We start from the raw sequence: 57,671 nt of genomic DNA, 5'->3' as shown, positions 1-57,671 counted from the left end.
AACTGCTAACAGCTTCTTTATTGAATCTGAGGTGTACATCTGTGAACCATTGGAAATGCACTTCAATCAAGCTGGGGAGTTAAAAGCGGGAAAAAAACCGAAGAAAGCAATTGCCAATCTTCGTAGTGATGGCAGCGAGTTAATGCCGGCTGAAGTTCAAGCGCATATAAACAGAGAAGGCAATCAATTGCTGAATGTGCCTCTTGCAACTGGCTACACAGTAGATGATGAGGGAATGATAAATACCTACGCTATTCAACCTGTGATGTCCTTGGCAGAGTATCCCTCTCCAGAACAACAACAACGCTACATCATCCAGGGGATAGTAGCTGTTATGTTTGTTGCTCTGACACTGATGACTGCATTTGCTGTCAGCTAGGGTAACAATATCTAGTACAACAAGGCAAAAGTAAAAGGTCAAAAGGAAAAAGAAAGAATAGTGATCCTACAACCCTTTTAGCAATTCCTTATGGTCACTGAGCGCCGTCGGTTTATTTACGCCAATCTGTACTAGATATTTAGGCTCAGATGGAAGATCGATATCTAGCTAAACTACTGACATACCTAGCGCGAGGCTCTAGCACTAACGGCGCGTTGGAGATTAGCCAAAGCTCGGTTGTAATTTAAAATTGCGGTGACTCGATTACCTTCGGCTCTGGTTAAGTCATTTTCTGCCTCGATGACTTCTGTTTGCGTACCAACACCAGCTTGATATCTAATTCGGGCAATATTCAATGCTTCTCTAGCTTGCTCTAAACCCACAGCAGAAGTCTGCACATTATCTAAATTAGAGCGTAGTTGAGTGTAGTATTGTTCAACATTAAAGCGAATTTGGTCGCGCTGATTGGCAAATTGAGTTTCTGCGATCGCTATATTAGTTTTAGCCTGCGCTGTCCTAGCTTTAGCTGCGCCGCCATCAAATAAATTCATACTGGCTTGCAAACCAATAGAATAACCATCAGTGATGCTGGCAGTATCGTTAAAGCGATCGAGTAAGTTATAACTTGTCACTAAACTTACTTGCGGTCTGACTTGTGCTATTGCTTGTCGTCGTTGTTGTTCGGAGATATTTCTTTGGGCTATTTGTTGGCGCAATTCGGGGCGATTTTGAAAAGCTTCAACTATACTTTGTTCTAAGGTTGGTTGCCACAGTCCTGCTAATGCCACTGCATCTGCGGCTGTGATATCTACTGACTGGGGTAAACTGAGCAATGTCCCAAGTTGACGACGGGCAATTTGTTGATCTGATAGGGAATTAGTCAAGTCTTGTTGAGCGTTAGCCAAGTTTACTTGAGCTTGTAGGACATCAAATCTTGTCCCTACACCTGCTCTTTCTCTGGCTTGAGCATCTTGTAAACTGGCTTGAGCATTTGCTACCGCAGATTGATTAATTCTGACTTGTTCATCAGCTTGCTGCAAATTATAGTATTGAGTTTTGACATTCAGTTCAATTTCTCTAGATTGGTTTTCCACATCTAACTCATCGATGCGTAACTGTTCTTCGGCCTCTTTGATAACCGCTTGACGATTACCGGATGTGTAGAGGTCATAATTCAGTTGTGCTGTACCGTTAAAAGAGGTACTTGGTTGAGAAGAGTTGCTACTAAAACCATTACCACTGTTAGTTACATTCCCGTTGATATCAAGACTAGGAAACAAGCTCGCTTGAGATTCTCTCAGTGCTGCACGACTGCGTTCTAACTCTAAAATTGTGACTTGTAAATTACGATTATTGCGTCTGGCTAATTCTAAAGCCTGTGTCAAACTCAAAGGTACAGTTTTTTGAATCTGTACCTCTTCTGGTTTAGTCGGAAATTGTAAAGGATTGGCACTAGGATTTAAGTTTTCTGCGGGAATTTGTGGTGTTGTTTGCGGTGAAGTTTGAGCATCAACACTCTTTGGTACAGCAGAAATTAACAGAGCGATCGCTACAACAAACCAAGTAGAATGCACTGAAGATAGCATAGGGAGTAGGGAGTAGGGAGTGGGGAGTAGGGAATAGGAGTGGTTAATAAAGTTTAAATTACTTAATTTTGTCTGACTATCACCTGAGAGAATGATATCCGCGTGCATCCGCGTTTATCTGCGGTTAATTATTTTGTAATCACCCAAATCAACCAACAATTAAACCATCTTGGACGCGGATGGTTCTTTTTGTTTGCGCTGCAATATCTGGTTCATGGGTAACAATCACAATAGTGATACCTTGCTCATTTAATTCTGTGAGCAAATTCATCACTTCATAAGAAGTTTCTGTATCTAATGCACCTGTTGGTTCATCTGCTAAAACTAATGCTGGTCGATTAACTAAAGCACGGGCGATCGCAACTCGTTGTTGTTGTCCTCCAGACAGTTGACTGGGACGGTTGAGAATGCGTTCAGCTAGTCCTACTCTTGTTAAAGCTGACAAGGCTCTTTCTCGACGTTTGTGTTTGGGTAAGTTAGCATAAACCATCGGTAACATCACATTTTCTAGTGCTGTTGCTCTTGCTAATAAATTAAATTGTTGGAACACAAAACCTATCCTTTGATTGCGGATATAAGCTAATTCATCATCATCAAAAGTAGTTAAGTTTCTGCCTTCAAAAATATAATTTCCATTAGTAGGTCTATCTAAACAGCCCAAAATGTTCATGAGTGTAGATTTACCTGAACCTGACGCACCCATAATTGCGACATATTCACCCTCTTCAATTGATAAGTGAATACCTTTGAGAATCGGAACGCTCATTTCTCCGAGTTTGTAGGTTTTTGTAATAGATTCCATCCAAATCATTGTGGTCATAATTTTTAGTACTGAGTAGTGAGTGCTGAGTGCTGAGTGAAAATATTAGTTAGGGAGTATTTTTATTTAATATATGAATAGAAGAGACAAGGGAGACAAGGAGGACAAGGGAGACAAGAGAAAAGCTTTTATTTCTCAAATTAGTCGCTTCTTAAAGCTGTAATCGGGTCTAATTTCGCTGCATTACGAGCAGGAATCACACCAGCAACTAGGCCAACAGATAACGAAAGTCCAAAACCGATAACTACTGATGCCACAGAAATTACAAAAGGAAATTTAAAAATACTTGATGCGCCAAAGGCAATTAAAATACCACTGCCCATACCAATACCGCCACCGACAATCGAAATCACGATCGCCTCGGCTAAAAATTGATTGAGAATCGCTGAATTAGTTGCCCCGACGGCTTTACGAATGCCAATTTCTCTGGTTCTTTCTACTACGGAAACTAGCATAATATTGGCAATTCCGATACCACCGACCACGAGAGAAATTCCGGCGATCGCTACCACCATAATTGTAAATAAACCAACAACATTAGTAAAGGTGCTAACAATATCAGCTTGATTCGTAATCCGAAAATCATCAGCTTGCGGTGGATAAATTTCGTGACGCAAGCGCAAAATATTAGTAACTTGAAATTGCGCTGCTTCTAACTTATCTTGATTACTAGATTTGATTAAAATTCCACTCACCGAAACACCAGTTAAAGCATTATTTCCTACTAGTCTCCCCGACATACTAGTTAAGGGAATAAAAATTTGGTCATCTCTATCCATCGGCCCTTGAGCGCCTTTCGGTTCCATAATGCCAATTATTTCATAAGTCTCTCCTTGAATGCGAATTTGCTCACCAATGACTTGAGTACTATTGCCAAATAATGTCCTTTTGACTGTCGGGCCAATCACCGCCACTTGCTTATTAGAATCGAGTTCTTCTTGGGTAAAAAATCGCCCTTCTTGGGGATGAGTATTGCGTGCATCGGGATAATTTAAATCTGTACCGTAGATTGTGGTGGAAGTATTTTCGCCACCATATACTACTTGAGCATTTCTTTGCAGATATGCCGAAACTAAATCGACTGATGGGGCTTGTTGAGCGATCGCTTTAGCATCTTCCCAAGTTAAAGTACTAGTAGAACCCACGCCTTGACGGATATTTCCACTCCTGGCTGCACCCGCTAAAACTTGCAATACATTTGTCCCTAGTGCTTGGATTTGGTTTTCAACACTTTTCTGCACCCCTTGACCCACAGAAGTAATCGCAATTACAGACGCAATACCAATAACTACCCCTAGCATCGTCAGTCCTGTGCGTAATTTATTATTCCATAGCGTTTCTACAGCCATTGATATGATTTCAGTCAACGGCACTGTAGACTTACTAGGTCTTTTTTGAATTTTGGGAATTTTAGATAAACTCTGAAGCATATTAAATAGAATGGCGTAAATATTTGTAGTTTGGAAAAGGCAGGAGGCAGTGGTTCGACTTCGCTCACCAACCATTCACATATATCTCTCCCTTGTCCCCCTTGTCCCCCTTGTCCCCCTTGTCCCCCTTGTCCCCCTTGTCTCCTTCGTCCCCTCATCCCCCTTGTCTCTCAACATTACTGACCAGAACGCCCACCGCCACCAGAAGAACGACCTCCACCACCACCAACACCAGGAAATACACCTCCCCTTGGCGTTGACTGGGGTCGTGAACCAGGGGGGAAACTCAGCAAGACTTTTTCATCACCTGTTAATCCAGACTTCACCTCTGTAAAATTATTCACAGTCACGCCAGTTTCAATGCGGGTGAATACAGGTTGCTCATTTGCGCCTAAAACATACACGCCTGTGGCTCTTTCTCGGCGCACAACTGAGGCTGTGGGGACGACTAAAGCATTTTCTAGCTCACCAACTTGAAATTCTGTATCGACATTCATCCCCGACCGGAGTAGGTTTTCTGGGTCAGAAAGAGATGCTTTCACCTGAAAACTAGTCACGTTCTGCTCGACGGTGGCTTGAGCCGCAATTTGACTGACTTTTCCTTCAAAAACCTTTCCTGGGTAAGCATCAGCTTTAATTGTCACTGGTTGACCAAGGCGAATTTTGGCAATATTCGATTCTGATAAATTAGCAACAACTTCATTCACGGAAGCTAAAGCCAAAATCGATGAAGAAGTAGCGGAAGAAACAGCACTCCCGGAAGTGGTGGGAGTCACAAAAGCACCAGGATCAGAGAATTTTTGCGTTACCACTCCATCAAAAGGGGCGCGGATAATTGTGTCGTTGATTTGGGCTTGAATATTTTGTAGTGAACCACGGGCGGAAATAACTTGAGCGCGGGCGACTTCAATATCTTCTGGGCGGTTTCCGGCTTTGAGTAATGCTAAAGCTTCTTCTCGCTGTTTCACAGTCGCCCTAGCTTGTTGAATATCTTCTGAACGTGAACCAGCTTGTTGCAGTGCTAATGCTTGTTGTGCTTCATTAACTTGGGCTTGGGCGCTATCACGGGTTGACCGTTTTTGAATAACTGTTTGCAGAGAAATAGCCCCGGAGTTGTATAGTTGTTGATTACGCTTTAAATCATCTTCGGCTTGGACTAAGTTGGCTTGGGCGCTTCTTAGCCTTGCTTGGGCTTGGGCGATATCTTGGGGACGGTTCCCGGCTTTGACTTTTTGCAGATTTGCTTCGGCTTCGTCGAGTTGGGCTTGGGCTTGGGCGATATCTTGAGGACGATTCCCGGCTTGGGCTTTTTGGAGATTTGCTTCGGCTTGGGCTAACTGTCCTTGGGCTTGCACCAAACTACCCCGCAGGTTGGAATCATCCATATAAGCGAGAATTTGTCCTTTTTTGACCGAATCTCCTTCTTTAACTAGCAGGGTTTTGAGTACACCCGAATTTTTGGGACTAACATTAATAGAGCGTTCTGGTTTGACTGTACCATTAGCCGAAACTGCGATCGCTAAATTTCGTCTTTCTACCGATTGGGTCAATATTTTTTGCCTAGCTTCTTGGCGCGGCACTACCGCCACTCGATAATAAACTCCATAGCCAATTCCACCCAACAGACCGAGCAATAGCAGCCAAAGTAACCAATTATACTTTTTTCGCTGTTTCTGTTCTAAGGGTAGAGCTGATGAATCTACAGGGTTTGATGTATCAAGTTTCATAACTGTGTCCGTTGTCCAAAATGGCTACCAAGCTAGTTATCTAAGTTCCAGCACCTAAATGCTCGGATTTTAAATGGCTTAATCTTATACCATCGCTATAGTGACTATATAAGCAAAAAATTTTAAGTTTGCAATTTATTATCAGCTAAAACGGACTGTTTTCTTCTATGACTAAAGTCACTAATAATTTCTGATTGCTCTATGACTAAAGTCATTAAATTGTCATACCAAATTGGTATAGCATTTCTATTTGATATGTGAACAACAGAAACAAGAGAGACCAGGATGACAGGGTAGACAAGGGAGAAAGATGTTTATAAATCATTTAGGATTGCTATAGCTATAATTTTATTTTTAATTGCCTATCTACTGCAAATATTTTCTGGATTGATATTATTCAAAAATCTAGAAAAACCAGGAATATCTAGGAGCGAATAAATCAATTATTCAGTATAATTGCTGAATAAAGCTATAGCATATTTAGCTATAATATTTCTGTAATTAGGATAAAATTTAGACATTAAAATATGAATAACTTACTGAAATTTTTGACAATTTCATCTTTGCTACTATCTACAAGTTTGCCATCTTTCGCAACCAATAAATCCTTCGTCACTGAGAAACACTTCCAAGGCGATGTGGAGCCAAAAAACTGCCCTCTCCAAAAAAGGAAAAAAGGTATTCTTATATATAATCTTTGCCAAGTTAAGGGTAAGCCAATATCTTTATATATCCAAAGTGTTGAAGTCTCTGGTGGCAGTGAAAATGACGCTCTAGATGTTGCTGTATTAAAATATAAAAATGGAAAATTAATTCACGTCAGTGCTGAAGATTTCCACAGATATGGTTTCCGTAATCAAAAGTTAGTTGCAGCTTGGCATCTAGATAATACCATTGAAAATGTATCATCACCTCAATATCGCGCCATAGAAAAGCGTTTTTTAGCAGAGTCTCGCAAGGGTTTAGAACTATTTGGGATTAAGCAAAAATAGCTGTAGAATCTAATTGATTCGTAAGTTGGAATTTACAACAATGCAAATGAAAAAGCATATAATTACTGGAATTTAGACTAAATGGCAGACTATCAGTCTGAGGGTGTTTATATGCTTTTTCATGCTTGGCGATGAAATTTATTTGATTGAGACTGCTTTCCTCATCAAACCTTTGGGTTTTTGACTGAACACAAAACCTAACTTTAATTAGCAACAATTCCTTGTGGGAAGCTATTATTTACTGAGGGTATTAATTGAGGTGAAGAAGGTACTTCAGTGACAGTTCCGTCATATCGGTTGACTTTCAGCACAGAGATTCGATTATTCGCAACATTGATAGCTGGTTGAGAAACAACATGCAGAAATGATTCTGTAGAATCTAAAGCTAGTTGAGCGCCACCAGTAAGCATCTCTCCCCTGAGTACAACCCTCTGAATTTCTACTGGTGTGCTGGGGTCTCGCCCAATATCATAGACAGTCACACTGTTATCAAGAGGGTTTGTGGTGTAAAGACGAGTTCCAGCGCGATTAGTTACTAGCCAACAAATTGCTCTACCCGAATTAGGTACGGTTCTCAGGAGGTGTAAATCTCCATCAGGCTCGTAAGAATAGACTCCCAATTGATTGCTGAGTGTAAAAGCAACATACAAAATTGGTCGACGGGGATGAACTTGAAGCCCCAGTGTTAGACCTAGAGGGTTGGGTGGGAATGCGGCTGGAGGTAGTTGTTGTGGTGAGTTTGGGCTTTGTTGCAAACGACCATTAGGAAGAATTTGATAAGAGCGCAATAAACCAGTCCCTGCGTCCATACCAAAGAGCAAACGTTTGTTAGGAGAAATGAGTGCTTGGGTAGGTAGAGAACCTCTGGGAACAGAAGCTGTAGAATTTGGAATAGGAATCAGTCTGCCCTTGGGAGTGACGCGAAAAGTAGTATAGTTCGGTAAAGAATCGCTGGCTTCCTGGGTGGGAATCTGCGGTAATAAGTTTTGGTTAACTACAGTCAAAATATCGCCGGCTAGACCAAGACTAACTGGCTGAACTCCCCCGCTAGGAAATGGCGATCCTTCTACTGGCGAAAGACTGCCATCTCGATTGATGTCAAAAACAGCAATAGTATTTGACCCAGAATTGACCGCAAATAGCCGCGTTTTTTCAGGGTTAACAATCACTTCTTGATCAGAAGCAAAGGCTGTAATGAAAAAGGGGCCTTTTCCAGCGATGGAAGCATTAGGAATTCCTGCACCGCCAGTTGGAAAAGACGGTGTAGATAATGGTGTGAGCGTACCCAAAGCATCACGGCGGAAACCAAGAATAGAGTTAGCATTGGGAGTTGGAATGTTACTTTGGGTGTAAACAATACCAGTTAAACGAGGCCATTGATACCAGTGGGCATCGGCACTTTGAATTGCTAATCCGCCTGTCAGTACAAGGGCGGCTACACCAGTGAGTGTCAGCAATTTTTGAGAACGCTGACGATTATTTTTGTTAGTTTTGGAGATTATATTCATCAATTTACCCTGGGAAATAACTACATGCGGTATGTAGAGATATCACAGTGATTCCGAGAATTTATGCAAATTTCTTCAGATCATTTCCGGGTAATCAATTATGCTTCTGTACAAGCAGAGGAAACTTTATACAGGAAGGTGTAAGATAAATTCTGTACCTTCACCCAACACAGAGTTACAAATTAATTTGCCATTGTGAGTTTCTTCCACAATTTGACGGGCGATCGCTAATCCCAATCCTGTACCTTTACCGACTCCTTTGGTAGTAAATAAATGGTCAAATATTTTTTGCTTGACTTCTTCTGTCATTCCTTTACCATTGTCAGCAATTGAGATGATTACTTGCTGGTCTAACACAGAAGTTGTAATTTTAATTTGATTGGCTTTAGCTTCAATTTCAGCAAACTTCCGCCCATCATTTGATTCATCTAAAGCATCAATCGCATTTGCCAAAATATTCATAAATACTTGGTTTAACTGCCCTGGGAAGCATTCAATATTTGGCAAGTCGCCATAGTCAGTAATTACGACAATGGCAGGGCGTTGGTTATTAGCTTTGAGGCGATGTTTGAGAATTAAAATTGTACTATCGATACCTTCATGAATATTGAATAAGGCTTTGCAATCCCTATCAGCACGGGAGAAAGTACGTAAACTAGTGCTAATGCTTTTTAAGCGATCGCAAGCCAGAATCATGGCAGAAATCATCTGGGGGATGTCTTCTAGGGTGTAATCTAAGTCTATTTCTTGGGCATGTTTAATGATATTTGGATTAGGAGTATTTAAACTTTCTTGGTACAGATTTAAATGTTGAATAATATCTGCCAACATAGGTTTAGCTTGTGCCAAACTAGCAGAAATAAATCCCAGAGGATTATTCATTTCATGTGCTACCCCAGAAACCAAATTACCCAAAGCAGACATTTTCTCATGTTGGACTAATTGGATTTGAGTATGCTGGAGATGTTGGAGTGTTTGTTCAAGTTCGGTGGCTTGTTTTTGGGTTTCAATTAATAAATCTGCTTGCTTGAGAGCAACTCCCATTTGTGCGCCAATTTGTTGGGCAAATTGAATTTCAAAAGGTTGCCAATGACGTGGGCGATCGCATTGATGAATGCAGAGTAAACCCCACAGTTCATCATCTTGCATAATTGGTACTACCAACGATGCTTTAACTTGGAACTTCACTAAAATTTCTCGATGACAATCAACTACTGCATCTGTGTTGATATCATCAATGGCACAATAGCGCCCTTGTTTATATAAGGTAGCAAATTCTTCTCCAAAACAATGATCTTGAACTTTTACTGCTAAAGCCGAAGTAAATGAGGGTAAAACATCCTCGGCGATAAATTCACCATATTCATAATTTGTCTCTAGGTGAAACTGATAAATTCCCACCCGATCAGTATGGAGAATTTGACGGATATTTTGGGTAACGGCGCAGAAAATTGCCTCTAAATTTAAAGATTGTCGAATTTGCGTTACCACCTCAAATAAGGTTTTTTGCTGCTGGAGAGTTTGTTGCAGTAGTTGGGCTTTTTCTTGGGATTCTCGATACAGTCGGGCATTTTCTAAAGAAATCGCCGCTTGGGCTGATAACATTTGAATAATTTCCAGGCGATCGCTATGAAATACACCACTTGTCAGTTTATTTTCTAAATAGACAATACCGACTAAATGCCCATGATAAATAATTGGCTTACCTAATACACTACCGGGCTTGAAGGTTTGCATATATTCCCCAATAATGCCAGGAATATCTGTCTTACAATTATCAATGACAACGGTTTTTTGCGTATTTTTGACATAATTAATCAATGTAGCAGGAATCTCTAGGCAAGTCTCTATTGCTTCAGGGTTAATTGTAGTTTCTATTTTCCCTTGAGAACTTACTTGACGATTAATTTTAGTAATTGCTTTGACTTGCCAAACACCATTTTCTTCCGGGAGAATCAGTACTGCTTTTTTCGCCCCAGAATTTTCTAAAATAATTTCAGTTAACCCGGCGATAAGTTCATCTAATTCAATCGTACTGGAAATAGTTTGAGCAGCTTTGAGGACAGATACAAAATCTATAGCATCAGTAATATTAGTACTATTACTAGTAGATGTTTGAGCAATAGTCGCAATAGTTTCTAATGGATTGAAGTTGAGTCTTTGCTGTTGTTGGATAGGTTTGAGGAGTTGTGGGTAGCGTTTTTCTAAGTCGTCGGTTTTAGCTTTTGCGCCCCAGCGTGCATAGCCATAATATGCGGCTTGCATATATCCTTGGGCTGCGTTTTCTTTATTCAACTTCAGATAAAATCTAGCTAAAAGTTCATTTGCTAGTGCAGCTTCGCAGATATAGCCATTATTTTTAGCCCCCTCAATTGCCCGATCATAACTTTCTATTGCTTCCCAGTAATTATTAAGTAATTGATGACATTCAGCCGCCACTAACTCAAATTTATGTAGATAATTCATTGGCGCTTTATCAGCCCAATTTTTCATTTTCTGCTGATTTTCAGCTATTTTTTTCAGTAACTCATCCAACTCCAGATGAGGCTTTTCCTTGTATACCTCTATGTGTGCTAAAGAATCATAAAAATAAAATAGAGGAATATAAGGAAACCCAACAGCACCATCTAAATATTGTGCAGTTGCAGCAGCATCAACAATTGCTTGTTGATAGTCTCCCAATAAATAATTTAAAAATAATTTATGAAAATTGATGTAAAATAAACCCAAGCGATCATTAGATTCTATATACTGGGATAAAATAATTTGTTCATCAAAAAACTCTCCTTGTAAGTATGGTGATGAACTTCTACCAGTTTGGCAATCTTGTAGTGCCTGTTGCAACATTTTTAAATAATAAACAGAAGTATTTTGCTTGATTTGATAAAGAGAATCGTGAAAAGCTAATACTTCTTGTTGCAATTCTGATAAATCCTTTTCTATTCCACCAAAATATGCAAATGCACAGTACATAACTGCGCTATATCCGGCAAATTGAAAATCTCCAGTTTCTAAGCCAATAGTATAAGCATCACGCAGAGGTTTTAAAGTTGTACTTAAAGCATCTTGCCAATGTTTAATAAAGCCATAAACCATAGCATTAACTTTACATTGCAGTTCTTTAATATTTAGCTTGTGCAATAAATCTAATGCAAGTTGACCAAACTTATAACCAGTTTCACTATCTCCCATCCCACCAGATAAAATCGCTGCATAACAGCCATAACTATGGGTAGAAATGGCATGATTTCCAGATTCTACTGAAATTTTTACTTCTTTAAATGTTAGTAACACATAAAGAATAGGAGATGTAAGAAAAGCTGCCGGTAAAATGCTCGATATCAAGCGTAAAATTGCTAATTGTACTGGATCAGTCATTAATGGTAAGTTAATTAATGACTCTATTTCTTGACCTTGATAAGCTAATTGTGTTTCTTGTAATGCCACACCAATATCATTGGGTGCAAGATTTTCAGGAAATTCTACACCTAATAATTGTAGAACTTTCAGCACTATTTTGATCGCTACTAAAGCTTGATTTTGGGCAATTAAAGCTTGAGTTTTGACTTCATAAACTGTGATTGTGTCAAGAATTGTCTTGGCTTGTTGCAATAAAACTTCTGATAATCTTTCCATTTCGGGAAAATCACCACTGAGATAAGCGGCTTCTATGGCTGTTTCATATACTTTTAAAGTAAACTCATATTGATATTGCCAACTATTTTCGGGTAAAAGCTGTAGGCTAAAGGTGCAGTATTCCCAAGCGGCGCTATATGCTGTTGAGGCTTTAGCTTTTTGGGCTGCATTGAGATTTAAATGTGCTAGTTCGTCTCGCTGTTCGGCTGTTGCTAGTAATTTAATTCCCCAGTTCAGTTGATTAACAATGGCAAATATTTTCTCCTCCCGTTGATTTTTAGGAGTATTATTTAACAATAATTGCCCGATATGCAAATGGGTGCGTTGTTTGTGTTCTTCGGGTATCAATGAATAAGCCGCTTGTTGGATGCGATCGTGTAAAAATTTATAGGTGATAATTTCAGAAGTGTTTTGATGAATATTTTGATGATCTGAACTGATGAAAAACTTGTAAACATCACTTTGAGGTAAAATCAAACCTGCTTTTAAAGCACTCCACAAAGATGTTGCCGTTTCTGGTTGTGATTTTTGCGAAACAATTGCTAAGGTTTCTAAATCAAATTGGTTGCCGACACAAGCAGCTAATTTTAAAATTTCTTGTGTTGTTTCTGGCAATTTTTGGATTTGTAGTGCCATAAATTCAACAACATCGCTAGTAAGCGATCGCTGATTAATCGCCGCTATATTACATTCCCAATGTCCTTGCTCATAATTAAAATAAATCAGCTTATCTTGGTGTAAGGATTTGAGAAATTGTGTTGTAAAAAAGGGATTACCTTGAGTTTTTTGATAAATTAATTGTGAAATTGGTAAGGCTAAGGTTTCTGAACAAATTAAGGTATCAGCTACTAACTGATTTAATTTCAATTCATCCAGTTCTTTGAGGGTGATGGTATTAATTGTGGTGCCATTTTTAGCAATGTCATCTAAAGCTAAGATTAAATGATGTGCTGCCGAAACTTCATTATCTCGATAAGCCCCAATCAGAAGTAAATATTCAGGATGTGCCTCACTCATTAACGATTGCATCAGTTTTAATGAGGCAGAGTCAATCCATTGTAAATCATCTAGAAATATCACCAATGGATGTGCTGAGGCGCTGAATAGTTTAATAAATTTTTGGAAGAGCAAATTAAATCTATTTTGGGCTGCATTACCTGATAATTCTGGTGCAGGTGGTTGTTTACCAATAATTAGTTCTAATTCTGGGATAACTTCAAGAATTACCTGGGCATTTTCGCCTAATTCTTCAGTAATTTTATGCTGCCATTGTTGGATTTTATCATCGCTTTCGGTGAGTAATTGTCCCATTAAATCCCGGAAGGCTTGTACAAATGCTGAAAAGGGAATATTCCGGTTAAATTGGTCAAATTTACCTTTAATAAAATAGCCACGTTGTCTAACAATTGGTTTATGAACTTCATTCACAACCGCAGTTTTACCAATTCCCGAAAAACCCGCCACTAGCATAATTTCTGTGCTACCGTTAGCAACGCAATCAAATGCGGTTAACAGAGTTTCAACTTCTAGTTCACGTCCATACAGTTTTTCAGGAATAGTAAAGCGATCGCAAATATCCCTTTGGGCAATTTGAAAACTTTTAATTCTACCCGTTGTGTGGAGTTGGGTTAGACAATTTTCTAAATCATACTTGATTCCTAATGCACTTTGATAGCGGTCTTCGGCATTTTTCGCCATCAGTTTCAACACAATCTCGGAAACTACCTGGGGAATTTCTGCACTGTTAACTAATGCGGGCGGAATTTTGGCAATATGACAATGCAACAATTCCATCACATCGGTTGATGGAAAAGGTAATTCTCCAGTCAGTAACTCATAAAAAGTTACCCCCAAGGAATAAAAATCAGTCCGGTAATCAATCAAACGATTCATTCTCCCAGTTTGTTCGGGAGAAATATAAGCCAATGTGCCTTCTAAGACATGAGGATTAATCAGGGTTTGAGTTTCTTTAGGCAACAAAGATGCAATACTAAAGTCAATGATTTTTACTTGTTTGGTATCGGGATTAATAACAATATTGCTGGGTTTAATATCTTTATGGATGATACCATCACGATAGAGCGTATCTAATATACTGCACAGAGCGATCGCTATTTCTAAAAACTCTAGTAAAAACTCAGGAGATTGCCGTTTTGTGGCAGTAAAATAATCCTTGAGCGCAATTCCCCCCATATCTTCCATCACGATCGCATAGCCATTTTGATAAGATTCCAGGCTATAGGTTTCGATAATTCCAGGTTTATGCAAATTTTTAGCGATCGTGTATTGATTGCGAAACTGCACTAATTCATTAAAACTCGGATAAGGGTTTTTCAGCAATTTCACTACTACTGGTTTGTTGTCAATTTCTCGATATCCACGATAAACCAGTGTTCTCAAGCCATCGTAGAGTATTTCACTAAATTGATATCCAGAAACTGCTAACATACCACCAAATCCTAAAGACGCTTAGATATTAGTGTTCCCAAATATCATCAATTTCTCATCAATAATTTTGATTTTTTAATTTATTATTTCAATTCAATTTTCACTAAATTATCTTACCTATGTTTACAATGGAAATCCTTGCCTAATTTTCTCTGTTTATGGATTCAATTTGTTAAAGCAATGTCTAATACAATTTAGTATTTGAGATTTTAGATTAGTTTAGGTGAGCAAAAATTTTACACTTCTGCAACCTTATATCTATTCCTGCTAATGTGAATAGGACTTTATAGTAAAGTACTGACTAGGAATCTAGTACAAGTCAGCGTAAATAAACCAACCATAAGAAATTGTTAAAAGGCTTGTGGTATCACTATTCTTTCTTTTTCCTTTTAACCTTTTACTTTTGCCTTGTTGTACTAGTGTTATCAGGTATTTCAACCATAAACATAGTCCTAACAGATACTTCGACTACTTTAGTGCATCAGCTATTAGCAGTTAGTAGTGTACTGACATTGGGATCAAATTAACCGCAGATGGAATTTCTTTTACTACAATACTTTAGCCTTACCATATATGTGTTAGCGACAGCGTAACACATCATACTTAATAGTCTGTTTACTCAGCACTTTAAAGCCAGTGGGTGACGAGGGATTTGAACCCGCAACCAATAGATTAAGAGTCTACTGCTCTACCGTTGAGCTAGTCACCCGCACTGAATACCTATTATAGCAGCTTTTGTGGGGTGATGCCAAGGTAAAGTTAATCAGGAAGCGGGTTACAGCGTAGTTGATCTAACAGAATCCTGCCTAGACAGCAAATGTGAAATGGCGATCGCCTTTCAAAAAACAGAATTAGGATTTCTGAAGTCAGGAATAATCTTCTTTTTAGAGCCGAAAATATTAAAAAATAATGATATCTTATCTATTTCGATTAAAACTAGTTGACATACATCTATCTTAGGATATAGTTTATTTAGCCAATACAGCTTGATAGTTGATTGCTTGCAACAGTGTGAAAACCACGTTGCTACTGAGTAGTATTTCAGTAAATCTATTAGGTGTACATATCCAACCAAAAAGTATGAGATTAAATTCGTAAATCTCTGTCAATTTGTTTGGATACAATTTGCTCTGGCATAACAACGCTGTCTGTAGCGCAGATATCGGTTTGTTTTTATGCACCTATGTCAGCACTATCAAGTTCAAATTTATTATTACTGCATCAAAAAGTAGAAAAGTGCAGATCACCTACTAATAAATGTGGCAAGTTTTGTAACTACTTACGTTAAGTTTTGAAAATACTTCGGAGTCATGAACATGAGTAATAAACCAGAACAAAGTCCATTAAGCTTTGTTGCTCCAATTAAAGCACCAGTAGCAGATAACTATAAAGCTCTCAAGAAAATTTTAGAAACTGGGACTTTTGGAGAAGCACTAGATGAAGTTGGTACGGTACATTTTGGACGTTTTATGTTCCTCGAACAAGTTACGCCAGAATCAGGGGAAGAGTATTATGCTAAATTCGCTCTCTTTACAGCCTATGACGGAGATTTTACAAAATACGTTGATGACTTTGTTGCAGTAGTTGGTGATTTTTTTAATTTACTATTACAGCATTTAGAAGATGGAGATCAGGTAATACCAGTTCAAAAAAATGCTCAAGATTTTGCACAGTATGTACACAAATATGATCAGGAAGTCAAAGTCTGGTATAGTGCTTATCCGAATTTAAATGTAGTTGATATTCGTCAGTTAGTAGCTCAACCATAAGATTATCGGTTTTATCACTTCCTTGCAGCTAAACCTAAATTAAGGACAGATGAAGAATTAGCTACTAATAAAATTTTCAAAGAAGTTTTACTGTTTAAAAGTGTTCTAAAAAATAGCGTTATATATTAGCGTAATGAGCTAGAATCTTTACTTAAAAACATTCTTTTAAGATTTTATAGCATAATCATCTATTGGTGTGAAAACCAAACTTAGATGAGGTTTAACACAAGGAAGTGATAATTTTATGCCCTGTAATACTAAGGGTATTACGGGAGTTTGGATTGGCTAATTATTAGGAATAGTAGCATATTTCTCTTTGAAATCAAACAAGAATCAAAGTTGATATGACAATTAGTAAAAATCAAACACAGCTTGATTTCAGTGATATACAGGGTTATATCGTCCGTGGCTATAACATGGATTTTGCAAGACATTTTGTCCTTCAGGTTCAAGATGCAAAAGCTGCCAAAAAATTTATTGGTAACTTAGTAAATGGTAATCAATCAATTCCGCAAATTACTACTGCTGCATTGTGGGACGTAAAACCGAGTTACTGCTTGAATATTGGATTTACTTTTGAGGGGTTAAAATCACTGCAATTTGGAAATGTTGATCAATCTTTTTCAGATAAGCATTATCTTTCCTTTAAAAAAGGTGCTAATCATCCAGAAATAGCAAGTAAATTAGGCGATGTTGGAGAAAGCTCTCCTGAAAATTGGAAAGGTGGATTAGGAACATCTAATACTCATATTTTGCTGTCCCTCTATGCTCAAGATAGTGAAGTGTTAGAGAAGCAATCAGATCAACTGCGAATACTTTTTCAGGAAGAACAAGCATTGAAAGAATTATCTTGCTTGGATGGAGCTAAACTTCCTGATGAGCAAGGCAAACCTAGCGATATCATTCATTTTGGTTACAACGATGGAATTTCTCAACCAAAAATAGAAGGGGTTCCCTCAAAGGCTGGACTTCCATCATCTCTCGATCCTCAGCCTGCGATTCCTGCTTATGACTTTATCCTACTAGATGAACCAAAAGCTCCTTACTACGTACCAACACCTGATAAGTTGGGTTTAAATGGTAGTTTTGCTGCTTTTCGAGTGATGGAACAGGATGTAGCTGGATTTGAAAAGTTCCTTCAAGAGCAAAAAGATAAAATTGAGCCAGAAAAACTAGCAGCTAAAATGTGTGGTCGATGGCGCAATGGTGTCCCGCTAGTCCTTTCTCCAGATGCTGACCAACTTTCACCCCCCGAAAAACCAATTACTTACGAACAATTTAATAATTTTAACTATCTTCAGGAAGACCCAAAAGGATATAAATGTCCTATTGGTTCACACATACGGCGCACAAATCCTCGTGATGCGAATATAAAAGGGGTAACAAAAATTCACCGACTCCTCCGTAGGGGAATGCCTTATGGGCCTGCTTATAACCCTAATTGCCCTAATGATGGTTATGAAAGGGGATTACTAGGACTATTCATTTGTGTGAGCCTAGATCGCCAATTTGAATTTGTCATGGAAGAGTGGGTGAATAAAGGAAAGTTTGCTACTCTGCCTGACAATGCCCAAGATCCTTTGCTTGGTGTTAACGACAGTAATCAAAGTCAGTTTGATATTCCTGTCTCTCCCGACCAACCTTCTATCAAGCTGACTAGTTTTGAGCGATTTGTTAAAACTAAAGGTGGAGCTTACTGTTTTTTACCTAGTATTACCGCCTTGCAATATATAGCTAGTAATTGATGAGTGATGAGTAATGAGTGATGAGTAAATAGGACTGATGCAAAATTATGAGAAGACGTAGACGCGCTCTTCGGCTACTCTTACGAGAACGCCTAACGGCGAAAACGAAGTTATAAGAGTTTGAGAGAGTTCTTGCGTAAGTCCTAGTAAATACTCATAACTCATTACTTATTACTCATTACTTGTTATACCATTTTGGATTTTAGATTTTAGATTTTGGATTGGGTAAGGGTTGATCGGTATAGCTTTTGAGTCATCCATCTGTCGCAATCATTTTTTAATTTGGTATTACTTAACGCGATGTGCGACTTATTCTTGAAACCCCTCTCCAAACCTCTCACGCCAGTCGCTACAACGGAGGAAACCTCCGCAACGCGCTGGCTCCCCGAAACGGAGAGAGGCTTTGAATCTTGCTCCCCTTCCCTACCAGGGAAGGGGTTGGGGGTTAGGTTTGAGAGAAAGTCGCACACGGCGTTATACCAATTCACGAAATTACTGATACAAATCACTTCCTCTGCAACTCTGATTCCGGTCGCCGAGCGAAGTCGAGGCGCTGCTTTCATGTCTGTATCATTTTTAAAGTGAAATGGTATTACTTATTACTCATTACTCATTCCAAAACTGGGCAATGTAATGATGAAGGTGGTTTGGCGATTTGCACTCTCTACCGTGATTGTACCGCCTAGATGCTTGACCATTTTCTGCACTAAAGCCATTTCTAAGCCTGTACCACTATATGTCCAGGGGTCATTTTTCATGAGGCGATAGAATGGTTCAAAAATCCGGTGTATTTCACTGGCGGGAATTTCTAAGCCGGAATTGCAAATCTTCAGTTGCACTGCATTAACTGTAAAATCAGCCGAGACGGTGATGATTTCACCTGATGGGGTATTTTTGCAAGCATAGCTTAACAGTTCGGTGACTATGCGTTCTAAATCGGTGATGTCTGTTTCTAGGGGCGGGAGTTGATGATTAATATTGAGGTGTAATTTTTGTTTTTGGCAATGGGAAAGGTCACGAAAGGACTCAACAATAGGTGGTAGCCATGTTTGTAAGTCAATGGTGATCAATGTGGGTATATTTGGTTCGGTTTCGAGATAAGAAAGCTGCATCAAATCGTTGATTAACTTACTTTCTCGCCCACACTCGTTTTGCAAAATCTGCAATAGTTGGGGGACAATTTCGATATCTAGGATGCCTTCTGGGGTTAGCACACTTTCGAGAGTTTGGGCGGCGAGACTAATGCTGGTTATGGGTGTGCGTAGTTCATGGGAGAGGGTTTTTAAGAATTCGTTTTTGCGGCGTTCTTGCTGTTCTAATGTTTGCATTTGTGCTTGAGTGGTGGATGCTGTTTTGGCTTGGCGAAGGGCGATCGCACATTCATTGGCTACCTGTTGTACTAAACTAATTTCCAGTGGCTCAAACATTTCTTGGTTTGGTCGATGCAACCATAAGTTACCCAAAATGCCTTGGTTATCAAAGATTGGACAAGCTAACTGAGTTATAACCTTTAGTTGTGGGTGCCATCCAGGAACAATTTCTAAAGATTGCCAATGTTTTTTGGCTAACAATAGCTGATACACTTCTGGCAAGTCGGCAACTTGGCGGGTTAATCCTTGATATTCCGGGGTGCTAGTGGTGTATTCATAGATAACAGTTGTTTCACTTCCACCAGCATTGTAAGTTTCAATGTAACAAGACTGGAGTTGAAATAACTGAGTTAGTTCTTGAGTGGCTGTTTGCATTACCTGGTTCGTAGATTGATGGTCGCGGATTTGTTCGGTAATGCGACACACTAATGTTTGAAAGTTATTGGCTTGCTGTTTTTGTAGTTCTAGCTGGGTTTGCAAATGCTGTACTTGTTCTTGGAGTTTGGCTTGATGGACTGCTATACCAATTTGATTGGCTAGTTGTTTGAGTAAGTCAATTTCGATTTCTTGCCATTGGTGGGGTTGATGGCAATGTTGGGCGGTGATTAATCCCCAAAGTTTTTGCTGTGACCAAATTGGGACAACTAAATTCGCCCTGATAGGCCAGGATTCCAGCAAATTAACTTGGTCAGGATGTAACCCGGCTGTGTAAATATCTTCAATAATTTGAATGCAACTGCGTCCACTGCGTTCTTGATATTTGCCAATTAAGCTAGGATCGGGGAATTTCTGCCCTAAACAAGAATTGGGGGTGACTGTTGATTCTGCAATGACTACGTTAGTCTCATCAGGCTGCATACAATAAACTAAAATGCGATCGCACCCCAAACAATGCCGCAGTTCTTTAACAAGTTGATGCAGCAATGTATCTAAGTCTAAGGATTCTCGAATCCATTGAGCGATCGCTTCTAGCAGTTGTTCTTGGGCTGTTTGAATTTCTTTTGCTTGGGCTACCTGCTTCACTGGAGTGATGTTACTACTTGTGCCAATCAGTCGATAAATGCGAGAGTTTGCATCTCGCAATGGTGTTAATGTGGTACTCCACCAAGTCGCCACTCCTTGAAATTGCAAGCATTGTTCGTAGGAAATGGTTTTACCAAACCGCACGCAGTCAGCATAATGCTGACGCACATTTGCCGCATCATCAGGCGAGAGAATATCTTCTGGTTTTTTTCCCTTCAGATTCTCAGAACTAATGCCAATCCATCGTTCATGGGTGGGGTTTAAGGCTACGTAGCGAAAATCTCCATCGTCGAGAACATCCACGATAAATATAGATGTCTGCACAGAATTATAGATGCTCAGTAAAAACTGTTCACTACCACTGTGTTTCGCTAATTCTGGATCAAAGAGAATTTGAGAATGCAATTGTTGTTTCAACTCAACGGTTGATTCACCCGGATTTATATTCATGGGAGAGTCCCTGTCTGCTATTAATGACTCCTCTAAGCGCAACCCCTGATGATGCTAAGTGATGAAAAATGCTTTTTTGCGCTTACAGCAAAGCATTGTCTGTCTTTGCTCAACTGATTTTTCGATCTTTTTCTATTCTTATCAGAAATATCGGAAACTTAATAGCAGTCAACTCAACAAATATATCTCCTTGAAGATCAGAGTGCATTTGCAATCAGATGCAAATTTATTAGTCATTTTTTATTAAGAATGATTTAAGATTGTTGCATACATCTAAGTATACTCGAAAGCAATATTTGCCAAAAATTACATTTCTTAATGTTATTTTAATATGCAGTGCTATTAACAGCATATTAACAAAATATTGCATGATGATTTTGCCTGGATGAGAAATGATAAATTATCGCAATAGTCGGTAAGCATTGATCCCTGTGAAGATGGCAACAACAATCCAAGCAATAGCTAAACCAACAACTTCACCTAAAAACAACCGCGTTAACCGGAGTAATACTATTCCCACAATTGCGCCAATGGGTACAGCCATCGCCCAAGCGATCGCACTCACAAATATCCATTGCCATGACAAAGCTACAGACTTGGGAATCGCTGTCCACTGTGCGAAGCCAATAATCAAACCAGCAACAGCACCTAAATTTGTCCCCCAAAATATTCTTAGGGGTAAAGCTGGTGTATTGGGGACAATCCAACCCACAGCACCCACACCAATAGCCGTGATGATTGCCCAAGCCAACAAAGTCGCTAATACCCAGCGCCCAGATAAAATTTGATGGCGGATGAGTAAACTTTGGGGAAATGCGATCGCCAAACCACCCAAAGAAGCCTGCGCCACCCCCACATCTGGCTTTTCCCCGACTTCAATCCAGCACAAACTGATCAAAAAACCACCCAAAGTAGCGATCGCCCACTGCAAGATAAAACCAACTTGACTTTTAGTAGATGTGAAGAACATGAACTTCTCGCCAGTAAAGCATGGTAGAGATTACTATACAGCGCGAGAAAAATCAAAAAAGTTCAAAATGTTTGGCTATCAACAATAAAACTTTTAAAACATCCTCTTACACCCTTACACCGCATTTCTCACAAGCTTCAGGCGTTTGATGGGGCAGAGGGGCAGAGGTGCGGAGGGGCAGGGGAGAGAGTACCTTCATTCTCCCCTGCTCCCCTGCTCCCCTGCACAGGCTTTGAAAGGTGTGGTGAGAAATCCGGGTTACACCCCCACACCCTTACAACCAGTCTCCACAGAAAATATTTGTGCGTAAGTTATACCTAATTACAACATGAAACAATAGGCTTGTTAGCAATCTCTTTTAAACCAACATCACCTAGTAATTTCTGCCAATCTTGCATCAAGGTTTTGCTTTGGGGATTGCGGCGGCGGAGTTGGGCTAATTGGGTTAAAGCATCGTACCAAATGCCTTTTTGGGCATACAAAATCACTTGCTGGCGATTCGCTGAAGGAGTATGTTGAAATTTGACTCGTTGAATCCAGCCATTGACATTGATTGATTCATTGTCACCCTGACAATTGATATTTAGGGATAAATACCAATGATAGTTTTTATCTGGTTCGAGTTTAACTGTGGATGGCAGACTGAGAGCGATCGCACCTGGTGTTTCCTTAACAGTGAAAGTTCTTTGATAAATTTGCTTGTAATTTCGCTGTTCGCGGCTAGTTTCGTCCCATAATTCTAATTCAGCGCCCTGAATATCTTTGGCCTGGTAAGGAACATAAAACCAGAGTGTCGGAGAGGCGCTAACCGTTAAGCCCCAAACATGGCTCATTTTTGGTTCTGATTCCACAGCCGGAACTATAGCGGTGAGACGCTCTTTAATATCTAGGGCGGTGCAATTGCGACCGTCACGAGTTCCCCCACCTTGGCGATTTCCCGGTGCGCCTCTGGATGATAACGGTGGTTGATTAAAAATCACCGACGAAATCCTAGAAGGTGTTGACTGGGACTGTTTTATAGGGGATGAATAAACTTCTCCCTGATTCACAGCTAAAACCCATACCAAACCTAATCCTATCAACCGCATCATGATTTCCCTCCCAAATGCCGCTTTAAACCAGTTGTGATCACGTATGTAATTGCCAAAGCAAATACTGATGGTATCACTGGGAGACAAAGACCACTCAAGAAAAAGCCAAAACACAGACTAACAAGGATAACACTGGCGATCGCAGCTAAAACTCGACGATATAGAACCGAGTCAAATCTCCAAACACATAAGCCCCCGATGAGTGACCAACTCCAGATCCAAATCACATCCCAACCCTGGGGCCAAAACCTTAGTAAAGGGCGTTCTTGTTGAGCGATACTGAGCATTTGACTCACCATTTGGGCGTGAATGACGATACCGGACATTTTTTTGTCAACTTCTTTACTAAAGGGCGTAAAAAAGCGATCGCCAATTGAGGGCGCTGTGACACCAATCAAAATAATCCGATTTTTCACCCACTGGGGCGGTAAATCATTGTTGAGAACGGCTGCTAAGGTAACTTCCCTGGCAACTTTTTGCGCTGAACGGTAATTGAGTAAAACTTGATGACCACGCGGATCAATGTTGTGATAAAAACCAGTATGATTTTCCAAAGGCTGAAAAACAGTAGAGCCAAGCTGCAAGTTACCCTCTGATGTGGCTTGTGGTTTGATGCCCTCAAAATCGAGGTAACGCCGCGCTAATTCGGCACTGAAGGCAAATGAAGACTGACACCGGGAATTTCCTGGATCTATATGCAGCAAAGAACGCCTGATTATGCCATCTGATTCCACTACAAAATCACTAAAACCCACATTGCTTGGCGGACTAGTAGGGGGAGGTGCAACACCAAATTTATCAGTGTTCGACTCTGGGTTGCTGACTTCGCAAGTCGTCACCAGCCGGGAGTTTTTCGGGATGTGGGCGGCTAGTTCCCGGTGTCCCGGTTCCACTGGTAAATCGCGGTAAATATCTAAGCCAATCACTCTGGGTTGATAGGCCTGGAGTTTCTCTAGGGTTTGCCAAATTACGCGATCGCTCAAAGGATACCGCCCTTGCTCTTGAATATCTTGTTCTGTAACTTGGACAATCAAAAGACGCTCATCAATTCCGCTATCTGGTTGTAAGCGCATAAATAAATCAAAAGCCCACAATTCTATCGGCTGGAGTCCACCTAAAAACCGCAATGTCATAATTAAGCCAGTCGCCAGTAAACTCCGTACCAAGATATCTTGCAAATCTTTCCAGTCTAGCCGACGACGGTAATTAGGAAGGCTGATCGGCCGCAAATCTTTCCAAGTTGGTGGCACTTGGGCAGGATTTTGGTAAATCATCGGTAGCCAAGTCGCCCCCGGTAAATCCGTAAATTCCTCTAGTCGTTCTTGGGCGCGGCGCACAGCAGTGTATAAAGTTTGTCCCGCCGCATATTCCCGCAAGAATTCTTTGAGAAACGATTGAGCAACGACATCGGGGACAATCTCTTGCATAACAATAATCACCGGGACGTGTAAATCAGCTAACTGTTGCGCTAGTCCCAAACCTTCACAAGAGTTAAAAATGGCAATCTTTAACCCTTTTTGCATCGCTTCCCGAAAAGCATGTTTAAATTGCTCAGTTTCGATGCTTTCTCTAGAACTAAGACTGATGCGCCCTCTTTGTTCTACCGTTTGACTATGACCAGCAAAAAAGAAAATATCCCAGCCTTGGGGATTTCGGAGTTGGGTAATTAATTCTCTGCCTTGGGGCTGATGACAAAAAACCGATTCTGTTTGTGGAAGATTGGCGATCGCCTGACGATCTGCTTCTAAATCTAGGTGTTGATGATCACCAAAAATTGCCAGTAACCGGACGCGATCGCGTGGCGTTTGCTGTTTCCCAACTTCCCAAGCTTCATATTCTATCGGACTATAGCTAACACCAACATTTGGATAACTTGCTAGTAAATCCCAGGTATGCCAAGGTAACTTCCATAACATTACTTCCTTGGCTTTAATCGCTAACCGCAGAGTATCCGGCTGACTGGCTAACTCTTTACTCAACCTTTCCCGAATTTTTTGCCAACCGACTTCCCCCGATGCTTGCAACCATTGATTGAGGTTGGTTTCTACTTGTCTCATTCTTTGCCAACAGTCAGCTGCGATTTCCTTAGTTGCGCGATTCGTCGGTAAGCTTTCCTCAATTTCCCAACCATCATAGCGGGCGAGCGTGGTGAGATTCCGAAAAGATTGTTGCCACAAAAAATACAAACCTTCAATCTCAGTATTAGCTCCCAACCTACCTTCAATTTCTCCCACCGAAGAACCGCCATCTTCCCTCAGTTCTAGGGATACTTCAAACCCTTGAGCAAAATCTCCCCTACCAATTTTGAGAACTGCTACCCTGCTCATCGCTGCTTTCCAGTTAATTTTTTGTCTTACGCAGAGACGCAAAGATTAACACAATAATATCGTCTAATTTGTTCACGCAATAAAAGTCTCACTCACGCTGACTTTATCCAAAGTTACCTGCACTTGGAATTGAGTTCCAGGCGGGGGACTAAAGCCTAGTTGCAGAATTTTGTCTTTCCCTGCGCCTTGTTCGTCACTTCTTGTTTCTGCTTGCAAACGAGTTTCACCGCCAGCAATCACGCTCAGTGTCAGATGGGGTGGTAGTTGATGTTGCTGGTTGATTGGCTGTACTTGTAGCCGCACTCCGATTTTTGATTCTGTTTTGGGACGAATAGTGACAACCAGCGCCACTTGACAACCCGCCAATTGCAAGCCCAAATCAATCAACCGGGCTTTACTGATGCCGGCTTGGGGATGATCTGGGGCGATTTTGCCTAAACTTAAAGCCGCTTCCCAACGGGTTTCCTCATCCTGGGCAACTTGTAACAATTCTACCAACGCTGCGATCGCCTCTGGATGACCGACACCAATTTGTCCTAACACCCCGGCGGCTTGAGCGCGTTCCTTTTCGGGGCGATTGGATTTGAGGAGGCGAATTACTGGCGCGATCGCTTCTACAGAAACTTGCTCTTCCGCACCCCGCACAGCACTGAATTCTGGTGGTGTTAAAACTGACTCTACCGCTTGCCAAATTTCTGCAATCATACTGTCAGCCATTTGTAACCACTGACGCAAGTTGACGACAGCTAAATTCGGCGGTGATAACCGTTGCTGGTAGAGTTTTTGCCGCAACTCTTCATTGACTAGCAATGCTGCCCATTGTTCAAATGTTACCGCTAATCTAGGGGAGTATAAATCAGGATTACTGATTTGTGTGCATAAATCTGCCACTACTGCTGTAGATAACTGCGGTGGCGCTGCTGTTTGGGGACGAGAATCTGGTTGGGGCAGGAGGAGCAATTGTGTGATATCTTCCGTCAAGACAGCCTGATTAATATAGTAAGAGCGATCGCCCTGATCATATATCCCCCGACTCTTCAATTTTTGATAGCTGACATATCCCCACAACCGCAGCCAAGATTGCTCAGGCTCACCTAAATTAATCTGCACAGCCAGATAATAATCTTTTCGCCAGCTAGGAATATCAACCCACTCACAGGGAACAACAAATTCCTCTAAATCACTCGTTTCACTGGGAATTAAAACTAATCTAATTTCACCTAAATCAATAGGAGTTCCATTCACAAATTCCCACAGGGAGTTACAAGTATTGGCTGCAATAATATTATTGATGTTCACATTAGCATCTTCTTCTGCTAACCAAGCCTGTAACCAAGGCACAAAAGACTTGAAACACAGATAATTCAGATAAGCTTGACAGCAAGCTGCGGCATTAGTATGAGCTTGAGATTGCTGCCAAGCTTCTTCTTGCAGTTTTGGTGATAACGGCAAGCATATATGATTCGGATAAATCGTGGCAATTTTTTGCAAATTCAGCATTTTCCTTCCTCAACTTCTCTGAATTTCTTGATAGAGCAAGTTTGTCGATAGCCAATCTTCAATTATTTCTCCAACTTGTTGAATTTCCGTTTCTAAAGAAATACCAAACTTCTGATCAATCCTCTGGAGAAAAGAACCCTGCAACTGCTGTTTAGCTGTAGTAATTGTTTGAGCATCACTATTAGATTTGAGGATTTTTTGAGCATATTTTTGCCATAAAATTTCTTGGGATGGTGATTCTAATTGGGTAAACGATTTTAATAATTCAGCTTGAATTAAATTTTGATAATAGTTTTTCAGCCATGATTTGATATAGTTATTTTGCCATTGCTTGAGTATATTTAAGAAATTGCTCTGTAATTCATCTTCAGCTATAATTAGTTTTTGTGTTACTTCTTCTTGAGTAATAGATTTATTCTGAGTAATAATTTTAGTTAGCTCAGTAATATTCAGTTTTTGACCATATTTAAGTTTGATAATTTGTTGTAACTCAGGTTCTAAATCTGCAAGTGCAGCAATTAATTGAGAGGCAAGGGGATTAGCTACTAGATTAAAATTGCTAAATTTATCATTTAAAAATGTTGTGACATAAGTTGTCGGATTCAACTGTTCACGGGTTAACTCCTGAAACTTTTCTAATAATGGCGTTTCTATATACTTGGAAATATAGCGCGAGACGGTTCCTTGATGGACGTTCATTCTACTAGCAAACTGTTCTTGAGTTAACAGTGCCAAGCGATGGGGATAGCACAAAGGCATCACAGCCTGACGGTAAGATGTGGGAATTTGACTGCGAATTTTAGCTAAATTCTGCTCAATCAGTTCAAGTTCGCTACGTAAAATTAAGTCTACTGCTGCTAAAGATTCTGCGTTTTCTGCTTCTGTTTCTCCCGCTTCCCAAAAGTTGAAACTGGCTGTATCTGGCTGTTCATTACTATTAGCATCGTAAGGCACTTCCTTAATTTGATCCGATTGCTGTAAAGCTTCAATACAGGTATTCATCCATTTTTGAATCATGATTGGTGTGATGGCTGCACCAACGGCGACTTGCAGGGGTGCGCCTGGTTGAAATCTCTGAGAATTATAATCTTGAGCCGTTTGGACAAAATCTGAAAATTCTGGTTCTGGCCATTTTCCCCCGCCTTGTCTCTGAGGATGGTAGACGCGGTTGTTTTTGTAAACAGGAATAAAATATTGCCAAGCAAAAAGATATTGGGAAATTTCTGGTTCCTGTTTACCAGTGCTTTGCAATGCTGCTTTCAGGCGTTCGGCTGCGGTTTGCAATTTTCTGCGACTATTAATATCAACATCGCATAATAGATGCCAGGGTGATTCCCAATTGATATGCTCACGAGTCACATTTCTCAGTACCCCTAAGATATAGGTTTTGAGACTTGCACCACTATTGTCATTAGTTTTGTACTTATTGAGATATTGCTGTAATTTTTCGCGGTTACACAGGTGTTCGTTAGTCAGAGCATATAAATTTTCGGCATAAGCAGCGTAAAACGGCAAACGACACCAATTGCGCCAAATGAGGTAACAGCGATCGCGATCGAAGTAAGCTAATAAGTGCCAGTGAGCTAACTTTTTCTCTGTTTCCGCTTGGGAATCATCATTGAGAATTGTAACAAAATGATCCACATAGTCGCTCTCACCCCATTGAGGATGCAACCGCACCAGTTTTTCTATTCTCTCTCGCAAACGATTTTGAATTAACCGTTTGAAAGGAGGATAACCACTAGTTTCTGTAAAGTCATACAAAGTCCAGAATTGATCATTCATTTGCAGAGATTTTCCGCTTAGTGTTTAGTAGCTTGCTCCTTGAGCGCAAGAAGCTAGTTTAACAGAGCTTTTCAGAACTTACGCACTAGTGCCGCTACGCGGAAGTCAAAAGTCAAAAGTCAAAAGTCAAAAAGCTTATATCAAAAGCTTTTCACTAACTTGAGATGGTATCTTTATTTCCGCCGCGTTGTACTAGTAACAGAAGACTAAACACAGAAAAGCCAGTGCGTTGCTTTGATTGTCAAAGTCATAGCAACTAGCACAACACCAAAAAATGAAAGTTGCAGATGATTTTTGCGTAAGTGTTACTTTTTTAGGAGAACTTGATTTTATTTTTCCATATTATTTTCATGGAAGAGACAACAATTTTGTAATTCAAGCAAAATTGTCACCGTTCAAGGAGTAATAAAAAAATGAGGGCAACAGATTTTAGCCAGATGATTTAGCCTGTTCCCCTCAAATTTATCAGCTTGATAATTAGCTTTTGAGACGCACAGTCTACAGTGGTGCGATAACAGGGAAATCAATTCCACTAAATGCAGGGTTTTGTGTAGTGTTAGTTCTCTGCATAGTTACCACGAATGAGTAAAGTCTGTCCAAACCTACATCGTGGATCAGATCCACAAATCGGGTTGTATTATCTATGATGTTGAACCCATTAGAACTCCATGTACCACCGACTGGTGTCAAACCATTAGCGTCTCGGTAGGTAAGGTTTACCTTAATTTCCGATGCCGTTCCGATTCCGTCACTATCTCGATAATAGACTCGGTATCTGGAGATATCGTTGTCGTTGGAAAAATCAACTAGTGTGTTGGCGTTAATTGGCAGTGGACAGTAAAGGGTGACTGTACCAGTAGCAGAGCCATTGAAAACATAAGCTCCGTTCGAGATGACAACTGACGCATCCCCACTGTCACTATTTGGGCGACAGGCGGTAGCAGGGACAGTTGTCGCTAGTATATCCCGATCATTGGCTGATGCAACACTAGGAACAATCAAGGACGCGGCAATGGTGGCGGCTGCTAAGAAGTTTTTTGAGATAAACATAAGAAATCCTTTGACTAGTTATTGTTATTTGGGGTTTGAACCCTTTGATTTGGTTATTGGGATAGGATTTGCTAATTTATGCACTTCCAGCAATTCACAGTTAAAAAAAGCCCTTTGTAAAGGATTGTTAACAAAAAAAATAATCACTACAACCCAATCAGGGTAGTAATTTCAGCAATTTTACTGGCTACAAAAACATTTATAACTCAGGGATAAGTACATAAATCAAAAAAGCCTATCCCATTAACTCTAATGAAAGGGTTCAAACGCAACGATGTAAAGGAAGCGAGTTAAATTCACTGTCGCTCATCACATCGTTAAGTAAACACCCTTTTAAGAAGTAAAAAGTAAGAAGTAAAAATTAAAAAGATAATCACCATAAATAAATTTAGGTGCTTATAACAATTATTCTTTTTCTTTCTTTGGCTTTTGGCTTTTTACTTGTGCCTTGTTCATTCAACATTTTACGTCATTTAAATTAAGGAGAAAAACCATGTCTAACTTTGACATTATTCGCGCTTGGAAAGATGAAGACTACCGCAACAGTTTGAGTGATGAACAACGTTCTCAATTACCTGAAAACCCAGCAGGTTTGATTGAACTTCCCGATGCAGAATCCAATGCTTTATCCGGGGGCGGTTGTTCAATATTTACAGGGACTTGTGGACGTGTCTGTGAAAGACTTACACCCCAGTACGGTTGTAAAGGCTGTGACAATGGCGGTTTGACAACCTGATAGTATGAGGCTGAATGTGATTGCTTGAGATAAAAATCAGGCGATCGCACTTAATTTCCGCGCCAAAAACTAACAAGATTGGGTAGGCTATGACCTACCCAATCACATCTTAATTAATGCTTCAATTTCTCCCGGTAAAAATATCTTAGTTAGTCTTTAATTTCAGGAAACTTATGGCAAAATCAGATAATAATACACGCATATTAACAGATAAAGAGTACGAAATAAACTTAGCTGATAAAATTAACCAATCCAGCACAATATCTTCTACTTGGTATCAGGCTATCACTTTATCTGAGCGCATTGAAAAACCTTTAAGCTCTAAAAAAGTTGATGCTGAACTTGCCGCGAGTCGTGTACAAAAATGGCAATCACAGCCTGTTTTTGCTGATCAAGCTGACTTCGCTCAACGTTTAGCAATTAATGGCATCAGTGCAGAGGAATTTTTCAATAGACTTGGTGAACCGATTGAGGCAGTACGAGAACGTTATCCCCACCCCCCACAATGGTTAACAGATATCATCTCAGCCTTTGCTCACCCGGTTGCTGCTAATTTACCGCCACTTCCCCAGAAATTGCAAAATGCAGAAATGAGTGGTTTTTTGGATGCGATCGCACCATTAATTAGCCAAGGATGCGATCGTTTGCAAGCAGGTATCGCTGCGTTAATTGCCACGCAATCTGATTTACCTTTTGTTTCCAGCACGATTGTAGAATTGCTGTTTGCCAATTTACCAGAAAAGTTACTGGCAATGTTAAGCCGGACAATGGTATTAGAACTCAACGTTGCCCGTCTGCAAGGCAATCTCCAAGGAGATACACCCAAAGAAAGATTCCAAAGCTTCTTAACACAATTACACCAACCTGAAACAGCGTTCAACTTGTTGCAAGAGTATCCGGTTTTAGCTCGTCAACTTGTAACTTGCATCGAACAATGGGTAACATTTAGTTTAGAATTTCTGCATCATTTATGCTCTGATTGGCAAGCAATTAAAACTACTTTTAGCCCTGATCAAGAGCCAGGATTATTGATAGCATTAGACATGACTGTAGGCGATCGCCACAAAGGCGGACGCAGTGTGTCCATTGCTAAATTCAGTTCTGGTTGGCAACTGGTTTATAAGCCGAAATCATTAGGTGTAGATATTCATTTTCAAGAGTTTTTAACTTGGCTAAATCAACGCAGCGATCTACCAGTATTCCGCACGCTGAAGCTTCTCAATCAAGGTACATACGGCTGGGTTGAGTTTGTGGAAATGCAAAACTGCTCCTCCTCAGCCGAAGTTGAGCGATTCTACCAACGTATGGGGGGATATCTGGCATTACTTTACGTTCTAGAAGCCAGAGATTTTCACTTTGAGAATTTGATCGCAGTGGGGGAACATCCAGTTTTGATTGACTTGGAGGCACTTTTTCATCCGCGTCTGGAAGAAGGCGATCGCCACCAAGTACATCAGTTTGCCAATAATATTATGTATGACTCAGTTTTGCGCGTGGGACTACTACCCTATCGCGCCTGGGCAAACGCTGAGTCTGGAGGCATTGATCTGAGTGGTTTAGGCACGGTAGGCAAACAGCTAACACCAGATCGTCTTCCTTACTGGCAAGGTGTAGGTACAGATGAAATGCAACTCCAGCGCCAGCAAATGGAAATGCTAGGACAGCAACATCGACCAACGCTCAATGGTCAAGAAATTAATGCTTTAGATTATATAGAATTTCTCATTTCTGGATTCACCAAAATTTATGGATTGTTGTTACAACACCGCGATGAGTTACTAACAGAAAATAGTCCACTTACTTGGTTCGCTAACGATGAAGTGCGAGTTATCCTGCGTCCAACGCGAACTTATGGACTGTTGTTTATGGAGAGTTTTCATCCTGATATCCTACGTAATGCTTTGGATCGGGATTGCTACTTTGACAGACTGTGGGCTGAGGTCAAAAGTTACCCAGATATAGCTAGAGCGATCGCCTTTGAACAAGCAGATTTACAAAATGGTGATATTCCACTGTTTGTTACTCATCCCAATTCACGAGATATGTGGAGTAGTTCTCATGTCCGCATCGCCAACTTTCTCCAAGAACCAAGCGCGATCGCAGTTCAACGCTGTCTGCAACAACTCAGCGAAACTGATCTCAAACAACAAATATGGTATATTCGCGCTTCCTTAAGCACCCTGGCGCTCAACGTCGAGCAGCAAGCGTCTCACCCCAGTTACTCTGCGATCAAATCTCAGACTGCGATTAACCGGGAACAGCTATTAACGGCGGCTCAAGTAATTGGCGATCGCTTAGAAGAACTAGCACTGCGCGACAAAAATCATGTAACTTGGATTGGTTTAACACCTACCATCACCAGTCAATTATCTCTAATTCCCTTGGGGTTGGATCTTTATGGTGGTGTGGCTGGGGTGGCGCTTTTCCTCGCCTACCTTGGTGCTGTCACTAAACAGGAACGCTACATAAAGCTGGCAAAATCTGCACTTAAGACATTGCAACAACAGACTCAGCTAGGTAAATCATTTCTCAAGTTAATTGGTGGATTTAGCGGTTGGGGAGGTGTGATTTATACTTTGACTCATTTAGCAGTATTGTGGGAGGAGCCAGAGCTATTGACTGAAGCGGTAGCACTTTTAGAAATTCTCCCCGATGCCATCAAGCAAGACGAACAATTAGATATTATCGGCGGTGCAGCCGGATGTATTATCAGCTTAATTAACCTGCATCAATATATTCCCAGCGATCGCATAATCGAGGTGGCACGTCAATGTGGCGAAAGGCTTCTCACCAAAGCGCAATCTATGGAAAAAGGCATCGGTTGGGTAATTCGTCACGCCGGTACCAAACCTCTAGCTGGATTCTCTCACGGTGCAGCCGGAATTGCTTTGGCGTTGCTAGAATTAGCCGCCTTAACTGGTGAAATACGTTTTCGCACAGCCGCACTGGAGGCGATCGCCTACGAGCGCAGTCTTTTTGCCATCCAGGAAGGAAATTGGCTGGATCTACGCGACTTGGAAGTTCCCGGAAAAGATGTTAGTGATTCCCAACCAGCCTTGATGACAGCCTGGTGTCATGGCGCACCCGGTATTGGCTTGGCTCGATTACTTTCTTTGCCATACATTGATGATGCAGAAATTCGTGCCGAAATTAACACAGCCCTAAAAACCACCATCACCCAGGGCTTTGGTAGCAACCATTCTCTCTGTCACGGAGATTTAGGCAATTTAGAATTACTGTTGCAAGCCAGTCTCACCCTAGATGATCCACAGTGGAAAACTCAAGGCGATCGCTTGGCTGCTGCCATTCTTGAAGGTATCAATCAACACGGCTGGCTGTGTGGTGTTCCCTTGGGAGTTGAGACACCAGGACTAATGACGGGACTAGCTGGTATTGGTTATGAATTACTCCGCCTCGCTGCACCAGAAATTGTTCCCTCAGTTTTGGGACTAGAACCGCCCAAAGTTAATAAGTAGTTGGACAAAATTAAATTCATTCGTGGTGATAGGGAACAGGGAACATGAAATACCACCTAATTCAACAACATAGCGAAGAAGACTGCGGTGCTGCTAGTCTTGCAACAGTGGCTAAACATTATGGTAAAACCTTTAGCATGACTCGCTGTCGGGAAGCGGTCGGGACAGGACAGCAAGGAAGTACTTTATTAGGATTGAAACAAGGCGCAGAAATTCTGGGTTTCAATGCACGAGCCGTAAAAGTACCTCTGGAGACTTTCAACGAAATCACCCTGCCTTTACCCGCGATTATCCACTGGAAAGGCTATCATTGGGTGGTTTTCTACGGACAACAAGGTAATAAATACGTCGTTGCTGACCCAGGTGCAGGTATCCGTTATCTAGAAAAAAAGTGGTTTTTAGAAGCATGGACAAACAAAGTTATGCTGCTGCTGGAGCCAGATCCAGTGCGCTTTTTTACCCAGGAAGATGAACCAGAGAAAATTGGCGGTTTTGGTCGCTTTCTGCGGCGTGTTGCCCCTTATCGCGGCATTCTAAGCCAAACCTTATTACTCAACTCTGTTTTAGGTTTACTTTCCCTCGCTTCGCCCTTTTTGTTGCAAATTCTCACTGATGATGTGCTGGTGCGGGGGGATACCCAACTGCTAACGAGTGTTGCCATTGCTGTGATTGTGATGCACTTAGTTAGTAGTAGTTTGCGGTTGGCACAATCAAATCTGGTCGCCCATTTTTCGCAACGGTTACAACTAGGACTAATTTTAGAATTTGGCAGGCAGATTTTACGCTTACCTTTAAGTTACTATGAATCTCGGCGCAGTGGTGAAATTGTCAGTCGCCTAGAAGATATTCAACAAATTAACCAATTAATTTCGCAAGTTGTTGTCAGTCTGCCTAGCCAATTTTTTATCGCTTTAGTATCTTTAGGTTTCATGCTGTTTTACAGTATTAAACTTACAGTAGTAGCTGGGGCGATCGCTCTCTTGATGACCCTATCTACAGTGGTTTTTTTACCCACCTTACAACAAAAAATTCGCAGTGTTCTAGTGTTATCCGCCGAAAATCAAGGTGTTTTGGTAGAAACATTTAAAGGTGCTATTACCCTAAAAACTACTACTGCGGCTCCGCAATTCTGGGAAGAATTTCAAAGTCGATTTAGTCGCCTCGCTAACTTGACTTTCCGCACTATGCAAATTGGTATTGTTAACGGCATATTTTCTAATTTAATATCCAGCATTGGCAGTATTACTTTAATTTGGTTCGGTAGCAGTTTAGTCATTCAGCAAGAATTATCAATTGGTATGCTTTTAGCTTTTAATAGTATGAATGGTAACTTTACCAGCTTTATACAAACTACTATCGATTTTGTTGACGAATTTACCCGTGCCAAAACTGCTACCCAACGGCTCACAGAAGTTATTGATGCGACCCCAGAAACTTTAGACCATAATCAAAAGCCTTGGGTAAACATTCCAGGTAATGCAGATATTACCTGTACCAACCTCAATTTTCATCATCCTGGGAGAGTGGAACTACTGCAAGATTTCTCGCTGACAATTCCTGGGGGTCAGGTTATTGCTTTAATTGGTAAATCTGGCTGTGGTAAAAGCACTTTGGCAAAATTGATTGCAGGTTTATATCAACTCCAGTCGGGTAATATTCGCTTTGGTATTTATAATTTAGATGATCTTTCTTTAGACTGTTTCCGTCAACAAGTGGTGCTAGTACCGCAAGATGCACACTTTTGGAGTCGGTCAATTATTGAAAACTTCCGTTTAGGTTCACCTCATATTAGCTTTGAACAGATTGTCAAAGCTTGTCAAATTGCTGGGGCTGATGAATTTATTAGCAATCTCCCCGACAAATATCAAACCGTATTAGGGGAATTTGGGGCAAATCTTTCTGGTGGACAACGGCAGAGGTTAGCTATTGCTAGAGCGATTGTGAATAACCCGCCAGTGTTAATTTTAGATGAATCGACGGGCGCACTTGACCCAGTGAGTGAAGCTCAAGTCTTAAATCAGTTACTCGCTCATCGTCAAGGTCAAACCACTATTTTAATTAGTCACCGTCCCAAAGTTATTCAGCAAGCTGATTGGATTGTGATGTTGGAACAAGGAAAATTAAAAATTCAAGGTTCTCCAGAGGCTTTGTGTCGTCAAGCCGGTGAGCATTTAGATTTTCTTGATGCTGGGAATTTATCAGTTAGTAAAAATTCTTGCCACTGTTATCCGAATGCAAGTTTCCCCAGTAGCATTCGCTAATTTCTACCGTACTCAGTACTCAGCACTCTTCATCAGGAATACTGTTATGCTTAGTCAGTTTAATGCAGACTCTTTGCCCCCAGTGGAAGACCATGAATTTCTGCCACCGTTGAGTAATTGGGTGAAAATTGGCAGTTTGATACTTGTGGGTGCTGTGGGGGGTGCGATCGCTTTATCTTCGATCATCGAATACAGAGTCACTGTACTAGGACAGGCGATCGTCCGACCTACGGGAGAATTACGGCTTGTCCAAGCAGCGATGAATGGGCAGATAACCAATGTTTTGGTTAAAGAAAATCAGGCAGTGAATCAAGGAGATGTGCTGGCGACAATAGATGATTCCCGCCTACAAACTCAAAAAAGCCAACTGCAAGGCAACATCCAACAGGCGCAATTACAATTACAACAAATTGATGCTCAAATTCAAGCTCTCCATCGCCAAATTCAAGCGGAAACTGAGCGCAAAAATCGTTTAGTGAGTTCGGCGCAAGCTGGATTCAATCGCGCCCAACGCAACTATCGAGAACAGCAAATTACTGTCCAAGCAGAAGTAGCCGCAGCCCAGGCGAATTTAAACAGAGCGCAAAATGAATGGTACAAAGCCCAGATAGAATTACGTGGGGCTGATGCTCAGTTGAAGTCAACAAAGATAGCCATGAGTGCGGCGGAAGCTAAACGCGATCGCTATCAAAAGATAGTTCAAGCGGGTGTTTTGTCTTTGAATCAATTAGAGGAAGTACAGTTAGATGTGGCTCAACAAAAACAAGCGATTGAGATGCGACAAGCGGCGGTAGAAGCACAAAAGCAAATTATTGCCCAACAACAACAAACTGTAGTCGCCGAACAAGCCAAACTGCGCCGCGCTCAAGCCGCACTCAATCCGATTGATGCGGAAGTAGCGATCGCACAAGAGACGATTGCTCAAGAAATTGCCGGTGGACAAGCTACTCTCGCCACTCTCAACCGTGAATTGCAAGCTTTGTTACAACAGCAACTACAAATGAAAAATCAGATCCAGCGCGACACCAGGGAACTACAACAAGTGGTTATGGATCTCAGCCAAACTAAAATTACCGCCAGCGAAACCGGGATTCTCGCGCAACTCAATCTGCGAAATCCTGGTCAATCGGTGCGTCAGGGTGAAGAAATTGCTCAAATTGTCCCTAGCAATGCTCCTTTAGTCATCAAAGCTGCCGTCGCCCCTGATGATGTGAGTAAATTAGCCAAAAATCAAGAAGTCCAGATGCGGGTGTCTGCCTGTCCTTATCCCGATTACGGTACTCTTAAAGGTGTTGTTAGTCAAATTTCTGAAGATACAATCAAACCTTCAGGAAATCAAGTTGTTTCCACTGTTGCCAATAATCCTGTTTCTGCTGTTTACGAGGTGACAATCATCCCCAACAGTTTTAGTTTTGGTAGAAACCAGCATCTATGTCATATTCAAGCGGGAATGCAAGGTAGAGCCGATATTATTTCCCAAAAAGAAACAGTTTTGAAGTTTTTGCTCAGGAAAGCTCGGTTAATTGCCGATGTTTAACCGCCGAAGTCCGCAGAGCGTTTGTTAAGGAAGGTTCTGAAGAAATTCATCTACAGAGTTGACAGCGATCGCCGCAGCCATTAAATTTTCTAGTTGTTCAATGCTCTGATCTTCCAGCCGGTCTTGCACTTCTTGGGGAATTGTACCGAAACGCAGTTGCAATACCTGTATTAACTGTCTTCTCGCACCTTGCTGTAGTCCTTGTTGTAGTCCTTGCGTGAGAATTTCTTGATACCAAGGTGATTCACGTAATACTGTCATATCCCACCTCATAATTTGTTGGACTAAAGGTATGTCTAGTACAAAACTAGCAAAAAATGCTAACAATGGTTCTAACTGATTAAATTGCTCTGAGGTTCGGAGTTGCTGTAATGCACGTTGTACAACTGATGTTTCTGCACCACCTCGTAAAATCGGCACAAATGGCAATAGTGAGGGTAATGGTTGGCTAAACACAATCTCTGCGTCTACTTCCCACAAGTTAATCACGTGATAGTCTTGAATTACTCTTAGTCCCAAAAACTCGGATTGGTAACTACTCACAACAGTGATTGTGGATGGAGGAGGCAAGATATTGATGAGTACTGGATAAATCGGTAGTTGATATTTTTCTTCTGCTAAGGCTGCATAAGCCCTCATACGGAGAGGCATATTTTTTGGGTAACGCAACTGCAACTCGTTGAGAATTAAAAAATCTCCACAGGATTCGCTGTATGCTTTGATTAGCACATCTGTTTCCCGACTAATCCATTGAAATTCAGCACTCAGAATTTCCTGAGCCACGACATCTGGAAGTTGTGTTACCCATTGCGCCCAAGCATTAGGCGCTAGGCTAATTAATCTTTTACTGCCGGTATCTGCTGCTTTTGCCACTGGATAATTTTTAAGTTTAACTGTGATCAGTAATCATCATATATATCAGGCGATCGCACTCACTACAAGGTAGCTAAAAACCGCGCCAGCTAGTTGTCATACTACTTCAATTGCTTAACTATCAGACCATGAGTTAAGATTTGGGGGATTCTCCCCCACGCCCCCGATTGGGGGACGGTTGCGTCCCCCAAACCCCCTCCAAAATTATTCTTTGGTCTTTTGTTGAGTCTAGTTATTTTCACTTGGGTAGAATATAAATTCATCTGCGTACCCTGCGGGAAGCCGCTATCGCGTCTACATCCGCGTCCATCTGCGGTTAATTATCTCAATATCATTCAGGAGTCACCTACACCTGTCAGCTGCTCCCTAGCTATCTGCGGTCTTTGATGATAATTCTGTTACCGGACAAGATATCACCTCTTTGATTACAAGCCATTACCAATCAAAATAAAGGCTGACCAGTAAAAAGGATGACTGAGATGCTCGCTTAACTGTGGTGTTAAGTTACCGTATTTGCCAGTAATTAGGGCGATTTGTGCTTGACGTAGGGCTTGGGCTTTGGTGGTTTTTCCTTGGGACAGGATGTTGTAAAAAGCATTCATTAATACTTGTGTACCGCCATCATCTACCGACCATAAAGAAGCGATCGCGGCTCGTGCGCCTGTTTGTTGTATCTGGTAGCCAAAACCCAGAATTTCTCTACCATTGCCAAATTGATCACCTAATCCGGTTTGGCAGGCTGAAAGTACGATTAAATCAACATTGGGTAATCGCCAGTTTTTGATATCTCGGAGGGTGACGCGATCGCCATTTCCTAACAAAATAAATGATTCTTCCGGCTGTCCGGTGGTAAATGCGGCGTGAGTTGCTAAATGGATGACGGCGTAATCATTCATTTCCAACACAATATCTGAATTGAATTGCTTGTCTAATAATTTTTTGGTGCTGGGAATGGTTTGAGCGAGTGTTTCTACTTCTAAACCAGCAAAGGGTAAACCGGAAAAGTCAAACTGCTGAGATCCTACCTGAAAACTATAGTTGCCTTGGGTAAAGGCTGCCGCTAAGACATTTAATCGATTTTGGGGTTTGGTGTTGAGGTCGGTTAAGCTGACGGCAGTAATATTATTGATTTGGAAGCGTTCGATTAACCATTTTTGACCGTCATAAAGGGCGGCTAGGGGAACATAACGCAGTTGTCCGTCGGGAGCGTAGATGATGGTTTGGGCTTGTGCTTGTGCTAAGTCATTTTCTAGGGGTTTAATCAGCAAATCGTAGAGTTTTTGGGCGGGAACTGTGATTTTTGGCGTACGTTTTGGTAAGGTGGTGCGAAATTCCAAAATTGCTCGGTTGAGTTCTTCTTGGGTAACAGCTACGGTGCGGCGGATTGGTGGTGCGTAGGGAGTGACTAAAACGAGTTCTAAGCGATCGCTCAATACTAGGGGATAAAGTATGACTGCGCCTTGCTGGAGTTTTTTTAAGTTATCTTGTAAGGCACTAGCGGAGGATTCCAGGTTAAAACTCTGCCCTTGGGTGGTTTGCTGGAGTTGGGCGACCCATTCGCGCACTTTCGGGCTATCGAGGAAGGTGTTAAAGTCTTTGGCTAGTGTCTGCTGAATTTTACGTAATTCTAAAATACGCTGTTTCTGGGACGGGGTGCGGCTGCTCACACTAATGTTTTCCAGTTGGGCGAGTTCTCTACCAAGGGCGATCGCTTGCTCAAATTCTGCTTGCATCACCGCTCGAATTTGCCGTTCTTGGGGACGTTCCACAACACCAGTCGCCGTTTTTTCACTCCCCCGCACGTCGCGGAGATAGTCGTCAATTTCTTGGACTTTGAGCAAGTCTAGTACTTGTTGCGCTTCTAAAATTCGGTTGCGTTGCAGAAGGATATCGGCTAAATGGCGATAATCCTTGGCAATGGTTTCTGTATAAGATTGCTGTTGTTCTTTGCTTAATTCTCTAATATTATTGCGAATTGTTTCTCTAGCATTTACTGATTGTTTGAAGAAGATAATTGCTAATTCTGGTTGGTTCTGTTTTTCGAGTAACTTCCCGATAGTATTGAGGATGTATCCTTCACCTTCTTTGTTGCCAATTTCTTGAGCAATTACTAAACTTTGGTGTAAGAATTTTCCGGCTAATTCATATTGCCCTTGCTCTAAATAAACGTTTCCTATGGCGTGGAGATTTATCCCTTCTGCATTTCTGGATTTGAATTTTTGATAAATAGTTAAAGGTGGTTGCAAATACGCCAAGGCTAATTGATATTTTTCTTGCTTGAAGTAAACAATCCCAATATTGTAATATGTTGTTGCTTTGAGAAATTCTTGTTGTTCTTTGTTCTGAATTTTTTGCAGCACTGTTAAGGCTTGCTGATGGAAATCTAACGCTAATTCATACTTTTCTTGTCTGTAGTGAATATTGCCGATCGCATTCAGCGCCCTCACTTCACCTGCAATGTCTCCTATTCTGTTTCCGTCTGATTCGAGCAGTACGGGTTGTCTGGCGATTTTTAAGGCTTCCTGATAAGATTTCAAAGCGAGTTCGTATTGTCCTAACACTTTATAAATCTGTCCCATATCAAATTCAATTCCTACCCAGTTGCCTAAAATTTCTTGCCGGATGGGTAAGGCTTTTTGATAGTAATCGAGAGCTAATTTATACTCTCCCAAGCTGCTGTAAACTCTCGCTATGCGATGGAAAGTCGGCCATTGTCTTGGCTCGCTGCCTAATTTTTTCGCAATCTCCAAAACTTGCTGGTATTTTTCTAAAGCTTCTCGATATTTACCTGCTCTCGAAAATTCATTACCTTGGATGGTGTAAATGTCTGCTATGGAGTTGAGGCTGGATTTTTCCCAACCGCGATCGCCGATTTCTTGTTGAATTGCCAAAGCTTGCTGATAATATTTCAACGCCTGCTGATAATTTCTTTGGCGATGGTAAACGTCTCCCAGGTGGAACAAAGTTCTGCCCGTACCTGTTTTATCTTCTATTTGTTGATAAATTAATAAAGCTGCCTCAAAGGTTTTGATGGCTCTGGCATATTCCCTTTTGATATACTGCCGCCAACCTGCTTCATACAGTTGATCAGCTTTCAATTTTTCTGGTGTTTGAGCGAAGAAAATCACGCCACCTGCGGGGTTAAAAGTCGTAATTTTGCCAGATGAAAGGCGAATTTCGAGCTTTTCGCCCTCAAAAGTCCCACTCAACGGCGTTTTACCCAGAATAGTTGCTGTTTTCTCACTTTGTTTTGCGATTTCCTGTCTAATTGCCAAGGCTTGTTGATCAACTTGAGTCGCGGCTTGATTTTCTCCTAATTGTTTGTAAACTGCACTCATCTGGGTGAGAATTATCCCCTCCCAAGGGCGATTTTTTTGCTGGCGAACAATTGTTAAGGCTTGCTGGTAAGCTTGTAATGCAGCTTGCAACTGAGTTTTGAGGTATTGTCCTTGGGTGGCGTAACTGTTTCCCTTGGCAAACAAAACTACTGCTTCTCCTTCCAGTGGGTGTACTTGCACAAGGGTTTTTTTCGCTGCATCTCTACCAACTTCCGTAATTAAGACGGCTTTTTGACCAGTAATATTTTCTAGATTACGGTTGCTAATTTCGCGCTGTAATGTACTTGCTTGCTCACGATACTCCTGCGCTGTTTGCGTCTGCCCTAATTTGGCGTAAATTGCGGCGATACTGTTGAGAATTGCGGCTTGATCTGGCTTTTCAAAGGGTATTCTTGTCCAGCGAAATAATTCCTGTTGTCCAAATTGGCGGATTTGTTGTTCTGGTACAAAATAGTTATCTTGAGTTTGAGGATCACGGGCGATCGCTAATGCTTGCTGATAAGCTGTTAACGCTGCTTCATACTGGCCTAAATTGGTGTAAATTTCCCCAATTTGGGTTAACAATATCGGTTTTTGATTAACCAACCTGTGGCTACTGTTCTCCATGTTCACAATTGCCAGAGATTGCTGATAATCATCCAAGGCAGTTTGATACTGTCCTAATGCGGCGTAAACTTCACCCATACTTCTTTTAATTCGCTGTTCCTGCTGGCGATAATCTCCTGGGGACAATTCCTCTCTGCGCCGACGAACTTCGATATTTTCTGGGCTGGACATTTCTGCATTGATGATTGCCAAGGCTTCTTTGTAGAATTGCAAGGCAGTTTGGTACTGTCCTAGAGTTTTGTGGATATCTGCAATATTCGCTAAGGTATTTTCTTCCTCATTTTCAGCAAAGTTTTGCCATCCAGCTACCCCAGCGATTACTTCTAGCCGTTGTCCGCGTTTCTCTATCTCGGCTATTTCTGCGGATTCAACAGTTGTGATGGCAGTTTTGATTGGTTTTCCTTTCCCTACCTGAATCAAACCGTTGCTGAGTCCATCTTCTAGTTTGATTCCCTCTGGGCTATGAATGTTAACATCAGTACCAAAGGCTACCCGAATTGTATGGGGGATTGGTGTTTTTGTTGACTGTTCAGCAACTTCTCGCCGAATTACCAAGCTTTGCTGATAGGTATCTAAGGCTACTTGTAACTGTCCGAGAGTTTCGTAAATTGTTCCCATTTGATTGAGAATTACCCATTCCCAAGGACGATTTTTTTGCTGACGGACGATCGCCAAAGCTTGCTGATAGGATGCTAAAGCGGCTGGGTATCTTGCAAACTTGGCGTGTTCTGCACCGTTACGGTAGTGGATGAGTGCTTCCCCTGTCAGCAGTGTAATTAAAGTTGGTCTTTTTTGGGGTATGTTGTAAGTCACCAAAATTGCCTGTTTGACAATATTTGTCGCCCACCCCACATGAACACCCATTTCCTGTCTGATGGCTAAGGCTTGTTCTTGATATTCCTGCGCCGTTTGTGGGTAGCCTTGGGTATGGTAAATATAGCCCAGATTATTCAGAATTTTCTCTTCCAGGGAGCGATCGCCAATTTCTCGCGCTATTGGTAAAGCCTGTTGATAATACTCCAGGGCTATTTGCGGCTGTCCTCCTTTGTTTTTGTGAGTGAAGGTGTTTTTGTAGGTGGAGGCGATCGCATTCAGGATTTTTGCTGTTAAGGGGCGATCGCCAATTTCGCGGACAATAGCTAAAGCTGGTTCGGAAAAATCCAGAGAAATCGGGCGCGATTCCCGTTGATTGTCGATTCCCCAGTTGTAATCTTTGCTCAAATTCAACATTACTGTAGCTTCGCCGATGCGATCACCTGCTTGGCGCATCTGGGCTAAGGCTTGTTCGTAATATTTCACAGCTTGTTCTTTTTGATTTAACGCCGCGTAAGTCATCCCAATTCCGTTGAGACTCCAACCAACACCCGCGCGATCGCCCAAAGCCCCCATAATCATTAAGGCTTGCTGGTAATATTTTCTTACCTCCAGGTAAGACTTAATTTCCTCCGGCTTTTTGATTTGCTGGTAGTAAAGTTGCAATTTAATATAGCTGACGTAAGTATTTCCCAAGCCAATCAAAGTCATCGCTTCCCCAGATTTATCTTTTACCTCACGCCATATAGATAAAGCTTGCTGGTAGAATTGCACAGCATTTTTGTACTGTCCTTGGGTTGCGTAAACGGCGGCGATTTGATGCAGTGATGCGGCTTCCTCTGCACGGTTATTCAATTCCCGTGTAATTTCCCAGGCTTGTTGATGATGTTGAAGGGCGGTTTGAATTTGTCCTTGATGGCGATAAACTTCTCCGAGTTTATTGAGGACTGCGGCGGTGTGAGTGCGATCGCCAATTGCTTGATAAATATTTAATGCTTGTTGAAAAGATTGTAATGCCGAAGTAAATTGACTTTGCGCCAGTTGTTGATTACCTTGCTCAAACAGTTGTTGCGCCTCTGGGATTTGAGCCACAACTTGGTGATTAGCAATTAATTCTGCTGCCAACACTCGCCCTTGTCTGGGATGATCATTCATCAACCCACTATCAATGGAAAAGATAACCAATAAAACAGCCAGTGTAGGCATTCTCAATGCGGGGAATTGCATCAAAAATATTTTGGTAAATTTGTAAGTGGTGGGACAAAATTCAATTCAACAGTGGAGATAGGATTACTCTAAGAGTTTCTTAGCCCCCCTTCAAAAGGCTACCGTGTACACAAGTCTTACTCAAGTTGCTTAGTGGCATTTTGATCCCCCCTAACCCCCCTTAAAAAGGCGGGAATTTTTCTCAAGTCCCCCTTTTTAAGGGGGATTTAGGGGGATCGAAATATGTGCAACTTCACGTTAAATTGGTATTACTTAATTATTAGTCCCGTCCCATTAATATCTTGAATAATTTCTGTTAGTCAATCCAATGTCACAAAAATATTATTAAGTCGAAACACCCCTCATCTCCCTTGTCTCCCTTGTCTCCCTTCCCTCATCCCCCAAATCACAACCTCAACCTACTACCTGTTTCATCAATCGGAAATGGCCTGATGGCTTTGGTGTTAAACAGTTCTTGGAACACCTTGCGGCGCTTTTGGGGTGTTTCAGGTGCGATGTAACCCCATAAACTTTCCCAATAGAAAAAAGAGATGCCAGAAAAAGAGCGATCGCGTACCATATCAATTTGTTCTTTAATTTGGGAAATTCTCACAGGGTTGCGTAAAGTTCCCGTAGAGATACCAATCACAACCGGAATTTTGGAGAGGGCTGATTTTATGGCTGGTTGTTCTAATTCGGTCTTAAAGCTATTTTGATTATGGCGATATACTTGCAACACCAACTCATCCACCCAGCCGTTTTTTACCCAAGTTTCCCAATCTTGCAAATAATATTTATATGCAAAAGCTTTGGCATTGGGAGACAGTGATAATTTTGCATTCGGTTCAATTTCCTTGATGCTGCGATAGATTCTCCCCATGAATGCAGTAATTTTGTCAGCACGCCAACGCATCCATTCGGGGTTAAATGGGTTAGTAGGCGGATTTTGACCTTGATGTTCTTGTTTGTAGAGTTCGACAGTGAAGCGATCGTAACCAAATTGTACTGGCATTCCAAAATGATCATCTAGTTGAATGCCATTTACATTGTAATTACTTACAACTTCTAAAATGAGTTCTAAAATAAAATCTTGAACTTCTGGATTTAGAGGATTTAACCAAGCTTGTTTAGTTGCAGCCCCATTGTTAGCGTCTTCTGGCAAAACTTCTTTAACAGAATTTACACCTGCTTGTCCAATGGTTAACCAATCAGGATAACGTTTGGCTAACTCAGAATTTGGTGGTGTCATAAAACCATATTCAAACCAGGGAATCACAGTCAAACCTTTGGGTTTAGCAAGTTTAATAATCTTGGCTAAAACATCTTGTCCACCGTGCATAAAATTCAGTGTTGGTTCTGCTTCTTCCCCAATCGTATTTTTAGCAACATTACTTTTATAAAAAGTATTACCCCGATTCCACACTACAGGATAAATCGTATTAAAATTCAGCGCCGCTAATTGATTAATAGCGCGGTCAATTCCCCAAGGAACAAACAAAACCCCACTAGCAACGTTAGTTAACCAAACACCACGAATTTCTGTAACCATTGTTTGGTTTTTTGGTTGAGCATAAAATGAAAAAGAAGGTAGGGTAAATACTGTTAAACAAAGTATAAATTCTAAAGCTATTAAGTAAATAATCCAATGTTTAGTCAACCGATTCATCAGTGGGTTTGACTGCCTTTGCAAAGAACAATTATAAATACAAAATAATTCAGCATCTTCCGGATTTAGATTGCCCAAAATATCGTTTTTTTAATTATATGAATATACTAAAGTGGGAATTTTTGGCTTTTTGGTAATGAGAAAATGTAGTCTAGCACACAATATTTAATGAATAATAGGACTTACGCACCAAGATTGTCTGTGGAGGTTGGGTATAGGGGTGAAAGGGTATGGGGTGTAACCCGAATTTCTCACGTATGGGTAGCGGGTGTGGAGAGAGAGGGGAGTGTGGGGAGTGTGGGGGGAAAGATTTCTTCACCATCCTCCCACACCCCCAATACCTTTCGGTTAAGATATCTCTTCGTTGAGGCAGCAGTTGTGCGGAGGAGCAGAGGGGCAGGGGAGAGGTTACTGTTAATTCTCCCTTGCGCCCCTGCACCCCTGCACCCAAGATACCTTCACAAGTAAATTCCTTATCCGAAAAGTATTGCCCACACCCCTGGATTTCTCTCTTGCGAGAAATCCGGGTATACCCCTACACCCTTAATATTTCGTCTTACTGCGTAAGTCCTAAATAAGACACCTCTGTTATGCGTGGTAAAAATATCTAGTTTGGGAGAGCCACAAACTATTCCAGAAAATCTACCAAAATAAAACTTCTAAAGTATCTTGGTAGCTCATTTGCAACTGTGAATGTGCATTTCCGCCATTGATGGCGATTTCTACCCAGCCATGACTACCAACTAAGGCGACAGCTTCACCAACTTGGCAATTACTGTAAGTTTCACATCCTGGGATTGTCAACCCCGCAATCTGCACGCACCAGGTTTTACCTTCCACACAACTTTGAGGAATATTGCTGATTAAATTACCAAAGTGATCTATATATTGAATATGTCCCAACACACCACGGCTAGTTGTTTGACATTTGCCCATCCCTAGCTGTAACAAAGTCGTGGGATTTATTTCGTTTCCCAGATATTTCAACGGAACGCCACTAGCCAGATTAGCTCCCACAGGTGCGAAAATATCTCTACCATGAAAAGTGCGACTAGGTTGGGGAGTTAACCAGTAGTCTGGGTTTGTTAGTTCCACGGCTGCGACTGCGGGAGTTTGACTGAGTATACCGCTAAATATGCCATTATCGGGGCCGACTAAAAACCCTCCAGCCAATTCTACTGCGATCGCTCTCCGGTTTCCACCCACCCCCGGATCTACTACTGCTATATGTACTGTTCCATCGGGAAAGTAGGGATAAGCATTCATCAAGCAAAATCTAGCAGCAACAAGATTTTGTGGCGGAATTTGGTGTGTTAAGTCGATAACCCTAATTTCTGGGTTGATTTGAGCAATTATACCTTTCATCACCCCGACATAAACATCGCGATCGCCAAAATCGCTGAGTAATGTCAGGTGCGATCGGGTGTTCATTGCCTTTTTTGCCATAAACCTACAATATTCACATATATAAAGATGTAAATTTCTGTAGCAACAGCTACAAAACCTGTGCTATATTAGCAATACTAAACAGAAAAAAGCATAAAGAGGGAAATAACTATGAATCAAAATAGATTACAGGCTATGAGACAAGCTAAAGAAGCTCACAGACAAAACCTGAGAAAAAGCTTGGAACATCGCTTAGAAGTAGCTAAAGCCCAAGGTAACGAAAAGCTAATTCATCAACTAGAAGCCGAAATGAGATATATCGGCTAAGTCTGGTAAAGCAAGAGTTGACTGTTTATAGTTTTGTTGTGTGGAAACCCCCGCTTCGGCGGGTTTTTTGTTGAGTGCTGAGTGGGGAACTGGGAGTTGGGAGTGGGGAGTTGGGAATGGGGGAAGAATTTTCTTCTACCTCCTACCCCTTGTCTCTTTTGTCCTGCCATTTCATACTTCCGGTTCTACCCCCAAAGCCCGTAATTGTGCCGCCAAACGTTCAGCACGTTGCAGTGCAGCTTCTTTAGCCGCTCGTTCTTGTTCAGCCCGTTCTGCACCAGTAGGAATGACATTCCCTTCCGCATCACACCACCTCAGCCAAATATCGCGTTTGCCTTCATACACGCCCTCCCACAAACATAACCCTAGCTCAACTTCTGTCAACCATTGTTCGCTCATGGTTACATATTGCCGTCCTTGCAATTCATACATTTGCAGAACTTCACCACCAAGTTGCTGAGATGGGTCGAAAATAATGTAGTATAAAATCCGCATCCGGGCATATTCTAAGAATTTACGCCCTGTTTCATTCCCTTCTCGATTTGAGACAATTTCAATCACTACTTCTGGTGGTTTACCAAATTCCCAAAAGAAATAAGAACGATGTCTTTTTTCCCACCAATTTTCGGCTACTTGTACATCCAGGCTCAAGAAGACATCAGGTACAATTGCTGGTTGATAACTACTAGCAAACAACCCCACATTAGCAGCCACAAGAAACCCTTGGGAATTATTTGCACCTCTCCAAGAACTGTAAAGGGTTTCTGTTAATAGGCGTTGTTGTTTTTCCGATGGTAGATTATCCACTGCTGCGTCGTCTTCTGTCACCAATTGACTGACATCTGGTAACACATCCTCTGGTAATAAACCGTCCTCTGTCAAGATAATAGATTCACTCATAAGAAACTATATATAGGAATCCGGTTTGATTTCTGAATTTATTTGTGTAGGTAGGGAACAGGGAATGGGGAGTCGGGAGTAGGAAAGAAGCCTGATCTGAGTATACTGATTTTTTTCCAAAATCAAATATGAGTCCTATATAGCCTTAATTATATTTTGACAGCATTATCAAACAAGGCAAAAGTTAAAGGTAAAAAGTAAAAAGAAATACTAATTTTTGATTTCTTTTTACTTTTTACTTTTACCCTTTTACTTATTAAATCCCCTTGGACTTTGTTATGACTTGGGTTTATATGTCGAAGCAACGTGCAGTTCTTTTAATTGCTTCGCATCCACCCCAGAAGGCGCATCTGTTAACAAGCAACGGGCTTGTTGTGTCTTCGGAAAAGCAATCACATCACGGATAGATTCTTCCCCAGCAAGTAACATCACCAAACGATCTAAACCGTAGGCGATACCACCATGCGGCGGTGTACCGTATTCAAAAGCTTCTAGAAGGAAACCGAATTTACTTTGCGCTTCTTCTGGAGACAAGCCAATGGTTTCAAATACCTGTTCTTGAATTTCTCGCTGATAAATTCGCAAACTACCACCGCCAACTTCAAAGCCGTTAAATACCAAGTCGTAAGCTTGGGCGCGGGCGGTTTTTAAGTCGTGTAAATCATCGGGATGGGGTGCGGTAAATGGGTGGTGTAATGCTTCCAAACGTTTTTCGTCAGCATTCCACTCAAACATCGGGAAATCAACAATCCATAACAAATTGAGTTTATCGGGATTGATTAACCCAAATTCTTTAGCAGTAAATTGCCGTAATCTGTCTAAAGTTTTGTTAACAGTACCAACATCACCAGCCGCAAACAATAACAAATGTCCGGCTTCTGCACCTGTGCGGCGGAGAAGTTCAGCTTTTTGTTCGGCGGTGAGGTTGTCTTTAATTGCGCCGATGGTGTCAATTTCCCCATCTTCCCTAACACGGATGTAAGCTAAACCTTTCGCGCCGGCTTCACTAGCTTCTCTGAAGATGTCGCCGCCTGGTTTAATGCGGACGTTAGAAATTTTGTCGTTACCGTTGGGAATGGGAAGGATTTTGACGATACCACCGTGGGCGACAGCATCCCGAAAGACTTTAAAACCAGAGTCTTTGAGAATATCGGAAACATCGACTAATTCTAAATCATAGCGAGTGTCGGGTTTATCGCTACCATAACGCGCCATTGCATCAGCGTAGGTTAAGCGCGGGAAAGGATGGGGTAAATCAATACCTTTCACGGTTTTGAAGATATGACAAACAAGCTTTTCGTTGAGTTCGATAATTTCTTCTTGAGACATGAAACTCATTTCCATGTCTAATTGGGTGAACTCTGGCTGTCTGTCGGCGCGTAAGTCTTCATCCCGGAAGCAACGAGCAATCTGATAGTATCTGTCCATACCGGATACCATCAAGATTTGTTTAAATAGTTGTGGTGATTGGGGTAAAGCAAACCATTCGCCAGGGTTGACACGACTGGGTAAAACATAGTCCCGCGCACCTTCGGGAGTGGAACGAGTCAAGACTGGGGTTTCAACTTCGATGAAATTTTCCCCATCTTCTAAATAGCGCCGCATGGCTTTGACGACTTGATGACGCAGTTGCATATTTTGCGCCATGCGATCGCGCCGTAAATCCAAATAACGGTATTTTAGTCTTAAGTCTTCCCGCACCGATTCGGTGTCAGCACTGGAAACCTGGAATGGTAGCTGCTTGCGGACTGCATTCAACAAGGTAATTTTATCCGCGTAAATTTCTACTTCACCTGTAGGAATGCGGTTATTCAGTGATTCTTCGGGACGCTGCGTTACTCTGCCGGTGATTTCGACGACGTATTCATTCCGCAAAGCATTGGCTTGCTCGTAGGAGTTGGGGGTGCGTTGCGGATCGCTGACAATTTGGACTGTGCCAGAGCGATCGCGTAAATCTAAGAATATCACGCCCCCATGATCGCGGCGACGGTCTACCCATCCGTACAAGGTAACAGTTTCTCCAATATCTTCTTTTCGGAGTTCGCCGCAATAGTGAGTTCGCATAGTAGTTAATCTGTTCTTCTGGGCTAGATGGGGCAATAAAAGTCAAAGCTTTCCCATTATCTAGCATCAATAGTATCTGATTGAAGAACCGATCGCATATTATCGCGCCAATCAATACAAATTGAATTTTTTCAACTACTCTCAACTTCTTCCCTGTTTCTGGGGTTATGTTCTGTAATTAAGCCAAATTTCTAATCATAATTTCAATAAAAAAGCAATAGACTTTTATCTAATAGTCATAAGTTTATTTTTATTCTATTTTAGGCATAAAATTCATACTTAAAATAAATGTATCAGAAAAAACATGCTAATCATAGTAAATCTACATCTGATTCATCATCTAACAATCAGTTTGCACCACGTCCATTTAAAGTTGAATCAACACCATCAGAAAATTTAACTTCAGAACAACCACAAGATACAACCGAGACTAGACAATATAAATCACATCTTCCTAAAGTATCTATAGTTACAGAGAATCCTGTGCAGCGATCGCCAGTCTCACCTTGGAGTAATTTAAAAATTGATCCGAATTATCAAGCTGATAGTTATACGTCAAAAATCTCGCAATCAGCAGTACCAAGTTTCCCATTGCAGATGAAGTTGCATACTGAACAGCTTGGAGATAAATCTCATCAACAACCAGATAGTTCAGCAGACACCATACAGCCAACTGAGTTGGCAATTCAAAGTCAAGAAATTCAACCTGAAAATAACACCGGCTTGCCTGATAACTTAAAAACAGGCGTGGAAAATCTTTCTGGAATGGGAATGGATGATGTCAAAGTTCATTATAATTCCAGCGAGCCTCCAAAGTTTCAAGCTGCTGCCTATACCCAAGGAACAGATATTCACGTTGCACCTGGACAGGAAAAGCACCTTCCCCATGAAGCATGGCACGTAGTTCAGCAAAAGCAAGGAAGAGTCAAACCTTCTATTCAATTGAAAGGAATCAGTGCGAATGTTGATTCTACGCTAGAAAAAGAAGCCGATGTCATGGGGGCAAAAGCTAACAGTGTTGGTAGTGTGATGTCTCGACTACCTTCGGCTTCTCAGGTAAAGGAAAGTATTCAGTCTTTTGGGCAAACTAAACCAACTACGCCACCTACTAAATTAGGAAATTCTGTTAGACAATTTAAATGTTTTGGATCAAGAAGAAACCAAGCTAGTAACAACCCTCAATCAGAACCGGAAGTTGTAACAAGTAGTAAACAGGAAGTAGATAGAACTGATCAACAATTTCCTCCCTCTGAAGTTGATCCGAAGATATTAGCGAAGTCGATAGAGCCAAAAGCAGCAAAAATTAAAAGTGATATAGTAGGACACCTGAATTTAGTACCTTATGACGTAGCTACTGTCACCACTTGGCTGAATAGTATGGGCGAATTTCCTAGAGAAGAAGTTCCAACAGTTTTATATCATCCTCGTGAAGAAACTATCATGTATCACACAACAACAACACCAGCAGCACAATCAATATTACAAACTGGCTTAGACCCAACTTATGGTGGCACAGGCGGTGCTGTAGGTACTTCTGGTGAAGCTAATGCTAAAGGCTATATTTACTTATGTAATAACGAAACTTACGCCTGTGTAGTTGCTAAAAACTTTTTTGGAGATACTACCAAATACAACGAAGGGCTGACAATCTTGCAAGTCATAGTAGATCCATCAACAGTATTTGTGAGCGATCCAGATTTAGCTTCTGCTGTCAGAACAACAAGAAAATTAACCAACATTAAAAGATATGCAACTGTGAGTAATAAAGGAAAAATCATTGCTTACTCAGACGAAGCTATAAGACCTACTGAAGATGTAGAATCAGATGATTAGTAAACTTGCAATTAATCTAGTTGAAATACTAGCTCAAATCCGTCAAAAAATTATTAGCCTTGTCGAAGATGAATGGCAGGAATTAGGGAAAGTGGTAGACGAGATACTTGATGATCCACTTAATCCCACAGCCATTATACCGATCGCCACTGGGATATCCATAGGCGCAAAAATTGATGATCTGATTGCTGTAGCTGCATCAGTAACACTGATCAGTCTATCTTTCCGAATTGTTGATGATTGTATTGATATGGATGCACCAGATGGACTTTACCAATCTTTGGGAGTTGGTCGGGCAATTAATTATGCAATGGCTTTGAATGCTGTTGCAACCCGTGAGTTCATAAATTTTAAACTTCCTTCAGATAACTTAGAAGGACTCTTGCAGGACTATTTCTATTCATTCTTGCAAGTATGCCAAGGACAAGATAAAGATATCAGTCAGACTATTAATTCTTTAGATGAATATCGAGAAATAGTCAACCTGAAGACCGTTAAAGCATATCAATTTGCCACTGCGATCGCTAGTTATCTGTCTGCTTGTGATGCAGACATTATCGCCTTATGTGTTCAATGCGGCACTCATTTAGGTTGGATGACGCAAATTCTTGATGATATTGAATCCCTGTGGTTTCCAGTTACAGAAAATATCCGTGAAATAGAAAAGAAAACTTTTCCTGTCTTATTAGGTTTGACTCTAGAACATCCTAATGCACAAAAATTAGCCAGCTTATTTCACAAGCAAGAATATAACAGAATCAAGATTTGTGAATTATTAGATGAAATGGAAGTTCGCACTCGACTAATGAATATAGCCCTTGATCATCGAGATCAGGCAATCAAATCTCTGGCTAAGTTGCCTAACCCAGAAGGAAGCAATATTTTACAGCTTTGGCTGGATTGGTATTTACGTAATGGCGAACTTCTATTACAACCTGTGGTGCGAAATTAGTTGGCTTGACTTCTTTCAGTTGAAGGTAGAGACGTTTCACTGCAACATCTCTACCCTGGGGGTTTATTATTGATTACGAGGGGCGTTGAAGGCTTCCCAGGCGGCTTTGGCTGCATTTTGGAGGCGATCGCCAAAATCAGCAAATTCTTTCCAAAGTAAGTGCCAGTTTTTCTCAGCTTCTTCTTGGATCACAGTCCAAGCATTTTCTAGGCGATCGCGTTCAATGAGTTTTTCACCTTCAATGGCTTGGCGTGCTTGGCGCACAGCATTTAAATAAGTTTCGCGGGTAAGAGTTCCGGCTGATTCTGCTTCAGCTTGGGCGCGTCTTTTGAGTGCTTCAATTAAAGCTTTGGTTTCGTTCTTCACTTCATCAGTCTCCCCAGCCATTTCAGCTTCTACCATTTCGTTAGTTTGAGAACTGATTTCTACAACTACAGTAGATTCAATTGATTCAAAATTATTACCAGTCATAATGATAATATCCTCAGAATTAACTTTTCCAACAAATGACTAATGACTAATATTTTGTAGACAGTTGTTGTTCTAATTTCAGCAATTGTTCAACTCGTGATTCTGTGTCAGGGTGACTAGAAAATAAGTTACCTAAAAACTTGCCAGAGATAGGATTGATAATTAATAACGGTTCAAAAGCTGGATTCGCATCTAAAGGTAATTGTCGTGCTGTGGCTTCTAATCTTTGTAAAGCGCGGGCTAATGCACGGGGATTACCTGTTAATTTGGCAGCACCAGCATCAGCAGAAAATTCTCTTGTACGCGATATACCTAATTGAATTACTGTTGCAGCTACTGGCGCTAACAATACAGTTAACAATATTCCTAAAGGATTGCCACCTCTATCATCGTCCCGTGAACCACCGCTAAACCACAAACTGTAACTCACCATCTGGGCGAGAAAAGAAATCGCACCGGCGATCGTTGCGGCTACTGCTTGGGTTAAGGTGTCACGATTGATAATGTGCGTTAATTCGTGGGCAATCACGCCTTCTAACTCGTCTTCGGGGAGAATATTTAAAATACCTTCAGTCACAGCCACAGCCGCGTGTTCGGGGTCGCGTCCTGTTGCAAAGGCGTTAGCAGTTTGACCAGGAACGATGTAAACTCCAGGCATGGGGATGTTAGCGCGTTTAGCTAATTTTTCCACCATCCGATACAGCCCTGGTGCTTGGGCAGCACTCACTGGCTGGGCGCGGTATACTGCTAATGCAATCTTATCTGATTGATACCAAGAAAATAGATTAGTTACTGCTGCTAAACCAATACCAATAATTAAGCCGCCAGTGCCACCAAATACCCAGTAACTTATCGCAATTAATAAACCACTGAGCGCACCTAACAAAGCAACTGTTTTAAATTGATTTCCCATATTTATGCTCTCCTATTAATGCTGTATTAAGCTTTTCTCAATCACAGCATTACTTAAGCCACACATAGATTGTATCGACCCAAACAGGCAGTTATCAGGTAGAGATTGCGCCCCCATTCTGTACGGTTATCCTACTCAAGTCAGCAAATAATAACTTATTTGAAAAGAACGAAATTTAGGGTTTAGTTAATCAAGCCAGAAGTTTAAATGAAATTATCAATTAAGAAAAAATATATATAGGAATCCGATTTAATTTCTGAATCTAGTTGTGTAAGCAGGGAGTAGGAAAGAAGCCTGACCTGAGTTTACTGATTTTTTTCATAAATCCAATATTAGTCCTATAGTAATTAATACTCAATATACTTACAGAAGAATTCAGCTTGCCAATTCTATTCGATTAGTGGATATTGTTCCCCACTGATTACATTCTGACTTCTGAATTCTGACTTCTGAATCCTTCCACAATATTGTTCTTTTCCATACTCTGGCGGAGATAGTGTCAAAATTTCCCTGAGTTTCATATCCTGGAGATAGACAGCAAGGAAAGCGGCATGACCAGTCAGAAAAAACCATCACAAACTCTCAAAATTGCTGTAGTTGGAGATATTCACGACCAATGGGAAGTGGATGATGCCATTGCACTCAAGCATTTGAGTGTGGATTTAGTGCTATTTGTGGGAGATTTTGGCAATGAATCAGTGGAAGTGGTGAGGGCGATCGCTTCCCTGGATATCCCCAAAGCAGCAGTTATGGGCAACCACGATGCTTGGTATACGGCTACAGAATGGGGACGGAAAAAATGTCCCTACGATCGCACAAAAGAAGACTGGGTGCAAGAACAACTAGATTTACTGGATACAGCCCATGTCGGTTACAGCCAATTAGATTTTCCCCAATGGAATTTAACTGTTGTTGGTGGTCGTCCTTTTACTTGGGGAGGCCCAGAATGGAGATTTGCCGATATCTGCAAAGAACGTTACGGTGTGACAAATTTTGAAGAATCAGCAGCAAAAATTCTAGCGGCGGTTAAAAGTGCGGCTGGTGATGCAATTATTTTTCTGGGTCACAACGGGCCGAGTGGATTAGGCGATCGCCCCGACGACCCTTGTGGTAAAGATTGGCATCCCATCGGCGGCGACTTTGGCGATCCCGACTTTGCAGCAGCTATTTCTCAGACTATCACCATTGGTAAAACCATTCCCCTCGTTACCTTTGGACACATGCACCACAATCTGCGTCACACCAAAAAAGAACTACGTAAATCAGTGTTTCAAAGTCCAGAAGGCACAATTTACTTAAATGCCGCCAGCGTCCCCAGAATTATCGAACATGAAGGACACAAGCAGCGTAATTTCTCAATTGTCCACTTACAAGCAGGAGTAGTCACAAAAGCGGCTTTAGTTTGGGTGGGACAAGATTTTCAGGTAATCTCAGAGGAAATTTTATATCCTGGTTCACCCAGTGAATCGTAGACATTTGCTTTGAGTAGTGCAACCTGCGTAGATGTAAGATATAGTATTATCTGTCAGCTTTTTGGTGAGCCAAAAAACCAGGTAAGCCGTGGCTAGACAGTTTTACTGGAGAGGTGGCAGAGTGGTCGATTGCGTCCGACTTGAAATCGGATGAACCGAAAGGTTCCGGGAGTTCGAATCTCCCCTTCTCCGTTGTTTGAGATACTCATCGTCCACTTGGTTGGCGAAGGGCAAGAATCAGCAATGTAGTAGCCCCAAATGCTGCTATTGTGCGGATGTGATTCCAAAATGTCCAGTCGCTCAGATATCTAGTCCATAAATTTGCGCCCTCGGTGCTATCTGGATCAACGATCGCCAAGGCATCATTTAGAGGTACATTGAAGGCGATCGTTACCCCAACCGTGCCAATCAGGTAAAGTAGGCTGCCAAACAGCAAGTAGGCTGCACTGGGTTGATGTAACTTGGAAAATGAAGCGATCGCTAAAACCAAACAAGCTAAAGCTGTGCCGAAAAGTGCCACCATAAACAACGGATTGATTGCTGTGATATTAATGGACTGCATAGCAACAATCCCGGCTTTGGGCTGGAGTCTAGCCAGTGCATTCATCACAAAAGTCGAAAAAGCAAAAAAGACTCCCGCCACTAGCCCACAGCCCAAGGTAGCGCCAAGTTTGAGTATAAAAGGCCAGTGGTCAAAACTGATCATCAACCCTCCTACATTTGAATTGATATTCCAGAAAGAAGTACTATAAATGTACTATCACTGCCCTGTTCTATTTAACTATTTAACGTGAAAGCCAGAATTGAAAATCAAGTATTATTTCTCCACCACCCAGATTTGCCAGAGTTTAAAAAAGGCGGTTCAGTGGTGAGAAACTCTTATTTTTGGGCTTTACGTTCAATTGCAGGTCGGGCTTCACGTTATAGTGATTGGGAATATGAATCCGAAGTTTGGTTCGCCCTGAGAAGAATGTTGTTATCTTTTGCGGAGTCTGGATATTTAGGTTACAGAGAAACTTTGCTGGAATTTCCCCTAGAGATGGGAGAAATCCCCGATGTGCTGCGTGATGTCTCTACTTGGGAGTAATTTTGTCATTTGTCGTTATTTAATTTTTGACAAGCGTGACGTACTCCACACACTCCCCTTCGGGTGAGTGTGGGCTTCTCAATGACTCTTCTAGGAAGACATTAATTGAGCTTTAAGACCATGCGTCCCACGGTTCTTTATGTTTATA

35 protein-coding genes and 2 tRNA genes (1 of these 37 running past the window's edge) are annotated in these 57,671 nt (G+C 41.3%); 14 read left to right on the top strand and 23 right to left on the bottom strand.

All coding sequences use genetic code 11. The features are described from left to right. Positions 1 to 379, top strand: the 3' portion of a protein-coding gene (psb34, locus tag H6G28_RS13650; protein ID WP_190671382.1) for a photosystem II assembly protein Psb34. The gene continues 50 nt to the left of window position 1, outside the view; only the last 379 of its 429 coding nucleotides appear in the window; its start codon lies off the left edge, out of view; the stop codon is at positions 377 to 379. A gap of 185 nt (positions 380 to 564) precedes the next feature. Here psb34 and H6G28_RS37940 read toward each other — a convergent pair whose 3' ends face one another. The 4 genes from H6G28_RS37940 to H6G28_RS13630 all read right to left on the bottom strand — a co-directional run bounded on the left by H6G28_RS37940 (position 565) and on the right by H6G28_RS13630 (position 5,942). Beyond that, entirely contained in the window at positions 565 to 1,965 is a 1,401-nt protein-coding gene (locus tag H6G28_RS37940; protein WP_190671380.1) for a TolC family protein, read from the bottom strand. Between the two features lie 148 nt (positions 1,966 to 2,113). Then, positions 2,114 to 2,785: an ABC transporter ATP-binding protein gene (locus H6G28_RS13640; RefSeq protein ID WP_277883229.1), complete on the bottom strand. Its 672-nt coding sequence runs from the start codon at positions 2,783 to 2,785 to the stop codon at positions 2,114 to 2,116. Positions 2,786 to 2,925: 140 nt separating this feature from the next. Beyond that, a complete protein-coding gene (locus tag H6G28_RS13635; RefSeq protein ID WP_190593171.1) occupies positions 2,926 to 4,215 on the bottom strand; it encodes an ABC transporter permease in 1,290 nt (429 codons plus the stop codon). Positions 4,216 to 4,391: 176 nt separating this feature from the next. Further along, positions 4,392 to 5,942: an efflux RND transporter periplasmic adaptor subunit gene (locus H6G28_RS13630; protein ID WP_190671378.1), complete on the bottom strand. Its 1,551-nt coding sequence runs from the start codon at positions 5,940 to 5,942 to the stop codon at positions 4,392 to 4,394. 527 nt (positions 5,943 to 6,469) lie between these two features. Here H6G28_RS13630 and H6G28_RS13625 point away from each other — a divergent pair. Then, on the top strand, positions 6,470 to 6,934 hold the full coding sequence (locus H6G28_RS13625; RefSeq protein WP_190593173.1) for a hypothetical protein: 465 nt from the start codon (positions 6,470 to 6,472) through the stop codon (positions 6,932 to 6,934). A 203-nt stretch (positions 6,935 to 7,137) separates the two neighbouring features. Here the strand turns inward: H6G28_RS13625 and H6G28_RS13620 are convergent, their stop codons facing one another. The 3 genes from H6G28_RS13620 to H6G28_RS13610 all read right to left on the bottom strand — a co-directional run bounded on the left by H6G28_RS13620 (position 7,138) and on the right by H6G28_RS13610 (position 15,235). Beyond that, positions 7,138 to 8,442 (bottom strand): lactonase family protein, encoded by a 1,305-nt coding sequence (locus H6G28_RS13620; protein ID WP_190671376.1) that lies wholly within the window; start codon positions 8,440 to 8,442, stop codon positions 7,138 to 7,140. Positions 8,443 to 8,568: 126 nt separating this feature from the next. After that, entirely contained in the window at positions 8,569 to 14,526 is a 5,958-nt protein-coding gene (locus H6G28_RS13615; protein ID WP_190671373.1) for a trifunctional serine/threonine-protein kinase/ATP-binding protein/sensor histidine kinase, read from the bottom strand. Positions 14,527 to 15,163: 637 nt separating this feature from the next. Then, positions 15,164 to 15,235 (bottom strand) — tRNA-Lys (locus tag H6G28_RS13610). Positions 15,236 to 15,842: 607 nt separating this feature from the next. Between H6G28_RS13610 and H6G28_RS13605 the strand changes: the two genes are divergently transcribed. Continuing rightward, positions 15,843 to 16,295: a hypothetical protein gene (locus H6G28_RS13605; RefSeq protein WP_199332845.1), complete on the top strand. Its 453-nt coding sequence runs from the start codon at positions 15,843 to 15,845 to the stop codon at positions 16,293 to 16,295. Positions 16,296 to 16,639: 344 nt separating this feature from the next. Further along, positions 16,640 to 18,040: a Dyp-type peroxidase gene (locus H6G28_RS13600; RefSeq protein ID WP_190671369.1), complete on the top strand. Its 1,401-nt coding sequence runs from the start codon at positions 16,640 to 16,642 to the stop codon at positions 18,038 to 18,040. Between the two features lie 599 nt (positions 18,041 to 18,639). Here the strand turns inward: H6G28_RS13600 and H6G28_RS13595 are convergent. The 7 genes from H6G28_RS13595 to H6G28_RS13565 all read right to left on the bottom strand — a co-directional run bounded on the left by H6G28_RS13595 (position 18,640) and on the right by H6G28_RS13565 (position 29,606). Next, on the bottom strand, positions 18,640 to 20,883 hold the full coding sequence (locus H6G28_RS13595) for a PAS domain-containing sensor histidine kinase (RefSeq protein WP_190593178.1): 2,244 nt from the start codon (positions 20,881 to 20,883) through the stop codon (positions 18,640 to 18,642). A 400-nt stretch (positions 20,884 to 21,283) separates the two neighbouring features. Beyond that, positions 21,284 to 21,853 carry a hypothetical protein gene (locus H6G28_RS13590; RefSeq protein WP_190593179.1) on the bottom strand — a complete coding sequence of 190 codons (570 nt, stop codon included), beginning with the start codon at positions 21,851 to 21,853 and terminating at the stop codon, positions 21,284 to 21,286. Positions 21,854 to 22,170: 317 nt separating this feature from the next. Further along, positions 22,171 to 22,944 (bottom strand): DUF928 domain-containing protein, encoded by a 774-nt coding sequence (locus H6G28_RS13585; protein ID WP_190593180.1) that lies wholly within the window; start codon positions 22,942 to 22,944, stop codon positions 22,171 to 22,173. Continuing rightward, positions 22,941 to 25,271 (bottom strand): CHASE2 domain-containing protein, encoded by a 2,331-nt coding sequence (locus H6G28_RS13580; protein ID WP_190671367.1) that lies wholly within the window; start codon positions 25,269 to 25,271, stop codon positions 22,941 to 22,943. Before H6G28_RS13580 ends, H6G28_RS13585 begins: the two co-directional genes overlap by 4 nt. Before the next feature lie 72 nt (positions 25,272 to 25,343). Then, positions 25,344 to 26,771, bottom strand: coding sequence for a DUF1822 family protein (locus H6G28_RS13575; RefSeq protein WP_190671365.1), 1,428 nt, complete (start codon positions 26,769 to 26,771; stop codon positions 25,344 to 25,346). A gap of 9 nt (positions 26,772 to 26,780) precedes the next feature. After that, entirely contained in the window at positions 26,781 to 28,556 is a 1,776-nt protein-coding gene (locus H6G28_RS13570) for an XRE family transcriptional regulator (protein ID WP_190671363.1), read from the bottom strand. A gap of 498 nt (positions 28,557 to 29,054) precedes the next feature. Further along, on the bottom strand, positions 29,055 to 29,606 hold the full coding sequence (locus H6G28_RS13565) for a hypothetical protein (protein WP_190593184.1): 552 nt from the start codon (positions 29,604 to 29,606) through the stop codon (positions 29,055 to 29,057). 493 nt (positions 29,607 to 30,099) lie between these two features. Here H6G28_RS13565 and H6G28_RS13560 point away from each other — a divergent pair, with 493 nt between their 5' ends. The 4 genes from H6G28_RS13560 to H6G28_RS13545 all read left to right on the top strand — a co-directional run bounded on the left by H6G28_RS13560 (position 30,100) and on the right by H6G28_RS13545 (position 37,616). Next, the gene (locus tag H6G28_RS13560; protein ID WP_190593185.1) at positions 30,100 to 30,342 is read left to right on the top strand and encodes a mersacidin/lichenicidin family type 2 lantibiotic; all 243 of its coding nucleotides are present in this window, start codon (positions 30,100 to 30,102) and stop codon (positions 30,340 to 30,342) included. Positions 30,343 to 30,515: 173 nt separating this feature from the next. Then, positions 30,516 to 33,818 (top strand): type 2 lanthipeptide synthetase LanM family protein, encoded by a 3,303-nt coding sequence (locus H6G28_RS13555; protein WP_190671362.1) that lies wholly within the window; start codon positions 30,516 to 30,518, stop codon positions 33,816 to 33,818. Between the two features lie 44 nt (positions 33,819 to 33,862). After that, the gene (locus H6G28_RS13550; protein WP_190671360.1) at positions 33,863 to 36,079 is read left to right on the top strand and encodes a peptidase domain-containing ABC transporter; all 2,217 of its coding nucleotides are present in this window, start codon (positions 33,863 to 33,865) and stop codon (positions 36,077 to 36,079) included. 46 nt (positions 36,080 to 36,125) lie between these two features. Further along, a complete protein-coding gene (locus tag H6G28_RS13545; protein WP_190671358.1) occupies positions 36,126 to 37,616 on the top strand; it encodes an HlyD family secretion protein in 1,491 nt (496 codons plus the stop codon). Positions 37,617 to 37,640: 24 nt separating this feature from the next. Here the strand turns inward: H6G28_RS13545 and H6G28_RS13540 are convergent, their stop codons facing one another. The 4 genes from H6G28_RS13540 to H6G28_RS13525 all read right to left on the bottom strand — a co-directional run bounded on the left by H6G28_RS13540 (position 37,641) and on the right by H6G28_RS13525 (position 47,564). Next, positions 37,641 to 38,489, bottom strand: a complete 849-nt coding sequence (locus H6G28_RS13540; protein WP_190593189.1) for a DUF4351 domain-containing protein — start codon at positions 38,487 to 38,489, stop codon at positions 37,641 to 37,643. A 425-nt stretch (positions 38,490 to 38,914) separates the two neighbouring features. Further along, positions 38,915 to 44,452, bottom strand: coding sequence for a CHAT domain-containing protein (locus tag H6G28_RS13535; protein ID WP_242054571.1), 5,538 nt, complete (start codon positions 44,450 to 44,452; stop codon positions 38,915 to 38,917). Positions 44,453 to 44,858: 406 nt separating this feature from the next. After that, on the bottom strand, positions 44,859 to 46,118 hold the full coding sequence (locus H6G28_RS13530; protein WP_190671354.1) for a glycoside hydrolase family 10-like protein: 1,260 nt from the start codon (positions 46,116 to 46,118) through the stop codon (positions 44,859 to 44,861). 642 nt (positions 46,119 to 46,760) lie between these two features. Continuing rightward, complete coding sequence (locus tag H6G28_RS13525; RefSeq protein ID WP_190595200.1) at positions 46,761 to 47,564, bottom strand: SAM hydrolase/SAM-dependent halogenase family protein; 804 nt, start codon at positions 47,562 to 47,564, stop codon at positions 46,761 to 46,763. Positions 47,565 to 47,675: 111 nt separating this feature from the next. On the opposite strand from H6G28_RS13525, the gene pirA reads away from it, so the two are divergent. Next, positions 47,676 to 47,831 carry an arginine synthesis PII-interacting regulator PirA gene (gene pirA / locus H6G28_RS13520; RefSeq protein WP_190595201.1) on the top strand — a complete coding sequence of 52 codons (156 nt, stop codon included), beginning with the start codon at positions 47,676 to 47,678 and terminating at the stop codon, positions 47,829 to 47,831. Between the two features lie 171 nt (positions 47,832 to 48,002). Here the strand turns inward: pirA and H6G28_RS13515 are convergent, their stop codons facing one another. Together H6G28_RS13515 and aspS are read right to left on the bottom strand one after the other, a co-directional pair. Continuing rightward, positions 48,003 to 48,731 (bottom strand): Uma2 family endonuclease, encoded by a 729-nt coding sequence (locus H6G28_RS13515; protein WP_190595202.1) that lies wholly within the window; start codon positions 48,729 to 48,731, stop codon positions 48,003 to 48,005. Positions 48,732 to 49,007: 276 nt separating this feature from the next. Continuing rightward, positions 49,008 to 50,795: an aspartate--tRNA ligase gene (gene aspS / locus H6G28_RS13510; protein WP_190671352.1), complete on the bottom strand. Its 1,788-nt coding sequence runs from the start codon at positions 50,793 to 50,795 to the stop codon at positions 49,008 to 49,010. A 288-nt stretch (positions 50,796 to 51,083) separates the two neighbouring features. On the opposite strand from aspS, the gene H6G28_RS13505 reads away from it, so the two are divergent. Beyond that, positions 51,084 to 52,628 carry an eCIS core domain-containing protein gene (locus tag H6G28_RS13505; RefSeq protein WP_242054569.1) on the top strand — a complete coding sequence of 515 codons (1,545 nt, stop codon included), beginning with the start codon at positions 51,084 to 51,086 and terminating at the stop codon, positions 52,626 to 52,628. After that, positions 52,621 to 53,580 carry a polyprenyl synthetase family protein gene (locus H6G28_RS13500; RefSeq protein ID WP_190671350.1) on the top strand — a complete coding sequence of 320 codons (960 nt, stop codon included), beginning with the start codon at positions 52,621 to 52,623 and terminating at the stop codon, positions 53,578 to 53,580. Before H6G28_RS13505 ends, H6G28_RS13500 begins: the two co-directional genes overlap by 8 nt. Positions 53,581 to 53,646: 66 nt before the next feature. Here the strand turns inward: H6G28_RS13500 and H6G28_RS13495 are convergent, their stop codons facing one another. Beyond that, entirely contained in the window at positions 53,647 to 54,051 is a 405-nt protein-coding gene (locus H6G28_RS13495; protein ID WP_190595209.1) for a hypothetical protein, read from the bottom strand. Between the two features lie 46 nt (positions 54,052 to 54,097). Continuing rightward, positions 54,098 to 54,964 (bottom strand): zinc metalloprotease HtpX, encoded by an 867-nt coding sequence (locus H6G28_RS13490; protein WP_190671348.1) that lies wholly within the window; start codon positions 54,962 to 54,964, stop codon positions 54,098 to 54,100. Between the two features lie 551 nt (positions 54,965 to 55,515). Between H6G28_RS13490 and H6G28_RS13485 the strand changes: the two genes are divergently transcribed. Next, positions 55,516 to 56,436, top strand: coding sequence for a TIGR04168 family protein (locus H6G28_RS13485; RefSeq protein ID WP_190671346.1), 921 nt, complete (start codon positions 55,516 to 55,518; stop codon positions 56,434 to 56,436). Between the two features lie 107 nt (positions 56,437 to 56,543). Then, positions 56,544 to 56,628 (top strand) — tRNA-Ser (locus tag H6G28_RS13480). A gap of 13 nt (positions 56,629 to 56,641) precedes the next feature. On the opposite strand, the gene H6G28_RS13475 is transcribed toward H6G28_RS13480, so the two are convergent. Next, positions 56,642 to 57,142: an anthrone oxygenase family protein gene (locus H6G28_RS13475; protein WP_190671344.1), complete on the bottom strand. Its 501-nt coding sequence runs from the start codon at positions 57,140 to 57,142 to the stop codon at positions 56,642 to 56,644. An 84-nt stretch (positions 57,143 to 57,226) separates the two neighbouring features. Between H6G28_RS13475 and H6G28_RS13470 the strand changes: the two genes are divergently transcribed. Then, positions 57,227 to 57,523, top strand: coding sequence for a hypothetical protein (locus H6G28_RS13470; protein WP_062294907.1), 297 nt, complete (start codon positions 57,227 to 57,229; stop codon positions 57,521 to 57,523). Positions 57,524 to 57,671: the final 148 nt, after the last annotated feature.

Source organism: Nostoc sp. FACHB-190, from assembly GCF_014696905.1.
Classification (GTDB): Bacteria; Cyanobacteriota; Cyanobacteriia; order Cyanobacteriales; family Nostocaceae; genus Nostoc_B.
The sequence above is the reverse complement of the archived record's forward strand: the minus strand, read 5'-3'. Positions and strand labels throughout refer to the sequence as shown.

Excerpts from the sequence above, each read along its gene's own strand:
- H6G28_RS13485 (WP_190671346.1), top strand. The coding sequence starts at position 55,516 with ATGACCAGTCAGAAAAAACCATCACAAACTCTCAAAATTGCTGTAGTT.
- H6G28_RS13640 (WP_277883229.1), bottom strand. The coding sequence starts at position 2,785 with ATGACCACAATGATTTGGATGGAATCTATTACAAAAACCTACAAACTC.
- H6G28_RS13580 (WP_190671367.1), bottom strand. The coding sequence starts at position 25,271 with ATGAGCAGGGTAGCAGTTCTCAAAATTGGTAGGGGAGATTTTGCTCAA.
- H6G28_RS13575 (WP_190671365.1), bottom strand. The coding sequence starts at position 26,771 with ATGCTGAATTTGCAAAAAATTGCCACGATTTATCCGAATCATATATGC.
- H6G28_RS13500 (WP_190671350.1), top strand. The coding sequence starts at position 52,621 with ATGATTAGTAAACTTGCAATTAATCTAGTTGAAATACTAGCTCAAATC.
- H6G28_RS13615 (WP_190671373.1), bottom strand. The coding sequence starts at position 14,526 with ATGTTAGCAGTTTCTGGATATCAATTTAGTGAAATACTCTACGATGGC.
- H6G28_RS13545 (WP_190671358.1), top strand. The coding sequence starts at position 36,126 with ATGCTTAGTCAGTTTAATGCAGACTCTTTGCCCCCAGTGGAAGACCAT.
- H6G28_RS13555 (WP_190671362.1), top strand. The coding sequence starts at position 30,516 with ATGGCAAAATCAGATAATAATACACGCATATTAACAGATAAAGAGTAC.
- H6G28_RS13625 (WP_190593173.1), top strand. The coding sequence starts at position 6,470 with ATGAATAACTTACTGAAATTTTTGACAATTTCATCTTTGCTACTATCT.
- H6G28_RS13495 (WP_190595209.1), bottom strand. The coding sequence starts at position 54,051 with ATGACTGGTAATAATTTTGAATCAATTGAATCTACTGTAGTTGTAGAA.
- H6G28_RS13630 (WP_190671378.1), bottom strand. The coding sequence starts at position 5,942 with ATGAAACTTGATACATCAAACCCTGTAGATTCATCAGCTCTACCCTTA.
- H6G28_RS13600 (WP_190671369.1), top strand. The coding sequence starts at position 16,640 with ATGACAATTAGTAAAAATCAAACACAGCTTGATTTCAGTGATATACAG.
- H6G28_RS13565 (WP_190593184.1), bottom strand. The coding sequence starts at position 29,606 with ATGTTTATCTCAAAAAACTTCTTAGCAGCCGCCACCATTGCCGCGTCC.
- H6G28_RS13585 (WP_190593180.1), bottom strand. The coding sequence starts at position 22,944 with ATGATGCGGTTGATAGGATTAGGTTTGGTATGGGTTTTAGCTGTGAAT.
- H6G28_RS13525 (WP_190595200.1), bottom strand. The coding sequence starts at position 47,564 with ATGGCAAAAAAGGCAATGAACACCCGATCGCACCTGACATTACTCAGC.
- H6G28_RS13635 (WP_190593171.1), bottom strand. The coding sequence starts at position 4,215 with ATGCTTCAGAGTTTATCTAAAATTCCCAAAATTCAAAAAAGACCTAGT.
- aspS (WP_190671352.1), bottom strand. The coding sequence starts at position 50,795 with ATGCGAACTCACTATTGCGGCGAACTCCGAAAAGAAGATATTGGAGAA.
- H6G28_RS13475 (WP_190671344.1), bottom strand. The coding sequence starts at position 57,142 with ATGATCAGTTTTGACCACTGGCCTTTTATACTCAAACTTGGCGCTACC.
- H6G28_RS13560 (WP_190593185.1), top strand. The coding sequence starts at position 30,100 with ATGTCTAACTTTGACATTATTCGCGCTTGGAAAGATGAAGACTACCGC.
- H6G28_RS13550 (WP_190671360.1), top strand. The coding sequence starts at position 33,863 with ATGAAATACCACCTAATTCAACAACATAGCGAAGAAGACTGCGGTGCT.
- H6G28_RS13595 (WP_190593178.1), bottom strand. The coding sequence starts at position 20,883 with ATGAATATAAATCCGGGTGAATCAACCGTTGAGTTGAAACAACAATTG.
- H6G28_RS13605 (WP_199332845.1), top strand. The coding sequence starts at position 15,843 with ATGAGTAATAAACCAGAACAAAGTCCATTAAGCTTTGTTGCTCCAATT.
- H6G28_RS13530 (WP_190671354.1), bottom strand. The coding sequence starts at position 46,118 with ATGAATCGGTTGACTAAACATTGGATTATTTACTTAATAGCTTTAGAA.
- H6G28_RS13490 (WP_190671348.1), bottom strand. The coding sequence starts at position 54,964 with ATGGGAAATCAATTTAAAACAGTTGCTTTGTTAGGTGCGCTCAGTGGT.
- H6G28_RS13590 (WP_190593179.1), bottom strand. The coding sequence starts at position 21,853 with ATGTTCTTCACATCTACTAAAAGTCAAGTTGGTTTTATCTTGCAGTGG.
- pirA (WP_190595201.1), top strand. The coding sequence starts at position 47,676 with ATGAATCAAAATAGATTACAGGCTATGAGACAAGCTAAAGAAGCTCAC.
- H6G28_RS37940 (WP_190671380.1), bottom strand. The coding sequence starts at position 1,965 with ATGCTATCTTCAGTGCATTCTACTTGGTTTGTTGTAGCGATCGCTCTG.
- H6G28_RS13515 (WP_190595202.1), bottom strand. The coding sequence starts at position 48,731 with ATGAGTGAATCTATTATCTTGACAGAGGACGGTTTATTACCAGAGGAT.
- H6G28_RS13570 (WP_190671363.1), bottom strand. The coding sequence starts at position 28,556 with ATGAATGATCAATTCTGGACTTTGTATGACTTTACAGAAACTAGTGGT.
- H6G28_RS13505 (WP_242054569.1), top strand. The coding sequence starts at position 51,084 with ATGTATCAGAAAAAACATGCTAATCATAGTAAATCTACATCTGATTCA.
- H6G28_RS13535 (WP_242054571.1), bottom strand. The coding sequence starts at position 44,452 with ATGCCTACACTGGCTGTTTTATTGGTTATCTTTTCCATTGATAGTGGG.
- H6G28_RS13620 (WP_190671376.1), bottom strand. The coding sequence starts at position 8,442 with ATGAATATAATCTCCAAAACTAACAAAAATAATCGTCAGCGTTCTCAA.